Consider the following 57,671-nt stretch of genomic DNA (forward strand, 5'->3'; position numbering starts at 1 on the left):
ACAGCAAGATTGAACCCAAATAAGCCCTTATTCTGATTGTTCTTTGAAAGTGAAGCACCTGCAATTATCTTGTTGTTTAGTTCAGTTCGACTAAAATCTCCAATTTTTGGGCTTGATAATATTTTGTAATTCGGTTGGCTTTGTTCCTTTTTAGATTGTAATACCAACCTATTTAAATATCCACCTTTTATGTTATCCAATATTTTTTTGTCTAAAATCTCACTAATCTGCTGGTTACTTCCGAAAATCCAAATGTAATAAGGTCTTTTACCTTTAAAAGGAATGGACTTATTTGTCTTGTCATAATATGTTCCCTCAAAATTTGATTCTAGTTGAATGATTACCGCTGATAAATCAAATGATTTGATTTTTTCAGCAAAGTCAATTTTGATTCCAACGCCCTGATTGTTCAAATAATCTTGAGCATTTACACTTTTGCCTGGACTAAAAACGAAATCAGAAATGAGTACAGCTGCATTTTGGTCATTCACTGTTTTAAGTACAGTATTTATGATGTTTTTAAGATCGGAAACACTTCTGTCTCCACCTTTTTGTCGAAAAGTTGATGGTTCTAACTTTTCAATAAAATCTTGAATATCTGCTGGGAGTGCATTTTTCTTAGAGAAAGGGATGCTGTTATTGATATAGTTTAAGTTCAAACTGTCGCAGACTTTGCTTATCTTAAAATCACCTAAGAGATTGTAAATAGCAGTTTCAAACTCTGTAACTCCCGTAACATATCCGTCCATACTTGCCGAATTTTCTAGATAGACGTTGATGTTAAATTCTTTTAGCGGTTCATTTGATTCGGGTTGCCAAATATCACTTTCAGTTAGCTTTAAATTTTTTGCTGAATAATATTTGAGTAGGTATGAAAGAACCTTTGCATTTTCAATAGTCCCGTTTTCATTTTTGAACTGAGCAAAGCCTCGTTCGTCTGATGCGGAAATATCTTCTAATAAGCTCTCAAATTCTTTTTGGTCAATACGTTTGTCATTATTAGCGAATTCGAGAGCGGTGTCGTTGAATGATTGAAATTCAGATGTGCAACTGGTCAGGAGCATTAAGCAGGAAAAGACAATTATAATCGTCTTTCTTTGGTTATTTATTTGTCCTGCCATTGTTAAAAGTGTCAGTTGGCATAACAATTCTTTAATTGTGGCTGTATTTGTTAGCTCCATATTTCTTTCCGCTTGTTTAAGTTCCTAAAAATACTATTCATTCTATTTCTTTTTTTTACGGTTTCCCGTATTCTGTTCAATTTTCGGTCGAGCGTTGGCAAAAAAACAGCTCTTTTGGTTTTTTCAGCGTTGGCTCTGCGTGTCGGCAAAAACCAAATGTGCTGTTTGTGCGGTTGGCTTTTCTTGTATGCCGCACAACTATTGTATAAACGCAACTTATTGCGTTTATTTTCCTTATATATTAATAATTAAAAACGTAATCGTTTTTTGTTAAGTATTATGAAAACAACTGCTTTCATTACCTTTTCCAAACATATTAAGCGTTTTTAATTATTTACAAACGACTAATGTCGCTTCTTCTTTATGTTATAAAACAAACCTAAATAACATTTGTTTTAGTTTTCTACGGGAATCCGTAAATGCAACAAATTAATTACCATTTTAGTCTTTGCGTAGGGAGGTGAAAACCTAATAGGTAATTGTAGTCTTTTACTATTGCGTAAGTTGCAAATTTTTTAAGAGAATTCCTATACGTATATCTACGTATATTTTTTAGGCTAAAGCAAAGAAGGAGAAAGTTAGCAAGACTATTATTTACGGTAAGCTTTCTAATGTTATTTAATACGTAGTTTTATTTTCTTCATCAGATTTATACTCAACCCGATAGCGCGGATTTGTAAAGATAAAGAAACCGATGATGCATTAAAAATGCTGTCATCGGTTTTTAAAGTTCTGATTGTTTTAAGCTCGACTACTGCTTTACTAACACCATTTCTAATGGCATTTTGTAGACATTTACTTGTTCGCCTGATACGATATTGGTTACTTTTCTAACGGCGTTTTTCCAATCTAACGTCTCTTCCCCAGATGTATTGGTATATTCTATTGTTAAATCTGAAGACCCAATATATTTTGATAAACCAGGCTCTACAATAGATAAATGGTAACGGCTGACAGAAGGTGGGTTTTCGATAACGTTACCATCTGCTAAATAAGTATGCGTAACATAAAATCCACTCGCCATAATCATTTTACCATAGTCATTTGTATAGGTGTTGTATTGTTCTATGCCATCTATAATTAATTTAAACTGTGCCGTTAATTTATCCGTCATACAATTCCTTAATACAGAAACATCTTCAACTTTAGAAAAGGTTATTTCAAAATGGGTATTGGTTGCTGTATCCTCATAAATCCACGTGCCTATAAATTTATTAAATACGCCATTTACGTCTTTAAAATTTACGTTACTCTCTAAAAAATTTGTACTAAATTTTGTTTCTACAGGTGCGACTAAATTTTGCGCCCAACTACTTATAGCCATTAAAAGCATAAGTGTATGTATATATATGTTTTTCATTGTTGCGTGTTTTAAAGTTTAATCCAATTAATAATTTCTCCTTCGTTATTGTAAACTGCGACATATAAAGATAAAGAAACCGATGATGCATTAAAAATGCTGTCATCGGTTTTTAAATTTCTGATTGTTTTAAGCCCAACTACTGCTTTACCAACACCATTTCTAATGGCATTTTGTAGACATTATACTTGTTCGCCTGTAGCTATTAAGTACGATTTATCGACGACATTTTTCCATTGTAAGGTTTCTGTACCAGACGTATTATCATATTCTATTGTTAAATCAGACCCCCCAATATCATCAAGAAAATCTGGCTCTACAATGGCTAAGTGATAGCGGTTAACTGAAGGTGGATTTTTAACCACACTACCATCTGCTAAATAGGTGAAAGTTGAAGCAAAACCATCTACCATAATCATTTTGCCGTAATCGGTGGTGTAGGTGTTATACTGTTCTACACCGTCTATGGTTAATTTGAACTGTGCAGTTAATCTATCTTCCGTACAATTTCTTAAGTAGATTACAAAATCTTCAATTTTAGAAAAGGTTATTTCAAAATGGGTATTGGTTGCTGTATCTTCATAAGTCCATGTGCCTATAAATTTATTGAGTTCACCATTTACGTCTTTAAAACTAATATCGCTCGCTAAGAAGTTCGTTGTATATTGAGTTTCTATAGGCGCCACTAAATTTTGCGCCCAAATACTTATAGCCATTAAAAGCATAAGTGTATGTATATATATGTTTTTCATTATTGCGTGTTTTAAAGTTTAATCCAATTAATAATCTCTCCTTCACTATTGTAAACTGCGACATATAAAGATAAAGAAACCGACGATGCATTAAAAATGCTGTCATCGGTTTTTAAATTTCTGATTGTTTTAAGCTCGACTACTGCTTTACTAACACCATTTCTAATGGCATTTTGTAGACATTTACTTGTTCGCCTGATGCGATATTGGTTACTTTTCTAACGGCGTTTTTCCAATCTAACGTCTCTTCCCCAGATGTATTGGTATATTCTATTGTTAAATCTGAAGACCCAATATATTTTGATAAACCTGGCTCTACAATAGATAAATGGTAACGGTTGACAGAAGGTGGGTTTTCGATAACGTTACCATCTGCTAAATAAGTATGCGTAACATAAAATCCACTTGCCATAATCATTTTACCATAGTCGTTTGTATAGGTGTTGTATTGTTCTACGCCATCTATAATTAATTTAAACTGTGCTGTTAATTCATCCACAGTACAATTACTTAGCACAGGAACATCTTCAACTTTAGAGAAGGTAATTTCAAAATGGGTATTGGTTGCTGTATCTTCATAAACCCACGTGCCTATAAATTTATTGAGTTCACCATTTACGTCTTTAAAATTTACGTTACTCTCTAAAAAATTGGTTGTAAATTTTGTTTCTACAGGTGCAACTAAATTTTGCGCCCAACTACTTATAGCCATTAAAAGCATAAGTGCATGTATATATATGTTTTTCATTTTTTTATCGATTTTTAAAGTTTAATCCAATTAATAATCTCTCCTTCACTATTGTAAACTGCGACATATAAAGATAAGCCTGGTAATTTAATTGCTATAAAATTAGCAATGGCTTGTTCTTGTGCGGCAGTATCATTTGGGTTAATTTTTATAATAATTTTTGCTAATTCTTTGGCAAGTTCTTTTCTTTTTTTACCATCAACAGCATAATCACCTTCAAGGTTAACAATACTCTCTTCATTATTTGTTCTAATAGCATAGGTTTTACCCGAGTTCCCCTTAGACACAACAAAGTTAGTTACTTGGTTGATATTAGGTGAACTTGTTGGATTTTGTGCCGCTATCGCTTTTACCATGACTATATGTTCTGCAAGGTCTGTGCCACTTGGTACTTTGCGTATTGGTTGTGGTGGAATACTACTATCTAAATCAGGATGAAAATGTGCACCTATGAGGGTATTATCTTCTAAAGGCGGAAAAAATAATGCATCAGATTCACTGCCTGTTGGCTCTTGTGATGTAAACGTAGCATCACTATATGTATCAGGATTATTTATAGCATCCCCTGTATAGATAAAACGTTTTCCATCTTCTTGAGTAGAAAAACCCATACTGGTTTTTAAACGGTGTAATTCTGTCTTTATTTTAGGGATGGCGACTATTTTATTTAAACTTTCTATATGGGGATCTTGGTCATCTTCACCAATAGGAGGGCAAGTAGGGCATAATGCAGGCGTTGTCTTTGGGGGAACATAATTTGTGCCATTGTCATAACCACCACTTTGGCTTCCGCTTGGGTTACTGTTTGGATTTCCAGATGTATTAGTGCTACCGCCACCATCACCACAACTTTCCTGATTGGCCGTTAACACCCAGCCTCCACTAGTAGCCATTAAATCAGGATTTCCCCATCCTTTACATGCTGCTCCTTCTTGATACGTATGGTTTCCTCCTGCATTACAAGTATTTCCTGTATACCAATCATAAGAATACACCGTACAGGTTTCGGCATCAGAGTTTACTTTACTAAAAATAGTATCAGAAATATCATCTAATGGCGTGAATGTAATTTTATCATCTAGATTAACAATCTCTCGATTGATTAAGCTGTTTTTTTCTGTTTCAGTAATAGTGTATTGTACTAAAAAGACTTTAAAAGTATGATCTGCTTGTTCTTCTAAAAGCACATTTTCTAATAAACCATTATCCTCTGCTCTGTAAACGCCAAAGGTGTAATTTCTTAACCCATTACTATGTGTTATTACTTTTGCGTAATGCGTATTAATCGTAAAGTCGTAAATCTCATTATAGACTGTTTTACCCGCTTTATTATCACTCACTTTCTTTTCTGCTTTATTAATAATACGCATTAAGTTGGTGTTCGTCTCAATTTCTTTTGTTTTAAGTGTCGTAAAATTAAGGTTTGATTGAGGGGTAGCAGAGTCCACCTCAAACGTTTCATCATCTTTTTGGCAATGCAGACAGGTGAGCATAATCCCAAAAAGTATCGCACCGAGTTTGATATAGTTTTTGAGTTTGTTTTTTCTCATAATAGTGAATTAAGGGGTTAATAAAAATACGAAATCATAAAGTATTTTACAGGTGTAATTTAAAGTTTTATTTGCAAGATTCAAATACGTAGAACTACGTATTTTCTTATCATAACGGTTTTTGGTTTAGTATTGGTACAGGGTTGGTTAAATTAACCACAACATAATATACATAAGTAACTTACTGCGTTTATTTTTCTTATATATTAATGATTAGAAACGTAATCATTTTTTTATTAAATATTATGAAAACAATTGCTCTTATTGCTTTTATCTATAAATATTAAGCGTTTTTAATTATTTACAAACGACTAATGTAGCTTCTTCTTTATGTTATAAAACAAACCTAAATAACATTTGTTTTAGTTTTCTACGGAAATCCGTAAACGTATCAAATTAATTATTATCCTTTAGGTCTTTAGTTTAGGGAAGTAAAAACCAACAGGTAATTGTAGTAACTTTCTTACGGTATAAGTTGCAACTTTTTTAAGAGAATTCCTATACGTATATCTACGTATATTTTTTAAAATTTAATAGGTGCTAATAGTCAATCTCACCCAATTCTATCTCTCCAACTTTAAAACCTAGTTTTTCGGCTGCTATTCGTTTTATATTTAATTTCCATGTTTCCCATTCTTCATCTTGCATTAATGCTGTAAATTGTAATCCTCCAGGTTCTACAGAAGCAGTAATGTGTTTTTCTGTTTCATTAAAACTAAACCAAAAGGGGAGTCCTTTTGTTGTAAGTGTTTTATTAGTTTCAAAATCTAACCAACCCTCTAAAGCTTTATAAATTTCTGGTATAATGGTTTGCCAGATTTCTTCAGGTAAATCATATCGAATATTCAGATTCATTATTTGTGTTTTCATAACTAGGTTCTAAGCTCTAGGTGCAAACGATAATTTATTTTTTTATATAAAAATAAATAGTAGTTATCATTCCATTTTTTAGCGTTACTTCTTTTATTAAATCTGCTTCCCAAGCAGGAATATCAAAATCATGAGTAACGATTCGAGCCCCTTTTTTTAGCTCGTTTTCAAGTTTTAGAGAGATTTGACCTAAAACATTTCGTGATAGGTATAAAATTAGTGCGTCAGCAGAAGAAATATCTGCATCATAAAAATCTTCATTTTTAATACGAATTTGTTTGGTTAGCTGTTTTGCTTCTATGTTTTGTTTGGCATCATTTAATGCTTCAGGTAGCATTTCGTAACCTACAGCTTTTATATTTGCAACTGTACATGCTAAAATTAGTGCTTGTGCGTCTCCACAACCTAAATCGTATACTAAATCGCCATCTTTTAAGTGTAATAGCTTTAATTTTTCAAGAATTAACTCTTCAGCAGTTTTAGCATATGGGTCATTAGTTTTTATAGGCTTAAAATTCATAGTTTGGGATTAATTTATAAAATGCTATTGAAAATACATTTGGCATAAAGGTTATTTCGCTATTTTTTTTAATCGGTTTTGTCTGTAAACTTCTACTTTGTCACTTACAAAATGTTTTAATACTAACGATAGTATAACCGATAGTATAATAACGGTAATTCCTTTATTAATAATAATATAATTGAACTTGCTAACTATGCTAAGAACAAACATGTGCGTTATGTAAAGCGGATAGCTTAATTCGCCAATGTAACGGTCAATTTTCGATGCCTTGGTTAATTGAAATATAAAAGGTATTGCTATGAAGAATAGGGTAAAGAACATTTCGTGCTTTAAACGAAAAGAAAACTTATCGAAAAGTATAATAAAGAGTGTTATAACTATTAATGCATAGATATTATATTTTGGTTTAAATAATGTTTTAAACTTAGATCTATATAATTTATAAGAGAATACACCTAATAAGAATAACGGAAGTTCACTTGGGAAAAACCTGAAACTCCATGGTGTATAATTTAATCCTAATTGATATTTTAAAACGTAGTTAATTGCTATAAGGATAGAGAAAATAATGATTAAAACTGATGTTTTTCGTCTCACTATAAAAGGTGCAATGGTATAAAACAAGATCTCTAAAGCAACTGTCCAAGCCTGTGGAATTAAAGCAAAATCGAAACCATTTAAATGGTCTTTATTAAATTGATGTTGAAAGAAGAATAAACCAGACTCTAAGTTGACTTCAAAAAACAATAGTACATCTTGAAAAATGATAAAAATATTGGAAAACACTAAAATAAATATACTTAACGGATTAAGTATATGGTAATTATCTATAAAACTATTTAAGTAGCCATAGTTATTGCCTCCTGAAGTGAAATAAAGGACTAAAGAGCTAATGATAATTAATAAAAGGGTTGCCCAGTATACAGGGTAAAGTCTTATTAGTCTGTTTGTTATAAATAGTTTGTAAGAGTTATTTTGAAGAATGTATTTTTCGTTTAAAATTAGAGACATATAAAACCCAGAAATAATATAAAAAGCCTGAACAGCTATTTTACCTCCTAAAAAATTAAAGCCAAAAAACGCTTCTGTGTGAGATATAATAACAATTATTGCTAAAAAGGTTCTAATATGTCCCACTATCTACAGTATTTAGTTGTTTTGGTTTAATTAAAGCAGCTCTAAGTATTTTATGTTAATTTTTACGCTTCACTTATTTTACAGGCTCTCTTTTTCTATACTATTAAAAACGCATCGTGGTTCTAACATTAAATACACGAGGTGTTAAAAAGTTAGGAATAGCATATTGGCGTTTGCTATATACATCTCTTACCCAAGTATTGGTTATAGAGTTTTGATTGTCGAAAATATTAAAGATTTCGAAGCCAAACGAAAGGTTTTTAAATGGTTTTTTCCATCCACTATCAAATTGTTTGTTTTCGTCTACTAATACAAATTGGAATCCAATATCTGCACGACGGTAATCTGGTAATCTACTTTGAAAAACGTATGGGTCTGCAAAACTAGGGGAGCCTCCTGGTAAGCCTGTATTGTATACTAGGTTTAAATACATTTTCATGTTAGGAATATTTGGCACATAGTCTTGAAATAAAGCTGCAAATTTTAAGCGTTGATCTGTTGGTCGAGGAATGTAGCCACGATTATTAATGTTTTCTTCTGTTTTTAAATAGCCAAAACTAAACCAACTTTCTGTTCCTGGCACAAATTCACCATTTAACCTTAGGTCTAAACCATAAGCATAGGCTTCTGCTGTATTATTTGCTCTGTATCGTATACGCACATTTTCTACTGTATATGGGTTAACGTCTGTTAGGCTTTTGTAGTAAGCTTCTGTTGTTAGTTTAAAAGGTCTGTCCCAAATTTTAAAGCTATAATCGTTTCCTAATACTAAATGAAATGACTTTTGTGCTTTTACATTTGGTTGTACAACACCATTTGCAGCTCTTAATTCTCTATAAAATGGAGGTTGGTAATATAAACCACCACTTACTCTAAATAACATATCTTTTTCCCAATCTGGCTTTATAGCAAATTGAGCTCTTGGACTAAACACGGTTTGCCAATCGCTATCTATATTAGAACCTTCATCGTTTACATTCCAACTATGGGCTCTAACACCTGCATTATACCAAACATCGCTATTGCCTAATTTAGAGCGTTTACTCCATTGTAAGTATGCTTGTAAACGATTTATTTGTGTGTTATTTCTTGCTTGTACATTTTGGAAAGCTACTAGGGGTGTAGTGTCTGGCGTGTAAGGTTGATCGTTAAAGCCACCAACATCTGGAGGGTTAATGGAAAAACCCGCAGAATCTATAACTTCCCATTCTATTAAACGGTCTCTAATGTCTTCGTTTGTATATTTTAAAGACCATTTAAATTCATGTTCGTCTTTGTTGTAGGTTCCTTTATGTTCAATAGTTGTTATTAGGGCGTCTAAATCATTTCTACCATGATTTAATTGTCCTCCAATACCTTCGCTAAATTCTACTTCTCCTAAATCTTCATCTCCAATATTACTGTTTACTTCTCCTAAACGGTACTCGGCCAAAATATCGAAGTATTCTTCTTCTGTAGTATGATAGGTAGAGGTTACTATACTTAAATTTAAATTATCGTTTACTTCGTATGTTCCTTGTAATGCTCCAAATAGTGTTTGGTATGAATCCCGTTCTTGCCCTTCGTAGAAGACTAATAATGCTAGAGGATTATCTAATGTACCAAAATTGGTTTGGCGTGTTTGTGGTTCGTAATTGTATTTATTAATGGAGGCATTACCTAAAAAGCTTAACTCAAATTTATCTGTAAACTGGTAGGTTAAATAACTTTGTAAGTCTGCAAATTTAGGGTCGTAGTTTGTTTCTGTTTCTTTTGCATTTACTAATAAACTATTATCTCTATAACGTAAGCCAACAATACCAGTAAATTTAGAGTCCTTACTTCTAGTTTCTACTGCAACGCTACCACCAAGTAGGCTTAAATCTGCTGAGACCCCAAATTCTATAGGTTTTTTATAAGTAATATCTAAAACCGAAGATAATTTGTCTCCGTATTTTGCTTGAAAACCACCCGCAGAGAAGTCTACATTAGAGACTAAATCGCTATTTACAAAACTTAATCCTTCTTGTTGGCCAGAACGTATTAAAAAAGGTCTATAGACTTCAATGCCATTAACGTAAACTAAGTTTTCGTCAAAATTTCCTCCTCGAACTGAGTATTGTGTGCTTAATTCATTATTGCCACTAACTCCAGGTAATGTTTTTAATAAGTTTTCTACACCTGCATTTGCTCCTGGTATTTTTCTAATAACTGCTGGTTTTATTGTAACAACGCCTTCTACATCTTTTCGTTTTCTACCACTTAATATAACTTCTTCAAACTGCTCTATGGTGGCACTCATAACAGGATTAAACTCAAAAGATTCTCCATTTTTTAGGTTAACCGTTATTGTTACATTTTTATGCGATATGTGTGAGAAAATAATTTTTACGTCTGTATTAGCTGGTACTTTAAGCTCGTAAAAACCATTTTCGTTAGTTTGTGTGCCGTCGCTACCTGCTTTTATATTTACGCCTTCAATTGGCAAATTGTCCTCTGTTAAAATAATTCCATTAAGCGTTCCTGTTTGCGCAAGACTTAAAAAAGGTAATAGAAAAATAATAGCTTTTAATAAGTTTAATTTAGTTGTCAAGGTGGTATGGTTTATGTCATTTAGTATAGTCTGCAATTAAACGTTTTAAACGATTTATTAGTATAAAATGCAGACAGTATTAATTATTTTCTGTAAAATATAGCTTCAAAAGTAGCACTATTTCCAACATTATCGGTAACAATTACTTTTAAATTATTTTTAGTATCTGTAATTATACCGTCATTAAAATCATAGGTTAATATTTTCTTTTTATAATCGTATTCCATTAAAATCCATTTTCCATTAACCGTGGCTCTGTAATTAGATATACCTGTTGTTTTATCATTTATTTTAAGTTTTAAAAATCGGTACTTACTTAGCCAAGATCCATTTTTAAAATTTAAAGGTTTAATAGTTGGTTTATCGGTGTCTCTTGCTAGAGTATAGGTTCCTAAATCTTTAGTTCTGGTACTTAAAGTGTTTCCTTTTCTTTTTGTTGGGGAGTAACTTGGAAAATTGTTCCAGCCAATAAGCTCTGCTATATATAATTGATTACGGTCTTCTTTATTATATTGTGTTATATCGTATGTTATGGTGAAGTATTTTTTTACAGGAATTGTAGGTTTATGTAAAGTTAGCGTATCGTTTTTTACATTAAAATCTATAAAAAAATCATCGTAAAAAGTATGTTCTGGAATGCTAACAGAAACATTATCTTTAGATAAATTGGTTGCTTCGCTAGAAAGCACATAGTCCTGTGTAGTCACAGGGTTTTCTGTATCGTTAGGAAGCTTGTTTTCGCCTTTTATGGTTATGTTTAAAATAGAGGTGTTAGCTTTAAAATCGCTAACCTTTACTTTATATACAGTAGCTGTACTGTCGCTAATATTAATATAACCATTGTCTATGGTATTATCATAGAGACTTAATGGATTGTTCTTTTCTATAAATAGTTTTTGAAGCTTTTGTTTTTTTGTTTTATAATGTTCGTAGTCTATTAAACGGTTTAAATGTTTTGTTTCAGAAAACGAAAAACGTCTAAAGTCGATTTCAAAATTTTCGATACCGTTATAAAACGTTTTTATATTATATACTCCATTTTTATTACCAGCGAGATCTTGCCTGTCTATTGTTTCTATACTAAAGCCTATTGTTCCATAAGCTTTTATAGGTTCTACTTTATAATTTCCATCTTTTAGAGGAATTAAACGTAGTTTTTGTTTTTTGCTAGAGCCATTAATATGTGCATTTTTACTAATAGGGTAGGCGTATATGTTAGAAATAACAGGCTTCCTAGTGTCTTTTACATCTATTCCAAATAACATAGGGTTAATTGGACGTTCTTGATTGTCTCTAATTTCAAAATGTAAATGTGGTCCGCCAGAACTACCAGTATTACCTGTAAAGGCTATAATATCATTTTTACGTATTATTAATTCATCCTCGTTTGGAAATAATTCTATCTCAAAGGATTCTTTTTCGTATTGCCTTTTCTTTATGTAGGCTTCTATTTCTGGAGAAAACTTTTGTAAATGGGCATAAACACTTGTATAACCGTTTGGGTGTGTAACGTATAAAGCTTTGCCATATCCGTAATGCGCAATTTTTATTCTACTTACATATCCATCTGCTATACCATAGACTTTTAATCCTTCTACTTGTTTTGTTTTAATGTCTAAACCAGAATGAAAATGATTAGAACGCAATTCTGCAAAAGTGCCAGCTAAAACAACCGTAATGTCTAATGGTGATCTAAAATAATCTTGAGGGTATTGACTTTGTCCGTAAAGAGACGTACTTAAAAGTAAAAGCAAAAGGAGTTTTTTCATAAAAAATCTTGTTAATGCTAATGTATAAATTAGATTGCAATTACCAAAGATAAATCAAATACTAAGCCATAGTATTGATTATGAGGAGTAAGATTAAAAAAATAAATTTTATATAAAAACTATTGTAAAATAGGGGTAATTCTGTTAACTTTGTAAGATAAGTATTGATATTTGTAAATGAGTAATATTGAAGACATTGTTAATGCTCTTGAGATAAAAATAAGTAAAGTTTTAAATTCATTAGACGATTTAAAGCAAACTAATTTAAAATTAACTCAAGAATTAGAGCAAAGTCAAAATATAATTCAAAGCCAAAAAGCGGAATTATCCAATTGGAAGGAAAAATATGAAACGCTAAAAATGGCAAACACAATACTAGGCAGTGATAATGATAAAAGAGAAACTAAACTCAAAATAAACGCATTAATTAGAGATATAGATCATTGTATTGGTCAATTATCAGAATAATGCAAACATAGTGTTACTTATGGCAGAAAAGCTTAAAATAAAGCTTTCTATAGCTAATAGAGTTTATCCTTTAACGATACAACCGAGTCAAGAAGAAGGATTAAGAATAGCAGCTAAGAAAATAGATACCATGATTGCACAATTTGAGCAAAGTTATTCCGTTAGAGATAAACAAGATGTTTTAGCCATGTGTGCTTTACAATTTGCATCTCAAGTAGAACAGAAGGCTTTGGATAAAGAACATGTAGATGAACATATCGAAGAAAAGTTAAATGCTTTAAACACGGTATTAGATTCTTATTTAGGTTCTTAAAACGTTCTTATAAATAAAATAAAGGTTACTGCCTACATTAATTATTTTTTTGATAAACTCAACGTTAATTCTTTAAAAAGGGTGAGTTTAAGTTGTAAAAGCGGGCTGTCTTAGAACAGATACTTGATCAGCTTGTTAGCCCTAAACTTGTTTTTAAGGAGTTTATACAAAACTAAAATTAGTGTAGGCTTTTTTTATATATTAAACTAACTAAAAAATGAATGAAATAATTCTATCAATTGTAGGAGGTATCGCAATAGGGGCTATAATTGGGTTTATTGTAGCTAAAGTACTAGAGCGAAACAATGCTTCCAAACTTATAAAGAGCGCTAAAAAATCGGCTTCAGCGATTTTAAGAGAAGCTAAAAATGAAGGAGAAACTATTAAAAAGGATAAAATACTTCAAGCAAAAGAAAAATTTATTGAACTAAAAGCAGAACATGAAAAGGTCATTTTATCTAGAGATAAGAAAATAGCCGAGGCAGAAAAACGTACTAGAGATAAAGAATCTCAAATATCTAACGAACTCTCTAAGTCTAAAAAAGCGACAGCAGCTGTAGAGGCTAAATTAAATGATTACAATCATAGAGTAGATGTTTTAGAAAAAAAACAAAACGAATTAGATAGATTACATAAAAGTCAAGTAGAGCAATTAGAAGTTATTTCTAGTTTATCTGCAGAAGAAGCAAAAGCACAATTAGTTGAATCTTTAAGAGGAGAAGCTAAAAGTGATGCCATGGCTTATATTCAAGATAAAATTGAAGAAGCTAAATTAACGGCTCAGCAGGAAGCTAAGAAAATTATAATTAATACTATACAACGTATTGGTACAGAAGAAGCTGTAGACAATTGTGTGTCTGTATTTAATATAGAATCAGACGATGTTAAAGGTAGAATTATTGGTCGAGAAGGACGTAATATTCGTGCTATAGAAGCCGCTACAGGAGTAGAAATTATTGTAGACGACACTCCTGAAGCTATTATTTTATCGTGTTTTGATTCTGTAAGACGTGAGATTGCAAGATTATCGCTTCATAAATTAGTTACAGATGGTAGAATACACCCTGCAAGAATTGAAGAAATAGTTAAAAAGACTCAAAAACAAATAGAGCAAGAAATAATAGAGGTTGGTAAACGTACAGTTATAGATTTAGGAATTCATGGATTACATCCAGAATTAATAAAAATGGTTGGACGTATGAAGTATCGTTCTTCTTATGGACAAAACTTATTACAACACTCTAGAGAAGTTGCTAAACTTTGTGGTGTAATGGCTGCAGAATTAGGCTTAAATTCTAAATTAGCTAAACGTGCTGGATTATTACACGATATTGGTAAAGTGCCAGACGCCGAAACAGACATGGAAACTCCTCACGCAATTTTAGGAATGCAATGGGCAGAAAAGTATGGTGAAAAACCAGAAGTATGTAATGCTATTGGGGCACACCATGATGAAATAGAAATGAAGTCGTTATTATCACCAATTATTCAGGTTTGTGATGCAATATCTGGTGCAAGACCAGGTGCAAGACGTCAAGTTTTAGATTCTTACATACAACGATTAAAGGATTTAGAAGAAGTAGCCTTTGGGTTTAATGGAGTAAAGAAAGCATATGCAATACAAGCTGGTAGAGAGCTTAGAGTTATTGTTGAGAGTGAAAAAGTAAATGATGAAAAAGCAGCAGATTTATCATTTAATATTTCTCAAAAAATACAAACAGATATGACATACCCTGGCCAAGTAAAAGTTACAGTAATAAGAGAGACAAGAGCCGTTAATATAGCGAAATAAAGTTTTAAAAATTACTAGTAAAACAAAAAAGCAATCTTTAATTAAAGATTGCTTTTTTGTTTAGTCTATAGCTTTGTTTGGTATATTTATAATAAATTCTGTACCTTCTCCTACTTTACTTTTTACATTAATTTGTCCTCCAAAAGCCTCAATTTGACTTTTTATAAGATATAAACCAATGCCTTCAGCATTTTCATTTAAATGGAACGTTTTATAAAGTCCAAAAATATCGTTACCATATTTGTTTAAATCTATCCCCAAACCATTATCTGAGACTTTAATGATTATATGGTCTGAATCATCAATAAAAGCTTTTAAAGTTATTATTGGGTCTCTTTTAGGGTGTTTATATTTTATAGCATTAGATAAAAGGTTTTGAATAATGCTTTCCATGTATGCTGGACTAAAATGAATAAATAAGCGTTCGTCTATTTCATTATTTATACATACTCTGTTTTCTTTTATTATTATATCTAATAAGTGAATAACTCGCTTAATATATTTAGATATATATATCTTTTCGATCTCTAATTCTTTTTTAGTACCAACAGAGACAATTTGTTTTAAATCATTAATAGTTTTACTTAGAGAAGAAGATACTATTTTTAAATAAGCTATAGTTTCTTCTTTTTCGCTTTCATCTTTTGCCTCATCATAAAACTGAAGTAAACTATTAAAGTTACCAGAGTGTTCTTTTAGGTTATGGGTAACTATATGTGCAAAGTTTTGTAGTTTCTTATTTTGCTCGGTAACTAAATCAAGAGACTTTTTTATTTTTTTCTCATTTTCAACACGATCGGTAATATCTATGTGTGTACCAATAACTCTAACAGCTTTACCAGCTTCATCTTTTTCTATAACTTTACCTTTGTCTAAAATCCATTTATAACTCCCGTCATTTGCTAAAACACGATGCTCATTACAGTAAATAGGGTGTAGGCCGTTTAGATGATCTTGGAAATCTTGAAAATATTTTTGTTTGTCGTCTGGGTGAACTCTATCATTCCAGTTTTGAGAATTAGATCCAAAATTGTTATACTCTCCATCGTTATAACCTAGTATGCGTTTAGATTCTTTAGAGTAAAAAACAGCATCTTGATTGCTTGTATTGTTCCAATCCCATACACCTATATTTGAGTTCTCTAAGGCAAATTGCCATTTTAATTTTTGAAGCTCATCATCCTCATATAGTTTATCTCTTTCAATCATTTAATTTTGTTTTGGTAAATAGCACATTTACAACATAAAGCAAAATTATTTTTTAAACATTATATCATGTTTTTTTTAGATTATTTATAATGTTCAATCGATAATAGTCAAAAAAAACAGATGAAATACAGTTTAATCGATCTCTTTATGTTGGATTCTTTTTATTAGGAATGGTAATTATAAAACTAGTGCCTACATCAACAACACTTGCTAAATCTATAGTACCGCCAAGAGATTCTAATTGGCTTTTTATAAGGTATAAACCAACGCCTTCTGAGTTTTGATTTGTATGAAAAGTTTTATATAAACCAAAAATGTCTTTTCCAAATTTATTAAGGTTAACTCCTAAACCATTATCTGTTATTTTTATAACAATATTTTCGTTGTAAGTTGTAGATTTAATTTCTATTATTGGGTCTCTTTCTGGATGTTTGTATTTTATAGCATTAGTCATTAAATTTTGAATAATACTTTCCATATAAGCAGGACTAAAAAAGACTTCTAAATCATTATCAATGTTATTTATTATAGAGGTATTACTCTCTTTAATAACAACTTCTAATAAGTTTATAGCGCGCTTTACGTACCTATTAATATTTATTTTTTCTATATTAATTTCTTTTTTAGCCTCAACAGATACAACTTGACTTAAGTTAGAAATTGTGGTGCCTAAAGATTTGGATAGCGTTTTTAAATAGCTTATTAATTCTTCTTTATCGTCATCATTTTGGGCTTCATCATAAAAAGTTAAAAGGCTTTCAAAGTTTCCAGCGTGTTCTTTAAGGTTGTGGGTTACTATATGCGCAAAATTTTGTAGCTTTTTATTTTGCTTAGTAACTGTATCTATTGTTTTATTTATTTTTTCCTCATTAAGCACACGGGTAGTAATGTCTGTATGTGTACCTATAATACGCATAGCTTTACCATCTTTATCTTTTTCTATTATCCTTCCCTTATCAAAAATCCATTTATAACTCCCATCGTTGCATAAAACACGGTGTTGATTTTCGTATATAGGATGAATACCATTTAAATGATTTTGAAAATCTTGAAAATACTTTTGTCTATCGTCTGGATGAACTCTATTATTCCAATCTTGAGAATTGGAACCAAAAGTGTTACCATCATTGTCTGTGTAACCTAGAATTGCTTTTGATTCTTTTGAAAAAAAAACACGGTCTTGATTATCTGTATTGTCCCAACTCCAAATACCTATATTGGAATTTTCTAAAGCAAATTTCCATTTTAGTTTTTCAAATTGTTCTATACTATAATTCGTTTCAGAACTATTAATATTGTATTCATTTTCTTTTAGTCGTTCCATTATAATTTTGCACATTTACGGGAAACTAACACTCTATTAATCTAATATAAAAAGATTATAAGCAGGGCTAAATTTAGTAAAAATAGATTAAATGCACTAAAAAACAGATTAAATACTATTTTCGAGGATGGTAATTATGCATTACATCTTTTAAGTGACTTTTATCTAAGTGCATATAAATTTCTGTCGTTGTTATGCTTTCATGGCCTAACATTAGCTGTATAGCTCTTAAATCTGCACCATTTTCTAGTAAGTGAGTTGCAAAAGAATGTCTAAATGTATGTGGAGAAATGACTTTTTCTAAATTTATTTTAACAGCTAATTGTTTAATTATAGTAAAAATCATAGCTCTGGTTAGCTGTTTTCCGCGTCTATTTAAAAATAAAGTATCTTTAAATTCTTCAGGAACATCCATATGTGTTCTAATTTCCTTCCTATATATAATAATATATTTTTGTGTGGCTTCTACTATAGGAACAAAACGTTGTTTATCTCCTTTTCCTGTTACTTTAATAAAGCCTTCATCAAAATATAAATCTGATATTTTTAAATTAGTTAATTCACTAACTCTTAGTCCGCAACTGTAAAGTAACTCTAATATGGCACGATTGCGTTCTCCTTGAGGTTTGCTTAAATCTATTGCATTAATAAGAGCGTTTATTTCTTTTACAGAAAGTGTATCGGGTAGTTTTCTCCCTATTTTAGGAGAGTCTATAGTATCTAAAGGGTTAGAATCTCTATAATCCTCGAACACCAAATAGTTAAAGAAACCTTTTAAACCAGATATTATTCTAGATTGAGTTCTTGCATTAACTGTATTTGCTATATTATAAATAAAATGTTGTATTGTGCCTTTAGAAATAGTAATTGGGGTTTCTTTTATTTCGTTTTCTTTTAAATAGGATATTAGCTTCTTTATATCGAAACTATAATTATCTATTGAATTTTGAGATAAACCTCTTTCTATTTTTAGATAGAACTTATAATCTTTAAGTGCATTGTCCCATTTCATGAAACAAATATATTGTTTAAGAATACTCCTTCAAAATTTTGTTATACAAGTTATTTATGTAATAACTTAAATGAATTGTATAATACAATATGAATATAAAGAAGGTGTTTTTATGCTAAAATACTTTTCCAAGCTAATACCTAAATAGGTGTGGTTTTTGTGAAAAACATAACTTTAACATTTCTTTATGTACTGTTAATCAGTTAGTTATTGTTTTAGGGTTGTTTTTTTACGTTTTTTCTTGTAGAAATAGAAAAGAGAACGTAATTTTGCGCCCTCAAAAGAACTAAAAACTTTGATCAATTATGAAAAAATTATTATTATTAGCTGCAGTAGCAGTATTTGGATTAACTAGTGTTAATGCTCAAGAGGAAACAAAAACTGGTGGATTTGCAAAAGGTGATCTTTACGCAAGTGGTACTGTTGGTTACAATAGCTTTTCTCAAGGAGATGTAGATAGCAACGAGCTTACTTTCGCTCCTTCTGTTGGTTACTTTGTAAGTGACAATATCGCTGTTGAATTAGGAGTTACTGTTGGATCTGGTGAAGATACAGCTAAAACAAAAACTAACACTTTTGGTGGTAGCTTAGGAGCTACTTACTTCTTTACTCCAGCAGACCAATTTTCTTTCACTTTAGGTGCAGGTGTTGCTTACAACTCTACTAAAGTTGAATTAGATGGTGCTACAAACGATACAAAAGTTAACGCTTTTGCAGTAGCAGTTGCTCCAGGAGTAAACTATTTTGTATCTAACTGTTTCGCTTTAAGAGCATCTATTGGTGCATTATCTTACACAAGCGCTAAAGCAGATGTTGATGGTGCAGAAGCAGCAAACAACTTTGGTTTAAACTTAGATTTATCTGATATTAACTTTGGAATTACTTACAAGTTCTAATTTTAATAAATAGTAACATAAAAAAAGCCGAAGTATTATATACTTCGGCTTTTTTGTGTTCTATATTTTTTAATTAATTAATCTTCTTGTGCTTCTTGCTCATTTTCAAGATCGAAAAAGCTAAACATATTACCACCATAGCCTTTTGAATGACTGTAATTTGGTAAATGTGACAAATCGGTATGTTTAGAATGCTCAATTATTAGCCAGCCATTATCTTCTAATAAGTTATTCTCAAAAATTAAAGCTGGAATTTTAGAAAACTCTTCGACAGAAAAATCATAAGGAGGGTCTGCAAAAATAATAGTAGATTTTAAACTGGTTTTTTCTAAAAAATTGTAAACATTACTTTTAATGGTATGTATAGGCATGTCAAAACTACTAGCCGTTTCGTTTATAAACTTTATGCAACCATAATCTTGGTCTACACAAGTAATTTGTTCTGTTCCTCTAGAGGCAAACTCGTAACTTATATTACCTGTTCCTGCAAATAAATCTAAAACAGAAATCTCATCAAAGTAATAATTATTATTTAAAATATTAAATAAAGATTCCTTAGCCATATCTGTGGTTGGGCGAACGGGTAATTTTTTTGGAGCAGAAATTTTTCTACCCTTATATTTTCCTGAAATTATGCGCATTATAAGCTTTTTATAAGTGTAAAATCTGAATAACTAGTACTAGGTAACTCGGTATAGTTATAAGTGTCGTAACGGTTTCCAAAACTAACATTTCTAATGTATTTATATACTACATCATAGAGTTTATGTTCTTTAGTAATGTCACCAATAAAGATTAAGTCTATTAATTCTGGATTATAATTAAGCTGTTCTATAGTAAACAGAATATAGTAAATAAAATCATCCTCAGTATTATAATTAAAAGTATTATAAAGTATTAGGTCGCCAGAATCTATTGCAATAATTTCAAAATGTGTTTTTGCTACATTAACATATAGTTTCGATGTTTTACTATGTTTTTCTATACTGAGTATATGTTCTATTAATACACTGGAGAAGTGTTTGTATTCAAAACTACCAAAAGTATCATATATATAATTATTTATGTTTATGTATGGTATATAAACATTAACACTATCATTAATGAGTAACTCATCAAAAGTTATAAAATCTGTTTTTAAAATTTTAGTATTTAACTTTAAGTAGTCTGCAATTGCGTTTTCGTTAAATAAAGCTTTTGGTACAAGAGTAGATAATTCATTAACATGTATAACTGTAACTTTACTAAATTTTTCGTGTAAAGTTTGCTCTGTATTAAAGAGGTGTTTTAACGTGTCTAAAAGCTCAAAAGGGGTTTGTTTTTTTACTACAGCTATGTGTTTTAGAGTAGTAATGGTATTGGTTTCTGTATTTAGAATACAAAAAGAAAGTCCATTCAAACTAATTTGAATGGACAGTTCTTTATTAAGTATATCTTGTATAGAATTATTGCTTTTTAGTGTCATAAAGTTTTGGCCAGTTTCCATTGGTTTTAACTTCTTCCATAGAACCAATTCTAATCGCATCACCATTAATTTCATCTACTGAAAATGCTTTGTTTTCTTCAGCAACGTAATCTTCATTTTGGTCATGTAATATATCCTTTTTAAGAACGAAAGCTTCAAAAACAGGGATTTTATCATCATCATCTTCTCCAAATTCACCTGCATTCATAGTAAATTCAAAATTTTCCTTTGCAAAAGGTACATATCTCATTTTTTTATAACGATCAGATGTTTTAAATAATGAATCTTTTACAGGAACAAAACCTAATGTATCTATAATTGTAATCTCATCAGTATATTCAATTCCTCCGTATAATTTTGTTTTTTCTTCATCTATAATAGTGGAGTCTCTTCTTTCAATTAATGTGAATTTTCCATTTTCTATAAAATGAACTAAACTATCATGATTGTTAGTGTATTTACCATTAACTTCTCTATAAGCTAATTGAGCGTCTCTAATATCTACTAGTTTTTTTATTACTTCAGCATAACGCTTTTCTTTTACTTGATTAAATAATATAGGGTTGTATACAGACATAAATGTTTGGTATCCTAGAAAAATGATTAAGCCCCATAATACTATGTTTATAACAGGTTTTAATTTTGTAGGTATAAATTTGTCAATAACCCAAACTATCCCAATAGTAAGTAATATTACAAGAACTGCAATAAGAATAAATTTTATCATATTATTTATTAAATTAAATTAATGGTCCTTCGCAAATCTACAATTTTTTTTTAATCGCTAAAACCTATAAGAGTAAAAATCATTTATATCTTTGAATAAAAGTTTAAAAATTAATTCCATTAATGACCAAATCTGAATTTTATTCCATTATAAAACAGTCTTTTCCGTTTAAACCTACAGCAAAACAAGATATTTTATTATTACAACTTTCTGAATTTATTTTTGATAAAAATAAAAACGGGCTCTATTTATTAAAAGGATATGCAGGAACTGGTAAAACCACTATTATCAGTGCTTTTGTTAATAATTTATGGAAAGCAAAAAAAAGTGCAGTTTTAATGGCTCCAACAGGAAGAGCTGCAAAAGTTATTGCTAATTATTCTAAAAAAGAAGCCTTTACAATACATAGAAAAATATACTTTCCTAAAAAGGATAGAGGAGGAGGTGTAAAATTTGTATTACAACCCAATAAACATAAAAACACCATTTTTATAGTAGATGAAGCCTCAATGATTCCTGATACCCCAGGAGACTCTAAATTATTTGAAAACGGCTCTTTGTTAGATGATTTAATACAATATGTTTACGCTGGTCATAATTGTAAACTATTATTAATAGGAGATACCGCCCAATTACCTCCAGTAAAATTAGAATTAAGTCCTGCACTAGACGAAAATAACCTTAGTCTTAATTATGATAAGCTAGTTACTAAAATAGAACTAGACGAAGTTATGAGGCAAAACCACGATTCGGGTATTCTAGAAAATGCTACAGAACTAAGGGAAACATTATCTAGTGGTTTTTTTGATAGTTTTAAGTTTAATTTATTAGGCTTTAAAGATATTATAAGACTCATAGACGGGCATGACATTATTGATGCAATTAACGATGCATATAGCACGCTTGGTAATGAGGAAATGGCTCTAATTGTTAGAAGTAATAAAAGAGCGAATCTATATAATCAACAAATTAGAAGCCGTATTCTTTTTAATGAAAATGAATTATCTGCTGGAGACTATTTAATGGTCGTTAAAAACAATTACTATTGGGTTAAACCCACAACAGAAGCAGGGTTTATAGCCAATGGAGATATTATAGAAGTTTTAGAGATTTTTAGCATTAAAGAATTGTACGACTTTAGATTTGCAGAAGTTAAGGTAAGAATGGTAGATTATCCTAAAATGCGTCCCTTTGAAACTGTATTGCTATTAGATACCATTTCTGCGGAAACGCCATCGTTGCCATACGAGGAGTCTAATAGACTGTATCAAGAAATACAAAAGGATTACGAAGATGAAACAAGCAACTATAAAAAGTTTCTTAAAATTAAAGGAAACAAATACTTTAATGCTTTACAAGTAAAATTTTCTTATGCTATAACCTGTCATAAATCGCAAGGAGGGCAGTGGAACACTGTTTTTGTAGAACAGCCATATTTGTCCAATGGTATAGATAAAGATTATTTAAGATGGTTATATACAGCGGTTACACGTGCCACAGAAAAACTATATCTAATAGGCTTTAAAAATGATTTTTTTACAGAAGAATAACTAAATAAAAAATACAGAGTTATAGAGATAGTATAATTAGCTTCAAATTTTATTAACTTTGAAGTAAACAGATAACACTTTTAAATTTTGGGAGCAGAGACAATAATAAGTATATGTTTAGGAATAGGATTATCTGCATCAGTTGGCTTTAGGGTTTTTGTGCCTTTGTTTGTTCTTAGTCTAGTAGCATATACAGGAGTGTGGGAGTTAAATGACTCTTGGGAATGGATAGGAAGTCTATCGGCATTAATAGTTTTAGGAGTAGCAACATTAGTAGAAATATCTGCATATTATATTCCATATGTAGATAATGCTTTAGATACCATAGCCATACCATTAGCTGCAATAGCAGGTACCGCAGTAATGGTGTCTACAGTCGCAGATTTAAGCCCCGTAGTAACATGGGCGCTGGCCATTATAGCGGGTGGTGGGACTGCAGCTGCAGTAGCAGGGTCTTCTGGAGCAACACGATTAGTCTCTACAGCTACAACTGGCGGTGTAGGAAACCCTGTAGTATCTACTGTAGAAACTACTACATCTGTATTCATGTCTGTAGTTTCAGTATTTTTACCATACGTAGCACTTGTTCTGGTACTAATACTATTATATATTATTTTTAGGGTTTATAAAAAGTTTAAACTAAGGAAAACTTAAAAATAGGTTTAAAAACCATATTTTTGAAAAATAAATGTTTCAATAATAAATGAAAATAATTGCAATGATTCCGGCACGATATAGTGCCTCTCGTTTTCCAGGTAAATTAATGCAAGATTTAGGGGGGAAACCAGTTATAACAAGAACTTACGAAGCAACAGTTGCCACGCAATTATTTGATGATGTCGTTGTAGTAACAGACAGCGATATTATTTACAATGAAATATCTAGTATTGGAGGCCATATTGTAATGAGTAAAAAAGAACATGAATGTGGTAGCGATCGTATAGCTGAAGCTGTTGAGTTTATGGATGTAGATATTGTTGTAAATGTACAAGGCGATGAACCATTTACAGAAGTCGATTCTCTAAAAAAATTAATTAACGTATTTAAAAACGATAAAGAAAACACAGTAGATTTAGCCTCTTTAATGGTAAATATTACAGACTGGGATGAAATAGAAAACCCAAATACAGTAAAGGTTATTGTAGATAAAGAAGCTTTTGCATTGTATTTTTCAAGAAGCCCAATACCATTTCCAAGAGACAAAACTGTAGCAGCAAAATATTATAAACACAAAGGGGTCTATGCCTTTAGAAAAGACGCTTTAATGGATTTTTACCGTTTACCTATGTTAACACTGGAAGCTTCAGAAAAAATAGAATGTATTCGTTATTTAGAGTATGGTAAACGTATTAAAATGGTAGAAACAAATGTACAAGGAGTAGAGATAGATACACCTGAAGATTTAGAACGTGCTAAAAAACTATGGAAGTAAATTGAACACAACTTACTCACATATAAAAGTAATAGGCTTTGATGCAGACGATACGCTTTGGGTAAACGAAACGTATTTTCGCGATGCCGAACATGAGTTTGCAAAACTATTGCAACACTATGAAACACCTAATAGAATAGAGCAAGAGTTGTTTAAGATGGAAATAAAAAACCTACCTACCTATGGATATGGCGTTAAAGGTTTTGTTCTATCTATGGTAGAAATGGCTTTAGAACTATCTAATAATAATGTTTCTAACACGACCATAAATAAGATTCTTGAATTAGGTAAAGAAATGCTTAACAAACCCGTAGAGTTATTAGATGGTGTTGAAGAAGTGTTGCAAAAACTATCAAAAAAATACAAATTAATAGTTGCAACAAAAGGAGATTTGTTAGATCAAGAACGTAAATTAGAAAAATCGGGGTTACTAGATTATTTTCATCACATAGAAGTGCTGAGCGATAAAAAAGAAGCAAATTATTCTAAATTATTAAATCATTTAGACATTAAGCCCTCAGAGTTTTTAATGATAGGTAATTCATTAAAATCAGATATTTTACCTTTAATAAATATTAAAGCAAATGCTGTGCATGTTCCTTTTCATACCACTTGGGCTCATGAAGAGATTGAAGTAAATGAAACGATAAATAAGGATTATAAAACAATTGGTAATTTATTAGAGTTATTACCACTTTTAGATTAAAAAAAACTATATTTTTACATTATAAATAGTTAGATGAGTTATAAAAATTTTCCAATGGTGTCCAGAGTAGTCTTTGGACGAGGTAGTTTTAATCAATTAGGAGAAATATTAGCCCCTAAACGATTAAATACCAAAGCCCCATTTATATTTTTTGTTGATGATGTATTTAAAGGAAACGCCTGGTTAACCTCAAGAATCCCTTTGTCTTACGATGATAAATTATACTATGTATCTGCTAAGGAAGAGCCAAAAACATCACAAATAGATGATTTAGTTGAAGATATTATTTTAAATTATAAAGAACGCCCTTCTGGAATTATAGGTATAGGTGGAGGAAGCGTTTTAGATATTGCAAAAGCAGTATCTATTATGCTAACTAATAAAGGGCAATCTAAAGACTATCAAGGTTGGGATTTAGTTAAAAACCCAGCAATTTATCATGTTGGAATACCAACCATATCTGGTACAGGTGCAGAAGTCTCTAGAACGACTATACTTACAGGACCAGACAGGAAACTAGGCATTAATAGCGATTATACACCTTTCGATCAAGTTGTACTAGATCCTGAGTTAACTAAAGATGTACCCAAAGAACAATGGTTTTATACAGGTATGGATTGTTATGTACACTGTATAGAATCCTTAAACGGAACCTATTTAAATGCATTTAGTAAATCGTATGGAGAAAAAGCATACTCGTTATGTAAAGAAGTTTTTGTTGATGGCAATTTAACAGAAGAAGAATCTCAAGATAAATTAATGATGGCAAGTTGGCATGGAGGTATGAGTATAGCTTACTCTCAAGTAGGTGTAGCACATGCTATGAGTTATGGTTTATCTTATTTATTAGGAACCAAGCACGGTATTGGTAACTGTATCGTTTTCGATCATTTAGAAGACTATTACCCAGAAGGAGTTGCCTTGTTTAAAGAAATGAAAACAAAGCATAATATAAACTTACCGCAAGGAATCTGTGCAGAATTATCAGACAAGGAGTTTGATATTATGATAGATGTAGCTTTAAGTTTAGAGCCGTTATGGGAAAATGCTATAGGTAAACAATGGAAAAAATCCATTACTCGAGAGACTTTAAGAGCGCTCTACGAAAAAATGTAATATGCGTTGGCTAATTAAACTTATATATTTAAAGATTTTAGGCTGGAAAGTTGTAGGTAATACAACAATGTCTAAAGATACCATTAAAAAAGCTGTTATAATTGCAGCACCACATACTAGCTGGCATGATTTTTACATAGGTATATTTCTTAGAAAAGTAGTAGGCGTTAAAGCTAATTTTGTTGGTAAAAAAGAACTCTTTACTTTTCCTTTTGGTTATTTTTTTAGAGCAATGGGAGGTGCCGCATTAGATAGAACTTCTGGGCAAAATAAAGTACAGGCAATAGCTAAATTATTTAATGGGAGAGAAGAGTTTAGGTTAGCTTTAGCACCAGAAGGTACAAGAAAAAAAGTGAAAGAATGGAAAACAGGATTCTATTACATAGCTAAAGAAGCCAATGTCCCTATTATAATGTTTACTTTGGATTTTGCTAAAAAACAAAATAAAGTTTCAGAACCATTTTACCCTACGGACAACATAGAGGAGGACTTTAAATTCATGAAAAATTTCTATAAAGACGTTGTGGGAAAAATACCGCATTATTCCTAAATATTTAATTTTCAGCGAGTTTTGTCTTTCGTAAATAGTGTATTCTTTGTAAAAGAACTTAATTATTGAGAATACTTTATTTTTTTATCAAAAAGTAGTTTGGTATTATTAAAAATAATATTATTTTGGCACAAATATTGAAAGATATATTGGTGTAGTGCTATAAAGAATGAAACATAAAGTAAACTTACAAAGTCCCTAAAAAGAAACATTCCCTACTACAAACACAAAAGCTACTTCAGTTTATATTGAAGTAGCTTTTTTTATATAGGCTATCTATACTAATAAGATAGGAATTGTTATATTTTTTGTCTTATAAAACCCTCCTCTTTTTGTTGTTCAACAGGAGCCTCTTCTTGCTTACCAGGAAAAACTAAAGACGTACTTGAATAAGTTGAGCCAAAAGTTACATTGGCAAAATACACTTGTTCTATAGCATTTGCAACTTGCTCTTTTGTTAACTCTTTTAATGGGTGAATAAAAACGGACCAAAGCACATCGTCTGAAATAGCATATTTAGCATCTAATACAGTGTGAAAATTAGCAAGAAGAGCATTGTTTTTTAAGTCTTCAGTTAATTTAGAAGCTTCTACTATTGGCGAAATAATACGCATCCTATTATGGTTAGTATCAGTTAAGCAAATAAAAGACACATGTTCTATATTAAATTGCCATCTCCCTTTAGAGCCATGTACTGTATCGCTTACTTTATTAAAAAGTTCTTCTAATATATCATTATTCATATTTTGTGAAAATGCTACACTAGAAAATAAAAATAAGAGTAAAACTGAAATTTTTTTCAAAATGAAAGTATTTAAGGTTTACCTATCTGTCGCAATAGTTTATAAAACATAACAATAATAAGCATTATGCTTTATGCTTTGTGTTTTATACTCTAGCTAGTCGCATTTGTCGTTTAACTATAATAAAAGCTAAAACAGATAATAACCCAAAAAATGAAAAACCAATAAACAGAGGTAATACAGAAGTTTCTACAAAACTTCCAATATAATTTGCTATAGGCACAGCCATTACTGTAGAGATAAAGCCATTAATTGCAGAGCCAATACCAGCTATATGGCCTAAAGGCTCCATAGCCAAAGCCCTTAAATTCCCAAAAAGTAATCCTACAGCAAAAAACTGACATAAAAAGAACCCCAATAAAATAGCTATATGCGGGTTGTTTCCTTGAAAGAAAATAAGAATATATAATAATGAAATAGAAGTATAAGCTATAGCAGCTAGCTTAGCTATTTTAAAAGAACCAAACCTAACAACTAGTCTACTATTCATAAAAGTAGAAGACCCTACGGCTAGAGCAGTACTAGCAAACAAATAAGGAAACCATTCACCAAGATTATACTGTTTTTCAAAAATTTGTTGAGAAGTGCTTAGGTACACCATAAAAGACCCTGTTATAAAGCCAGACATTAAAGTAAATGCTACAGCCTCCTTTTGTTTAAAAAAAGCTCTGGTACCATTAATAAACAACTCCAGAGAAAACGGAGTACGCTTACTTTTAACCAATGTTTCTGGTTGACGTTTCCAAAACCAGACAATAATTATAATTCCTATTATTAAGTTAACATTAAAAATAGCTCTCCAATCGGCAATATTTAAAAAGAACTGTCCAAAAGCAGGAGCAATAGTAGGAACCAAAATAAAAAAAGCAACAATTATAGACAGAACTTTCGCCATATAATCACCACTGTAAGAATCTCTAACCATAGCAATAGCAATAGTTCTGGGAGAAGACAAACCAATACCTTGAAGAATTCTACCAAAAATCATAAGCTCAAAACTTTTAGTAGTCACACAAATAATACTAGCAATAATAAAAACAATAAAACCAATATAAACAATGCTTTTTCTACCAAAACTATCAGATAATGGCCCAAAAATTAGTTGTCCAACACCTAAGCCCAAAAAAATCATAGTAATTAATAATTGATTATCAGCAGGGTTTGTTACACCTAAAGACTGCCCTACATCTGGTAAGGCTGGCAATAAAGCATCTATAGATAGAGCAACAAGAGACATTAATGCTGCCATTAAAGCAACAAATTCAAACTTAAAAGTAGGCTGGTTTTGCATGGTTCAAAATTACATTAAATAAATTCTAATTTTACTCTTATCAAGTATTATCTTAGACATAAAAAACAAAATTTATAATCATGTTAACAGACAGTTTAATCAAACTATTCACTCGCGATTTAAACGCGCTAAAACAAGAGCTTAATTTATATACAAAAGAAGAAAATTTATGGATTTTAGATAAAGCAGTAACTAACACAGCAGGTAATTTATGTTTGCATCTGGTAGGTAACCTAAAAACATTTATTGGCGCATCGTTAGGTAATACAGGTTATATAAGGCAACGTGATTTAGAATTTTCGCAAAAAAATATACCAAGAGCAGTTTTATTACAACAAGTAGACGAAACAATAGACATTGTTAGCAATACATTAAAAACATTAACTACTGCCGATTTACAAAAAGAATATGTACGTCGTGTTTTTGAAGATAAAATGACTACTGAGTATTTTTTAATTCATTTAACCATGCATTTATCTTACCATTTAGGGCAAATAAATTATCACAGACGTTTGTTAGATAATTAGTACTATTCATAAAGAACTCAATAATAACTTCAGTATTTTTGTGCAATAAATACAGCTAAATGCAACATTATAAAGAATCCACTTCAACTAAACATAAAAAGAAACGAAACGTTACTCTAGCTTCAGCTTTTAAAACCATTATTTGGCCACGACGTAATTACGTTTTTATAGGTTTAATTTTAATAGTTATTAAAAGTTTAGCAGGTTTTGTTGTACCCATACAAAGCAAAGTTTTCATTGATGATGTGTTACCAAATAAAGATTTCGATAAATTATATTCACTTATCATTATTGTTATTTCAGCGATATTAGTACAAGCTATAACTTCTTTTTTATTAACCCGAATTTTAAGCGTACAAGCACAGTATTTAATTAGCGAATTACGAGCACAAGTGCAAAAAAAAGTATTAGCCTTACCTATTAGTTTTTTCGACAACACTAAATCTGGAGCCTTGGTGTCTCGTATTATGAGCGATGTGGAAGGCGTGAGAAACCTTATAGGAACAGGATTAGTACAATTAGTCGGTGGGACGATTACTGCTGTCATTTCTCTTGTGTTATTAATAGATATTAATCCATGGATGACACTTTTTGTGTTACTGCCATTATCTGTTTTTGCCTTAATAGCTTTAAAAGCTTTTAAATTTATAAGACCAATTTTTAGGAATAGGGGTAAAATAAATGCAGAAGTAAAAGGACGTTTAACCGAAACATTGGCTGGTGTTCGTGTTATAAAAGCCTTTAATTCTGAAGAACAAGAAAATAAAATATTTGAAAAAGGAGTTGATAAGCTTTTTCAAAATGTAAAAAAGAGTTTAACCGCAACTGCGTTAATGACAAGTTCTTCTACCTTACTAGTTGGTATAGCCACTACTGGAATAATGGGGTTTAGTGGTTATTATATTATTGAAGGTACAATGACTATTGGTGAGTTTTTTAAGTTCTCATTGATTTTAGGGTTTATGATAGCACCAATAGTACAAATGAGTAATATTGGAACACAATTAACCGAAGCTTTAGCAGGTTTAGACCGTACCGAAGAGTTAATGAACGAAGCCACAGAAGACGATAACCCAAATAGAACCATAGCATTACAAAACATTAAAGGCGATATTCAATTTAAAGATGTTAATTTTTCTTATGAAGAAGGAAAACAAGTATTACATAATATTAACTTTAATGCGCCATCGGGTTCTGTAATTGCTTTAGTAGGAAGCTCAGGTTCAGGAAAATCTACTATAGCTGGGTTAGCAGCTACATTTTTAAATGCACAATCTGGGAAAGTTACTATAGATGGGCATGATATTTCTAAAGTAAAACTAAGTAGTTTTAGAAAACATTTGGGCGTAGTGTTGCAAGACGAATTTTTATTTGAAGGTACTATTAGGGAAAACATTATGTTTCCTAGACCAAATGCAACAGAGGCACAATTGCAAAACGCAGTAAAAGCAGCCTATGTAAATGAGTTTACCGATAGGTTCGAGGAAGGCTTAGAAACCTTAATAGGGGAGCGTGGGGTAAAATTATCTGGAGGACAGCGCCAACGTATAGCAATAGCAAGAGCGATTTTAGCAGACCCTAAAATTATTATTCTAGATGAAGCCACTTCTAATTTAGATACAGAAAGTGAAGCCCTAATACAAAAGAGCCTTTCTGAATTAACTAAAAATAGAACCACAATAGTTATTGCGCACCGTTTAAGCACGATTAGAAAAGCCGACCAAATTCTAGTTATAGAAGCTGGTAAAATAGTAGAACGCGGAAATCATGACGAGTTAATAACTTCAGAAGGACGTTATTACGATTTGTATACATTTCAAGCTAAAATATAATTGTGTCACTTATTTTAAGTGAATAAGGAATTCAGTAAGGTGTTATTGTTGTAACCGAATATCTTTATCGTATAAAATTATATAATATGATAACAATAGAAGCAATTAAACCTGGCCCTAAGCCCAAAAAAGATGATGGCTCTCTAGATAGGAGAAGACGCGTTACACCCGATAAGAAGAAGGACTATCCACCTTTAAAAAAACACGACCATAAAAAAGGAGATTGATTACACTTTACTAGAGTAACTTTTACTAATGGCTGTCTGAAAAGTAAAATTTTAGTTAAACCTAACTTGATTCGGTTTCTCATAACAATTTAAAATTAGTTTAATGAGATTCTGAAAAGACTTTAGAAGGACGCTTTTAATACTTTTCAGACAGCTTCATTTTTTATACTAAATAAAAACTAACTCACCGCAGCCTTATAAACTTCCAAACACCGTTCTCTAGCAGCTTTATGGTCTACCATAGGTTTTGGGTAAGTTAATTCTTGAAACTCTGGAACCCATTGTTTTATATATTCTAAATCTTTGTCAAACTTTTTAATTTGCGTGGTTGGGTTAAAGATTCTAAAATACGGTGAAGCATCCACACCAGAACCAGCTACCCATTGCCAATTGCCAATATTACTCGCCATGTCGTAATCATGGAGTTTTTTGGCAAAATAAGCTTCACCCCAACGCCAATCAATCAATAAGTGTTTACAAAGAAAACTACCAACAAGCATTCTAATACGGTTATGCATAAAGCCTGTTTTATTTAATTGTCGCATACCAGCATCCACTAAAGGATATCCAGTTTTGCCCTCGCACCATTGCTTAAATTCTGCTTCGTTATTACGCCATACTATACGGTCGTACTTTGGTTTAAAGCTACTAGTAGACGAATGTGGAAAATGCCATAGAATTTGCATAAAAAACTCACGCCAAATCAACTCTTTTAAAAAGGTTTTATTGTTCTGTTTATTGGCTTTATCTACCATGCGTCTTATACTTACTGTACCAAAACGCAAGTGCGGTCCAAGTCTAGAAGTTGCATCTTGTGCAGGGAAATTTCGCGTAGCTTCATAGGTTTTTATTAAGTCTTCATTTACAGTGTATTCAGGCACTTTATTTAAAGGGTTTGTAAAACCAATATCGTTTAAACTAACATTAGGGTAAGTACTCTGTTTTAAAGTGTTATCTAGCTCTTTTTCAGAAGAAGAAAATGTAATACCTTGCGTTTCAAAAACACTTAGCCATTTTCTAGAATATGGGGTGTAAACTTTATATGGATTGCCGTCATCTTTTACAATATCTTGCTTTTCAAAAATAACTTGATCTTTAAACGTTTTAAAAGAAATATTATTAGAGTTTAAAAGTGTTGCTATCTTTTGGTCTCTAGAAATAGCATACGGTTCGTAATCATGATTTGTAAAAACTGTATCTATAGTAAAATTAGAAAGCAGTTGCTTGTAAACAGCTTCAGGTTGACCATAATAAAGTGCTATACCAGAATTGTAATTAGCTTTAAGTGTAGTGTTTAGCTTTTGTAAAGTATCGTGTATAAAGGAGACGCGAGCATCGTTTTCAGGCAATTCTTCTAAAATACTTTTATCGAATATAAAAATAGGTAGTACTGGGTGTTCGCCTTGTAATGCATGGTATAACCCTACGTTGTCATCCAATCGTAAATCACGACGAAACCAAAAGATATTAATAACTTGTTTCACTTTAAAATTAATGTTTTGCGTTAATATTTTCCAAAAAGAGCTTCTAACTTCGTGGTTCTATAATTAAATATTTCCTCTAGTTTTGGTTTAACTATAATGGGGTGTATAAGTTGCCCTAAAATACCCATAGGTACTTTATAATCAATAATATCTTCCATTTCTACACCTCCATCAATTTCTTTTATAAAATGTTTATGATGCCACAAAGCGTAAGGCCCAAAACGTTGTTCGTCTACAAAATACTCATTATCTACAACATGTGTAATCTCTGTAACCCATTTGGTTTTTATGCCCAAAACGGGTGTAACAATATACTGTATAATTTGCCCAGCAAACATAGGTCTATCTGCACCAGATAGTATGTTAAACCCCATGTAATCTGGTGTAATAGTCTTTAAATTTTTAGGGTCGGACAGAAATTTCCAAGCTTGTTCTTTAGTAATTGGTAAATTCTGTTTTTTATGTAATCGATATATTTTCATAAAAAAACTAGTTTATCGTTCTCATCCTTCGTTATAGCCTTATTTGACTAAAGCCTTGAGACTCAAGGTAAGCTCTGGTGAGAATTTTATTCTTTTTTAATCTCATTTAATGAATACAAAATATATTCTATACTATTAATTATTTATTAATATGTAAGTGTTTAATGATGTTGCTATTAACAGCCAAACCATATATGGTAATAGTAAATAACTTTTGTTTTTTAATAGATTTCTATAATTAAAGAAATAGTAAAATATAACTATAGTTAGTAGTGTAATAACAATTAACCCTAGAGTTATTAAGTGTTGATTAAAGAATACGTAATTCCAAATTACATTTAAAAACACTTGCACTGCAAACAATAGTTTAGATTTTGTAGTGTTTAAAATACTAAATAAATAGCCTAAATAAACTGAAAAACAAATCATTATTATTGTCCATGCTGCTCCAAACACCCATCCTGGTGGCGTCCATGGTGCTTTATCTAAGTTTATGTACCACTCAGTTGTGGGACCACTATCCATAAGCCAACTTCCTAGGGCTAAACCTCCAAAGTTGATAACTAAAAAGAATATAACGTATTTAATTTTTAACATCGGTTATTGGTTATAAGTGCTTTATTATTTTTTTACTTGTTGGCTTAGTAATGGAAAAGTAATAATCTACAAGCTTTCCTTCTGGATCAACTAAGTATTTTTGAAAATTCCATTTTACATTAGAGTTAGATACACCGTTTTGTTCTTTTTTAGTTAACCATTGATAGAGTGGGTGTTGCCCGCTTCCTTTTACTTCAATTTTCTCGGTAATAGGAAAGGTTACTCCGTAGTTTACTTCGCAAAAATGTTCTATTTCTGAAGCATTTCCGGGTTCTTGTTTTCCAAACTGGTTACAGGGTACGCCAATAACTGTTAACTTATCTTTATAGGTGTCACTTAATTCTTGTAAGTCTTTGTATTGCGGCGTAAATCCGCATTTAGAGGCTACATTTACAAATAAAATGTGTTGTCCTTTGTATGCAGATAGGTCTAAAGGTTGGCCTGTTAAGCTGTTAATTTTTATATCGTATACCGTTTGCATGGTGTTTTATTTTATTAATTGATGCTTTTGTTATTAAGGTTTAAAAGAAAGTTTTAATGATTTTACAGCTTTATATTTTAAAACTTACAATACCACAATCCATTTCAAAAATTTGTCCTGAAACTGAACTAGCTTTATCCGAGGTTAAAAAGGTGGCCATGTTTGCTACTTCTTCTGGACTAAGGAATTTTTTAAGGGGATGACGTTCTGTGATATTTTCTATCATTTTTTCGTTACGTAATAGCTTAGATGCTAATTCTGTATCGGTTACGGTAGGAGCAATAGCATTAACGCGTATGGTTGGTGCTAATTCTGCACCTAGAGATTTTACTAAGCCTTCTACACCAGATTTTGCTGCTGCAACGCTAGCGTGATATGGCATACCTAGTTTAGAGGCTACTGTACTAAATAGTAGGATGGAAGGGGCGTTTCCCTTTTTTAGAGGTTTTAAATACGTTTGTATGCTTTTTACTGCGCCTACTACATTTATTTCAAAATCGTTTCTAAAGTCTTCTAAACTTAAACGTGAAATTGGTTTTAAATTAATGCTGCCAGGGCAATAAATAATGGTGTCTAAGGTCTCTATTTTAGGGAGTTCATCAGTTAATATATCACAAGTATAGTGTGTTAAGTTCTGATGTGTAATTGCGGGATTGGTTCTACTAATGTTAATAATGTTATTATCATTAACCAAGGCGTTAACAATAGCATTACCAATGCCTTTGCTTCCACCTACGACAAGTATATTCTTCATGTGTTTTAATATGTTAGAATAGGTAGAAGCTCAGCTAAAATAGCGTTATTCTACTATGATGTTGGGCGACCTTTTAGTCTTTTTTCTATTTTTTGTTTAATTACAGTAAGGCGTTTCATTACTTCCATAAGTTCTGGATCCTTACTTTCTTTATATATTTCATTCAAGCCTAGAATAAGTTCTTTTGCTTCTCTTGATGCTACAATTCGTTCGTTTGTACTTTTAAATGAGGTGCTTTTTTGCTCAAACTCTAGTGCTCTTTTTAATATGTTCATTGTCAGTTTTTTAAATAATTCTGTAATTCAGTTATTTTAGCTTGCGTTTTAAACAGGCCTCCATAATAAGAAGTTACAGTTGCAGAAGTGTCGTCTTTTACTCCACGCGACGATACACATAGATGTTTTGCATCTATAATTACAGCTACGTTTTCTGTATTAAGAATTGCTTTTAATTCGTTAGCTATTTGAGTTGTTAAACGTTCTTGTACTTGAGGCCTTCTTGCAAAATATTGTACAATACGGTTTAACTTTGATAGACCAATAACCTTGCCTGAAGAAATGTATGCCACGTGAGCTTTACCGATAATAGGAACAAAGTGATGTTCGCAGTTAGAATAAAAGGTGATATTTTTTTCTACAAGCATCTGATTATATTGATACTTATTGTCAAATAAAGCAATTTTTGGCATATTATTGGGGTTTAATCCAGAAAAAATTTCATCAACATACATTTTTGCGACTCGTTTTGGCGTTCCTTTTAACGAATCGTCTGTTAAATCTAACCCCAAAACATCCATTATTTGCCCAAATAACTCCGCAATTTTTTCTTTTTTCTGTTCATCGTCAAGCTTAAAAGCATCTGCTCTCATTGGGGTATCTATGCCTGTGTACAGGTGATCGTCTCCAATATCTTCATGAGAAAATCCATTAAGGGTAATACCGTTAGTTTTAGTAAGTATTTCTAAATCAGTCTTTTTCATAGCAATATTTATCTTTTACTCATTTTGTTGTGGGTTATTTGTTTTTGTCTTGTGCATTTAAAACGACCAGCGTTTTCAAAATTACGTTTACTTTGGTGTTTTGTTTTTCTACCTTGTACTCTTGCGCGCCATAATTTAAAACTACTTTGTTTTAATTCGCGACGCATAATGTCTATAACTTCTTGTTCTTTAATATTAAACTGAAAAGTAATTGCATCAAAAGGCGTACGGTCTTCCCAAGCCATTTCTATAATACGATCGATATCTTCTGTTGAAAATGTTTTGTCGTCTTTAGCTCTGGAAATTATATTGTGCATCAAATTTTACTTTTTCTTCTAATAGTTTATTAAAGAACACTTTGTTCTCTTTAAAGGTTTTATTATTTCTAAAATGAATAAATTTCCCCTGTGCATGTATACTAGAACCATTAACTTTATAAATTACTAATTGGTAGTAGGGAATTGCCCAAGTATAGTTTTGTAAGCCTTTATTAATATGTATTAAAATGCCTTTTGGACGCAATTCTATGTTGGCATAATTAATATCTGCTATTTTATTAAGGTAATGGTCTAAGTTTGGGCTTACTTCGTCTATAATCATCCGCTTAGACCCAATACCTCTACGTTTTATACTTTCTATAAAACTAAAGGTTTTGCCAACTAAATCGTTTATTAGTTCTTTATTTTCTTTACTTGTATGTGTTGTGTTTAATATCAAGTTAAAATATGATTAGCATCATTATTGTTAATCAAATTTACAAAATGTTTAATTATTTGAACATAAAGTTAAACAAAAATTAACATATTATTATTTTATGTGTCTATAAGTATTGCTTATTCTGTTCGTAACATACGATTTCTATTACTAAGTGTGTGACGTTTAAGTATGCGGTAAGCCTCTTTTTTTACTAAAGCATCGTCTTTTAAATTCCAAAGGATATCGCTTGCTTTTTTACGAGATTGTTTTTCGTTAACTATAGGAGAGGGGTAATCTACGCCTAATTGGAAACCTGTTAATTGTTGATCGAAGTACGACATGGTTTGCGGTTCGTGTATAAATGGAGGTGCTAAATTTTTTAATTCTGGAACCCATTTTTTTATAAATGTACCATTAGCATCATGTTCTATACTATTTTTTATGGGATTATAAATACGAAGCATATTAATACCTGTTTCTCCTGCTTGCATTTGTATTTGAGGATAGTGTATGCCAGGCTCAAAATCTAGAAATAAAGAGGCTAAGTGCTCGCTCATATCTTGCCAGGGTTGCCATAAGTTATGTGTAAATATAGAAACAACCATAGCTCTCATTCTAAAATTAATATATCCTGTCTCTTTTAAGCATCGCATACAAGCATCTACTAAAGGGAATCCTGTTTGTCCGTTTTTCCAAGCATCTTGATGAGTTTTATTTACAGGTTTATTAAGGTTATGGTATCCTTTATTTACACTATTAAATTCCATTTGGTGTTCCATTTCAAATTTCTGAATAAAATGTGCTTGCCACCTTAAACGCGAGATAAATGCATTTAAATGGCGTTTATGCTTGCTGTATTTTTTTAATTCTATTGCTTTATGAATAACTTGCCTTACCGATAAATTTCCCCAAGCAATGTATGGCGATAAACGACTGCATCCTGTTCGTGCTTCTATGGGTTTAGAAATATGAAACATATAGTTTACATAGCGTTCTTTAAAAAACGACTGCATATATTTTAAACCTGTGGTTGTGCCACCTTTTTGAAGTTGTTTTGAGTTTGGTGCCTGTAAAGTCACTGTTTTAAATTCGCGCTCTAAACGTTCTATAGTTGCTATATTTAGTAATTGGTGTTGTTTTGGAGCAAAGGTGTGTGTGTCTTGCATCATAAATTGTTCCCAATCCTCAAACCAAGTCTTTCTATTACGTAACCCTCTTACTACACCATTGTTTACAGTTTCTATCCATGTTATATCTTGTGTTTTACAAAACTCACCAAATGCAATATCTCTTTTATATGTTTTATAGATTCCTGTTTCTTGATGCGAATGTACTGTTGTAAGGTTGTAGTATTTACTAATGCTTGTAACAAGATTGTCTATGGTACTATTAACGACTAGTATTTTAGAATTGTAGGGTTTTAGTTGTGTATTTATATCGGCTAAGGATTGCTTTACAAAATTCCAATGGCGTTCGCTGTAATGCTTGTCTTGCAACAAAAAATCTTCAAATAGATAACAGAATAGCACACGTTTACCAGACTTTAAAGCATTTTCTATAGCTTCATTGTCTTGCAAACGCAGGTCGCGTTTGTACCATACGAGGTGTAGTTCTTCTTTTTCGGACATTTAGTAATGGTCAGGATTTTCAATAATATCTTGTGCTCGTTTTTTTATATTATGTACGTCTTCAGCATCCATTTTATTTAATAAACTATACATCATTTTCATTCTAAAGTTTCCACTTAAATGCTCTCGTTTATCGTCTAGAAAATTCCAATATAGACTATTAAACGGACAGGCTTTATCTTCAATTTTGTCCTTTTTGTTATAATAGCAATTATCGCAATAGTTACTCATTTTACTAATATAACTTCCGCTAGATATATATGGTTTTGTTGCTATTTTACCACCGTCTGCAAACTGACTCATTCCTCTGGTATTTGGTAGTTGCACCCATTCTATAGCGTCTACATAAATACCTAAATACCAGTCGTCTATTGCATCGGGGTGTATTTGGGTTAGTAAAGCATAATTACCCGTTATCATAAGGCGTTGTATGTGGTGTGTGTAGCCGTTATCTAAAGAGTTAGTGATGGCTTGTTTTAAGCAATTCATTTTGGTTTGTCCTGTCCAGTAAAAATCGGGTAGGGCATTGGTGTTATCTAAATGGTTTAGCGTTTTGTATTCTGGCATTGTTGCCCAATACATACCACGCATATATTCTCGCCATCCTATTATTTGTCTTATAAAACCTTCTACCTGCGAAATATCGATGTCTTTGCCATATTTACGCCAATAGTTTAAAACGCTAGTCACAATATCTTTAGGAGAAATAAGTTTACAGTTCATAGCAAACGATATACGTGAATGAAATAAATACGTTTCGTCTGTATGCATAGCATCTTGATAATCGCCAAAATGAACTAGTAAGTGCTCGCAGAAATACTTTAATTGTTTTAATGCTTGTGCTCTTGTTATGGGGTATTCAAAATATTTAGATTTAAATGTGCCTATGGTTTTTATTTTCTCGGATTTTAATAATGCTACAATATCCGATACATCGTTTTTAAATGATAAGTAATCTGGAATTTCATGTTTACCCTTCCATTTATTCCTGTTGCTTTTATCGTAGTTCCATTTACCACCTTCTGGCTGATTGTTTACCATTAAAATGTTATGATTTTTACGCATATCTCGATAAAAATTTTCCATTAGCCATTGCTTTTTGCCTTTAAAAAAAGTAGCTAAATCGTTTCTTTGGGTGTAAAAATGTTCTGCAGATACGGTATTCGTTTTTATATCTAATGTATTGCAAAAGTCTTTTAGTTGTTGGTCTAAACGGTATTCGTCTGGATTTATATATTCAAAACACTTTATATTGTGCTTTTTAATGAGTTGCTGAATGTTTTGCGTTAAATCTTGAGTGTTCTCTTTAGCGTCAAGTGTGTAATATTCTACTGTACAACCATTAGATTTTAGGGTTTCTGAAAAGGCACGCATGGCCGCAAAAAAAACAATTACTTTTTGAATATGGTGTTTTACGTAGTCCGTTTCCTGTCGCATTTCGAATAAACAGTAGATGTACTCGTCTTGATTACTTTTATACCAAGAGTGTTTACTATTTAATTGGTCGCCTAATATTAATCGTAATGTTTTCAATAGTTATTATTTTAAAAGAGTGTGTTTTGTAACCATAATTGTTGGTATTTTCCTTTAGAATCGTAGCGTTCTGCCTGTAATTTTAGATTAAATATGCGGTCTCTGGAGTCGTTGCCAACTCCCGAAACGTACATCCAATTACCGTAGTTACTGTGTACATCGTAATCAATTAGTTGAGACTCGAAATAGGCCGCACCTATACGCCAATCTAATTTTAGGTTTTTAGCAAAATAACTGGCTACGTTTTGTCGACCACGATTACTCATCCAGCCTGTTTTTTTTAATTCTATCATATTTGCATTAACAAAGGGTTCTTGTGTTGCTCCATTAATCCATTGTTGTAGAGCTTTTGTATTAGTATTCCAGTGGTATTCTTTATCTAGTATTCCGCCAATTTTAAAGAGTTTATTGCCGTGTTTTATAGATACGTATTTAAAGTAGTCTCTCCATATTAACTCGAATATTAGCCAGTAAGTTGAGTCGTTTTTAAAATATTCAGCCTCGAAGGTTTTTACTTTCCAATATATTGTTTTTACACTAATGCTTCCATTGGCTAACCAAGGCGAGAACTTAGAGCTAAAATTAACGCCAATTAAACCATTACGGGTCTTTTTGTAAACACCTAGTTTTTTAGTTTCAAAAAAATAATCGTTTAATCGGTTTATTGCTTCGGTTTCACCACCTCGTAATGGAAAAGCACTGTTTGGGTGCGCTGTAAACGCTTCTAAGCCTAACGTTTCTAGTGTAGGTATTGTAGTCGTGTTTTTTATTGTGTTTGGTTCTTGGGGTACTGGCACTTCTATTTCTTGAGAAATACTGCTGTAGCGTTCTACTTTTTTCCTGAAGGCTGTAAAGACCTTGGGTAACTGTGATATTTGAAAATTTAAAGTTTCTGGATGATACAAGAATTGATTGTAAGTTTCATGTACTGCTATGGCTTTAGGTAGTTTACTTAAAACGCTATTTTGTATAATAACTTCTTCTTGCGTCCATTCTTTTTGAAGATAAATGGCATCAAATTGAAATGTATTATTAAGTTTTGAAATTACTTGTGCTGTAGCGCCGTGATAGACAAATAACGGAATGTTTAAGAGTGCAAGTTTGTGTTTTAAGTCGGTTATGGTTTCTATTAGAAATTGAGCTCTGTATTTTTCAGTTTTAATAAATCCGAATTTGTCTTTTTTAAAATAATGAGTATCGAAACAATATATAGCGATTACTGTTTCGCTTTCTTTTAATGCATTTGTTAATGAAGCATTATCTTGTGTTCTTAAATCGTTTCTAAACCAAACTAGGCTATTTTTGTTTTGTTTCTTCTGCATTTTTCACTGCAATATTTTACGTTTTCCCAATTTTTCTCCCACTTTTTACGCCACGTATATGGTAAACCACAGGTGTTACATATTTTGGTAGGGAGGTGTTGTTTTTTCATTATTATTGTTGTTGTGTGTCGTAATTTTCTGGAAATGAGCTTCGCTATTTCCTGTCAAACCATCCGATTTTTTTATTTAAAAATCACCTTCTTTTTGCTAAAAAGAGCAGTTTCTATTTTATATTTAAGTAAGCGACTGCCAACTGTTTACTGTTAACTGTATTACTAATTCTCTACGCTTTGGCAAGCTTATTAATCATACCGTTAAATATAAAGCCATGAAATGGTAATACGCTGTACCAATATAATCGCCCTGCAAGTCCACGAGGTCTAAACACAGCGCGTTGGTATACTTTACCTTTAGCTACTCTAAATTCTAACCAAGCTTCTCCGGGTAATTTCATTTCGGCGAATAGTAATAAGCGTTTGTTTTCTTCATCTGCCAGAAGTACACGCCAAAAATCTAATGCGTCTCCTGTTTTAATGGTGTTTTTATTGGTTCTTCCGCGTCGTAAGCCAATACCGCCTACCATTTTATCTAGATAGCCACGTATTTTCCATAATGTGGTGCCGTAATACCAACCATTTTCTCCTCCAATGGCACATATTTTATCGAATGTACGTTGCTCGTTTAATACCTTTCGGTCTTTAACATCTTTAAAACAACCGTATTTTGGTACGTTAATGTATTTGCTTGAGGCTCTTTTTTTTAGTCTACTACTTGCAAAAGAGTCTTTCCAGCTAGAAACTATACTGTTTTGTTTTATTTTAATATTTCTGGACCAAAAATATCATACGATGTATTGTAGACTTTTTCGTTTCCTAGGGCTTTGGTTAAAAAGCTTAAAACATCTCTAATGGCTATAGGTTGTGTTTTTGTTTTTAACCATTTAGGCGCTATCATTATTGGTAATTTTTCTACTAGGTCTCTTATAATTTCAAAAGAAGAGCTTCCAGAGCCTACTATAATACCTGCTTTAAATACTGTTAAGTTATAGCGTTTGGATGCTAGTACGTTTTCAACATTTTTGCGTGAGAGTAGATGACTGGAGAGTTTAGTATCATTAGTTATACCACTTAAATAAATAACTTGTTTAGTGTTTGTTTGTTCTATATAGTTTTTAAAATTTACAGCGCAGTCATTTTCCATTTGCTGAAATTTACTAATGGAATTAGACATAGAATGTATTAAGTAATAAGCAGTATCTATATTTTTGGGGATATTGTTTAAGGTTTCTGGCGCTAAAAAATCTGCTTCAACAACTGTAATATTATCTTCTGTTTTGTAACGCTGCTCTGTTCGTAGTTTACCACGCACTGCACAAACGACTTCATGACCTTGCTCTAAAAGTAACGGAATAATACGTTTGCCTATGTAACCTGTTGCTCCTGTTACTAATACTTTCATTTTTAAATAATTTCTTTTGGTCGTTGGTAGGCTAATCTTGTTTTTAAAGTAGGTATTGTATAGCCATCTAATCCGTTAATTGCTGCTACATTAGCTTTAGATAGGTTAATAAAACCGTCTTTTTCTAATAAGCCTTCATTTAAGTATAAATTCTGTATTTCTCCAATTATTAAAATGGTATCATTAGCTGAAATATGATATTCTTCTACAAATTTCATCTCTAATTGTACGGGCGCATCTTTTACATAAGGTGCAAAACAATCATTTTTATATTCTGAAACTAAGCTAGTGATTTCGAATTCTGATATGTTTCTATTGTATTTAGCAGAGGTATGGTGTGCTTCTTCTATATTATTTTCGTGTATGTGATTAATTGTATATACTCCTGTTTCTTTTATATTCTCGTAGGTGTTACGTATTACTGTTGTTGGCCTACAAAAAAAGCCTAGAAGGGGAGGGCTTGACCCTATGTGCGTTACAGAACTAAATACAGCAACGTTTTCTACTTCGTCTTTAGATTTTGTACCTATTAGGTTGGCAGACTTAAACCCAGAACAACTATTTATTAGGTTTATGCGGTATAAGTGATGTAATTCTTCTATGGTATTTTTACTAAAATGCTTCATAAGTTGAATTACGCTTGGTGCTGTTTTAACGTGTTGAAATTATTTATTTTGATGTTTTTTGACTTTAAATCGAACATTAAATTATATAAGCCAAAAAATGTTCTATTGATGTATATAAAATGTTTAGAGCCTCTGTTTCCGTTCATTTTTCGTAATTCGGTATTTTTACTGTAACGTTCTCCTAATTCTGCAACTGCATTAAAAAAGGTTTCGTCTGAAAAGTCGAAGGTTTCATTATGAAATGGCTTGGTAAACAAGCTTAACATCTCGAAAAACATGTTTGAAAAGAATTCTATTTCTGCCTTTGTATCATCTTTTCTAAGAATTTCTAAAGCATACATTTTTTCTTCAAATTGTTTTGTATCGTTAATGACTTCGGGTTTAGCTAACTCAAAGTAAGGTGTGTAGAAATGTTCTGGTACTGCTTTCATACAACCAAAATCTAAGGCTATTAGTTTTTCATCTTTGGCTATTAAGAAATTTCCAGGATGAGGATCTGCGTGTACTTTTCTAAGTACGTGTATTTGGTACATGTAAAAGTCCCAAAGGGCTTGCCCAAGCTTATTTGCTAATGCTTCGTCTGTGTTGTGTGCTGTAAATTCGCTAAGGTGTTCACCTTCCATCCAGTCCATAGTAATAATTCTTTCAGAAGACAATGCTTCATAATACTCCGGAAACTTTAGGTTAGGTATGTGTTTACAAGCTTCTACTATGGCTTTACTTTGTTTTATTTCTAGTAAATAATTTGTTTCTTCTCTTAATTTGTCTTCAACTTCTTTAAAATATTTATCGGAGTCTTTTCCTCTTATGTTAAACATTTTAATAGCTATTGGCTTTACTAAAGCTAAATCACTCGCAATACTGTCTGCGACTCCTGGGTATTGAATTTTTACAGCTAACTTCTTTCCATATTTTTCAGCCAAATGTACTTGTCCTATGCTTGCTGCATTTACTGAGGTTGCCTTAAACTTATCGTATATTTCTGTTGGTAACTTACCAAAGTATTTTTTAAATGTTTTTGTTACTAGTGGTGGTGATAAAGGCGGTACAGAAAATTGTGCTAAAGAAAACTTCTCTACATAAGCTTGTGGCAAAATGCTTTTCTCCATACTAAGCATTTGTGCTACTTTTAATGCGCTTCCTTTTAAAGTTTTTAAGCCATTGTAAATATCTTCAGCATTGTTTTCGTTTAGGCGTTCTTTAGATTCGTCTTCTGTTTTTGTTAATCTGTCTCCGTAATATTTAAGGTAGTTAACTCCAACTTTTGCGCCTGTTTGTACTAATTTTGTTGCACGCTGAATTTTTGATGTGGGTATTTTATCTATTGTTTTCAAAGGCTTCTGTTTTAGTGTGTTTGTAGTTTCTCTTTATAGATAAATTTACCTAGGTCGATGATGCTTTTTATTGGTGCTACATCTATAACATCGAAACTAGTATTGATGGATTTTTCTATAAAAATGTCAGTTTTTTCAAAGTTAGGAGACGTATCATCTAACCAGAACTTTATGGTAAGTAGCAATTGAAACCAAGCGGATTCTTTCAAGCCTTTATTCTGTAATTTTTCAATATTTGCTTGCTTTACATCTATTAACTCAATGCCTAAGTCTTCTATATACTTACCAAAGGCTGTTTTCAATTCTTGTAAGGTGAGTAATGATTTCATTTTGTTTTTATGCTTATTTAAAGCATAAATAACATAACTTCTATTAGCAGTTAGGTTTTCGAAACAGGTGTAATAATAGCTTAACAGTTTATTTCTAGGTTCGAAATTGGCGTAGTCTTCGCTGTTATTAAGTGCTTTGATAGTGTTTTCATGAAAAGCTTTAAATATAGCTTTTTCTAATGCTTCAAATGAAGCAAAGTGTTCATAAAACTTACTCTCTTCGAAGTTATTGTGTTTTGCAAATGCATAAACAGTGTTTGGTTGTTTATCATGCTCCAAAACATAATCCATGTATAATGAAATGATGTTATTGCTTGTTATGTTCTTCTTTTTAGCCATTATGTATTACTATTTAATAGCATAAAGATACAAAATGTTTAACTGTTCTATTTAATAATTAAACAAAATTAACAAACCTTTCACTTTAAGGTTTTAGGCTTCTTGTTTTGTTAGTAGGTTTACTTATTTAACAATCTGCATCGCAACACTTATCATCCTTTACTAATTTGCATGACACTACGGCTGTTAATGCACCTAGTATTGGTGCTGTAATGTATAACCATAAGTATTGAAAATTACCTGTAAATAGGGCAGGAGCAATAGAGCGAACAGGATTCATAGAGGCTTTTGTTATTGGGCCAGCAAACATGGCTTCTAGTAAAATAACTGCACCAACAGCAATGGCTGCCATGGTACCTATTTCTTTACTTCCTGTAGATACATTTATGATAACAACCATAAGGAAAAAGGTTAATAAAAACTCTATTATTGCCGCTTTGTAGGGCGGAAAGCCTTCCATTGGTGTTGTTTCTCCTAAAAATTGACTTTCGGGAAATAAGAACCATAATAAGGCACTAGCACAAATTGCGCCTATTAATTGTGCTATTATATATTTTGGGACATTTTTCCAGTTGAACTTTTTTGCAAAAGCAAAGCTTATAGTTACCGCAGGATTGAAGTGAGCTCCAGAGATGTCCCCAAACGCGTAAATCATGGCCATTACAATTAGCCCCCAAGTTATAGCAACACCAACGTGAGAGATACTACCATTAGTAACCTCGTTAATAGTCATAGCACCTGTTCCACAAAATATCATTGCAAATGTTCCTAAGGTTTCTGCTATAAGTTTTTTCATTTTTATATCTTTTTTGCAAATATACGCCACCTTATTTTAAGGTTTTGTTAACAATTAAGGTTTTACTAATACGTAAATTTACATTCATTATTAAAACAAACACTAATTATCTGAAATTATGAAAAAATTACTATTGATGGCTTTAGTTTTTACTGCGTCTTTCACAGTAAATGCTCAAGTAGAAACACCACAACCTAGTCCATTTTCTAAAGTGGAACAAAAAGTTGGATTAACTGATGTTACTCTAGAATATTCACGTCCAGGAATGAAGGGACGTACTATTTTTGGAGATTTAGTGCCTTATGGCAGATTATGGAGAACTGGAGCAAACGCTAATACAAAGATTTCTTTTAGTAGTGATGTTACTGTTGGAGGTAAAACTTTAAAAGCTGGTGATTATGCTATTTATGTTACACCTAAAGAAAAATCATGGGAAGTTGTTTTTTATTCTGATGCAACAAACTGGGGACTTCCACAAAAGTGGGATGAGAGTAAAGTAGCTGCAAAAGTAACTGCTGAAGTTTACCCAATGCCTGTAACTATAGAAACATTTACTATAACGTTTGACGATTTAACAAATAGTTCTGCGGTTATAGGAATGCTTTGGGAAAAGGCTTATGTAGGTGTTAAATTTGAAGTACCAACAGATGCTACTGTTAGTGCTTCTATAGAAAAAACAATGGCTGGCCCTGGTGCTGGAGATTATTTTTCTGCTGCTAGATATTACTTAACTGAAGGAAAAGATATTAATAAAGCTGTTATGTGGATAGACAAAGCGGTAGAGTTAACAAAAGATAACCCACGTTTTTGGTATTTACGCCAACAGTCTTTAATTCATGCAAAAGCAGGAAAAAAGAAATCGGCAATTGCTGCTGCAAAAGCGTCTTTAGAGGGTGCTGAAAAAGCGGGTAATGCAGATTACGTAAAAATGAATAAAGCGTCTTTAAAGGAGTGGGGCGCTATGTAATTTAGATTACATTTTTTAGCTACTAAAAAAAGCTATCTAAAAAGAATAGAAACGTTATTTTTTTGAATTATGTTTAAAATTCAAAAAAACTCATTTTAATTGTTATGAGAAACCGAATCAAGTTCGGTTTAACGAGAATCTAACTTTTTAGATAGCTTTTTGTATTGTTATAATTGCTATAGTGTTTTTAAACATGCTGATCTATTAAAATAGCATTTCCATCTGGGTCTAATACTACAAAGCTTGCTGGACCTGATGTATTTTTATCTGCTTCAGTTTCTAGTGTTATATTATTGTCTTTTAAGTGTTGTTGTATTGTTCTTATATCATCAAACTGTTCTAAGTTTTTTGCATTGGCATCCCAACCAGGGTTAAAGGTTAATATATTATTTTCGAACATGCCTTGAAATAATCCTATTAATGACGATTCGTTTTTCATTATTAAATAGTTTTTTTCAATATCTCCTGCAAATACAGTAAACCCAAGAGTTTCATAAAATGTTTTAGAGGCATGAATGTCTTTTACGCTTAAACTAACAGAAAAGGCTCCTAATTTCATTATCAATAAATTTAAAATTCTTTTAAAAATACAATTTTGAATAGATAAATACTTATTTAGTGTTTTAAAAATCGGGTAGTTTTTCCTATTATTTCCGCCTAAAAATTAAAATACGTTAATTAGCGGTTAAACAGGAGATTGTATAAAGAGTGAAAAAATATAAAAGGTTGTTTAAAAAGTAATGTAAACGACATTTTTATTTTTTAATCTCATTACATTAATTTTTTAATGCTTTTGAGAAACCGAGTCGAGTTCGGTTTGACGTTTTTTTACTTTTTAAACAACCTCTTATTGTTAATCTCTTTTATTTCAAGGCTTTTACTCTGCCATAGTGTGGTAGACGTTTTGCACGTCGTCGTCCTCTTCAATTTTTTCTAGTAATTTTTCAACATCGGCAACTTGCTCTTCTGTTAAGGTTTTAGTTACTTGTGGAATACGCTCAAAACCAGAGGATAATATTTCTATCTCTCGTTTTTCTAATTCTGCTTGTATGGTTCCAAAGTTTTCAAAAGGGGCATATATTAAAATACCATCATCGTCTGCAAAGACTTCTTCTGCACCAAAGTCTATAAACTCTAATTCTAATTCTTCAGGGTCTAAGCCTTCAGAAGGTATTCTAAAATTACAAGTATGGTCGAACATAAAAACCACAGATCCTGATGTTCCTAAGCTTCCGTCGCATTTATTAAAATAACTACGTATGTTGGCTACGGTTCTGGTATTATTATCTGTAGCAGTTTCTACTAATACGGCTATACCATGTGGTGCATAGCCTTCAAAAATAACTTCTTTATAATCACCTTGTCCTTTTTCGCTTGCTTTTTTAATGGCGCGTAGTACATTATCCTTAGGCATGTTTACTGCTTTGGCATTTTGAATTACTGCTCGTAAACGCGAATTACTTGCGGGATCTGGACCTCCATCTTTTACTGCCATTACAATGTCCTTACCAATGCGTGTAAAGGCCTTACTCATTGCAGACCAACGTTTCATTTTACGTGCTTTACGAAATTCAAAAGCTCTTCCCATTTAATATGTATTTTTATTGTCCTACAGCGTAGGAGGTTTATTAATTATGTACTATTTCACAAATTTAAAAAAAACTCTTAAATCTGCTTAATCCTTTGGTATATGTCTTGCTAAAAAATTTGTTTTTGTGTTCTCTAGCTTATCTATTACACTTTTTCTTTTGTTATTTAGGCTAGTATTTAACTTATTGTAGTTATTTACCGCTTTATTTAATGCTTTTACTTTATTGTTATATGCATCTATTTGTGCTTTAGTTCTTTTTTTCTCTGGTGTTTTCTCTAATGTTGTTTTTATGTTTTCGAAATCTTCATTTAATATTAAAAAATCTGCTATCTGCGGTATTTTATTTTCGGCTTCGTCTATAAAGAACTCAAATGCTGCTTTGTTTGCTAAAATAACGCTTTTATCTGTTTTGTAGACTTCATGTGTTTTTAAGATTTCTAAACCTTCTTTGGCTGTTTCGCTTAATGCATTTGCGTTTTGCTGTATACCATTAACGTCTTTTTTACTAACGGCATTCCATAAATAGATTTCGTTAATGTACACTTTAAAGAAGACAAGGTGTAAGGCGTTAGTATGCCTAAACACTTTGTTTGATATCGTCATTTTTTTTCCTAAGTCGTTATCGCTTTCTATAATGTTAATGTTATGGTCTGCTGCAAAGGCGTAAAAGTTTTTTTCGTACTCTGCTTGCGATTCGGCCATTTTTTTATCGGCAAGTTCTTGTGCTAATATATAGGCTTCCATTAAATCGTAGGATTGTTCTGCAACGGTTTTCATATCTACAATTTTAGCATAATCGTGCTTTAATAGGCTTTCGTTTAAACGCATGTGTTTTAATACTTTGCTTTTATAATCGTCTCCTTTAAAGCCTTGTGCTTTTTCAATTTTAGCTATAGCTCGTGCTACTGTTTTTAGTAAGCTTTTTCTTTTGTTGTTAATATTTCTATCGCTTTTACTATGAGCTACAGCTTTGGTATAACGCCAAGTACTTTTTGTTACTATTTCTTGTTCTTTTCCTAAGAATTCTAAATACTCTAATGCGGTATCGAATTTTTGCGCGTAGCTGTTAAAGGATAGTGCTAATAAGAATGTTAGGATTAGTTTGCTTATGGTTTTCATTAAAATTTATTGATTTGAGTTTATATAGTCCATTAGTATGTATTGTGCTTCTTTTATATAGGCATCGTTAGCAATGGCTTCTATGTTTTTGTCATTTTGGTTTTTGTCTTCTGCATTGTATGCTAACAACTCTTGTGTAGATTTTGTATTGTTAATACTTAACCCATTTGTTTTAGTTTTTTTTGGTATTCCAAAGATACTATCTAAGGTTTGGTTACGCTCCTTTCTTTTTTTTGCTATAGTTTTTAATGCTAAAGGGTAGGGGTTACCTTCTTTAAACAATAATTTATACAATTTTTTATTTGCTGTTTTTATGTTTATAAATTCTTGTGTGCTATCTACTCGTATTTTACTTTGCTGTACTAGGGTTTCTAGTTTTAATTTAGGTAAAGCCTTATGTTTAAAAGTAATTGTGGTAGCATCGTTTTTTAGGGCGAAAGGTTTATCTTTTTCTGAGCTTTTAAAACTGTCGTAAAGAGAGGGTAATTGTATATCTGGTATCACCCCAATAGATTGATGACTTTTTCCTGTTACACGATAAAAGGCTTCTATAGTAAGTTTGCTATAGCCAAGGTCTTTTGTTTCGCTTAAGGGCAGAATGCGTTGTACACTAGATTTACCAAAGGTTTTAGAACCTACTATTATTGCTCTATTATAGTCTTGCATTGCTGCAGAAAACAGCTCGGAAGCTGAGGCGCTATAATCATTGACGAGAATAAGTAATGGTTTTTTGTAGAAACTTCCCCGTTTTGGGTCTCTTAGTGTAAAGTTTTCTGCCGATTTAGATTTTATAATAGAGATAGGCCCACGGTCTATAAACATTCCTGATAAATCTATAGCTTCGCCTAATGAGCCACCACCGTTAAAGCGAAGGTCTAAAATGAGGCCTTGTATGCTTTCTTTTTGTAATTTATAGAGTTCTTTAGCAATATCAGCAGTTAATCCGCGTCCGTTTAGCGATTCTTGATTAGTATAAAAACTAGGGATTTTAATGTAGCCATAAGGTAAGTCGGCATTTATTATATAGCCTCTTACTGCATTATCATCTACTTGAATTTTACTTTTTGTTAAAGTAATATCTTGTATGGAACCGTTTTTTTTCTGCACAGAAAAGGTAACTACTTTGTGGTCTTCTTTATTTAAAAAGGACTGAATGACTTGCTGAGAAATACAAGCTATTTCTAGACGAGATTGAGGTGTCGCTAGGGCTTTTAATATATCGCCTTTTTCTATAGCTCCGTTTTTAAAAGCAGCACTTCCAGGAATTACGTATTGTATAACGACTTCTCCGTTGTTATTTTTTTCGGTTAACAGACCAAATGATAGTTGGTTTTTGGATAATAGGTTGGTATATTCTATTTTTTCGGTATTGTTAAAAAAGGTGGAATTAGGATCGTTAATTTTTACTAATGCGTTTAAAAAACTTTCTTCTACAAAACGTTTTAATCCTCCTTTTTTATTTAGTGTTTCTTCTAGTAAGCAGAGTTCTTTGTCTATAATATTTAGTTTTACTTTAGGCTCTAGTGTCGTAAACTGCTTAGTAATGGTTTCTATATCTTTTTCGTCTTCAAGGAGTTTAATAATTACTTTATAAGCAATCTTTTTTCTGAGTCTTTTATTTAGTTCTGTTTCGTCTTTATAAAAGGTATGATCTGCTTTAGGAACGTATTGTAATGTTAGTTTGCCTGAATAGTCTAGTTCTTGTGTTTTTAGGGTTTCTAACTGTGTTTTAATGCTTGTAATTCTATTATTTAAAATGGTATGGTATTTAGTTATAAAATTACAGTTTACATCTGCTATGTAATTGTCGTATTGATAATGGTCTGTTTTTAGGGTTTCAATATCTTGTTGCGTAAAGATGTTTTTATCTTCATCTAATTGCTTTATAAACAGATTAAAAATAGCTTTAGATGTGCTGTCGTTTAACGTTTTAGGTGCGTAATGTTTTGTTTTTACAAGTGTTTGTACGGCTTGTATTTGTGCGCAAAAATTAACATTGTCTTGCGAAAAGGTAAATAGCGTAAAAAAACTGAGGGTTAAGATTAAAAATTTATTGATCATTTAATAAATTGAAGCATGAAATGAGAGATTACAAAAAAGGCCTGTTTTTAAGGTAGAAAACACTTATTCTTCCTCTTCAACAATGCTTTCGATGGCTTGTGCTAATTTAAAATCTAAATCGGTTACGCCTCCTTTATCATGTGTAGATAGGGTTATATTTAATATATTGTAGGTATTAGACCAGTCTGGGTGGTGGTTTAAGGCTTCGCACTCGAATGCAATACGACTCATGGCACTAAAACAGTCTTTAAAGTTTTCAAACTCGTATTCTGTATGTATAGCATTATCGTAATAGTCCCATTCTTGTAATGTTTTTAATCGTTTTTCTATTTCTTGTTCTGTAAGTTTTGACATTTGTTGTATGTTTAAATTCAATTTAAAAGTTAAGCATTTTTAACCGATTACTAAACATCTAGAAACTTTAAAATCTCTTGACTGTTTAATTGTAGGTGTTTGGGGAGTTTGTTGTACTTGGGTAAAACGGCTAAATAACGGTCATCATTAGTTGTAAATACTTGCTTAAATAACGGTTTTGCAATGTTTAATGTTTCGCTAATTTCTTTTATAAAATCATCATGGTGTACTAAATCGTTACTTCCTAAGTGAAATATACCATGTTTTTGTTGATTTATTATGTAGTGTATTTGCTGTGTTACTTTAGAGTCTGTTGTAACATTCATTATTAAATTAGGAAAAATTTCTATTGGGAGTTTTTCTTTTAAAAACGCTTTTATTTCTTTTATTCTTGGCGATTGATTACCAAATACCATTGGTAAACGTAATATAGCTATTTGCTTTTTTGGTAACCGTAAGAGCATATTTTCTATTTTTATTTTAAAATGGCCGTACATGCTATGACTTAGGGTTTTGTCTAACTCATAACTTGGGTATTTACTATAGCCATCAAATACATTGGCAGACGATAAAAATAATAACCTTGCTTTTGTTGTTAATATATAATCGGTAATATGATTATGTGCTATTACTTGTGCTGAAAAATTACCACGCAATGCAGATATAATTACTGTTGGTTTAACGGTTTCTAATATTTCGTAAATATCATCTTCTTCTACATCGTATTGGAAGTAATGCTTATTTTTATCGTAGGCGTAATTATCTGTACGGTAGGTTCCAAAGGTTCTAAAATAGGGGCAGAGTTCTTTATAAATGGCTTCGCCTATAAATCCGCTTGCACCAATAATAAGTATTGTGTTTTTTGTGTCTTTGGTGTGTTTCATTAAATTATTAGGGGAGTAATATAATGTTTAAAAGATAGAACGATTTGTGCTTGTAGTAAATTGTTCTAAGGCTTGCATTCCTAACAGTGAGTTCCCTTTTTTATTTAATCCAGGCGCCCATGTTGAAATAATATAATTATTTGGTAATAATGCAACGATGCCGCCACCAACACCGCTTTTTCCGGGTAAACCAACTTCGAAAGCAAATTCTCCTGCTTCATCGTAAAATCCGCAGGTAAGCATAATTGCGTTTATTCTTTTGGCTTGTTGTAATGTAATGTGTTGTTTATTATTAATGCATTTACCTTTATTGGCAAAGATATAAAATGCTTTGGAGAGCTGCGCACAAGTCATCTCTATGGCACATTGATGGAAATAGAAATCTAAAACGATTTCTACATCATTATTAAGGTTATTAAAGGATTTTAAGAGGTTTGCTGCTGCATAATTTCTAAATCCTGTTTTTTGCTCAGAAATGGCAACTTCTTTATTGTAGTTAATTGTTGGATCGTCTGCAATAACTCTTATATAATTTAAAAAGTCTTCTTTTGGATTTTTAAAGTGTGAGACTAATATATCTGCAACTACAATTGCTCCCGCATTTATTAAAGGGTTTCTTGGAATACCGTTTTCTAACTCTAATAAAGATAAGTGATTAAAAGGGTTTCCTGAGGGTTCAACATCCATGCGCTTCCAGATGTTGTTGTTTTCAAAATTTATGGCTTTAGATAGGGCCAAAACTTTAGATATACTTTGTATAGAAAAGGGCACATTCCAATCTCCTGTTTGAAATGTGCTCCCATTTATATGTTGTAAATGAATGCCAAAGCTTTCATTACTTTGCTTGGATAATTCTGGAATATATGTTGCAACACTACCTTTTTCTGGAGATTGTTTTAAGTTGTTGTGTATTGCTTCAATTATATTTTGAAAATCCATAGTACATTATCCTTTGTAAAACGGTAATTTTACTACAGTTGCTGGTACTGCGTTTTTACGTATTTGTATATTTATTTTACTATCTACAGTAGAAAATACTTTTGGTACATACCCTAAACCAATACCTTTCCCCAATGAAGGAGACATTGTACCAGAGGTTACTTCTCCTATTTTTTTACCTTGTCCATCTACAATATCGTAACCTTGTCTTGGAATTCCTCTTTCGTCTAATTCAAAAGCAACAAGTTTTCGTTCTACACCTCGCTTTTTTTGTGCTTCTAATGCTTCAGAATTTGTAAATTCTTTAGTGAATTTTGTAATCCACCCTAAACCAGCTTCTAGAGGCGAGGTTGTATCATCTATATCATTACCGTATAGGCAATATCCCATTTCTAATCGTAAGGTATCTCTTGCTGCTAAGCCAATTGGTTTTGCTCCAGCTTCTACAACTTTATCCCAAATTTGTTTTACTTCGTTGTTTTTACAATAAATTTCGAATCCACCACTTCCTGTATATCCTGTTGCTGATATAATGACATGTTCGATGCCTGCAAAATCACCTACTACAAAATTATAAAACTTAATGTCTGCAAGGTCATGACTAGATAAACTTTGCATAGCTTCTACTGCTTTTGGGCCTTGTATTGCTAGTAAAGAATAATCTTCAGATAGATCCTTCATTTCTGCTCCTACATCGTTTTTAGAACTAATCCAGTTCCAATCTTTTTCAATGTTACTTGCATTAACAACTAATAAGTAAGTTTCCTCTTTTACTTTATATATAATTAAATCGTCTACAATACCACCATCATCATTTGGTAAGCATGAATATTGTGCTTTACCTATAGTTAACTTACTGGCATCGTTACTAGATACTTTCTGTATTAAATTTAATGCATTTGGGCCTTCTATTAAAAATTCTCCCATATGCGATACATCAAAAACACCAACACCTGTTCTTACGGCTTCGTGTTCTATGTTTACGCCATCGTATTGTACTGGCATATTGTAGCCTGCAAATGGTACCATTTTAGCACCTAATGCTTCATGAGTTTCGGTTAACGCTGTATTTTTCATTTTTTAGTTATGTTATTTTTTTTGAATGGTAAATGTATCAAAATATTCATTCATTTTATAACAAAAAAAGAATATAAATACCTTAGTTTTAAAACTTGAAATCAGATAGTTTTAAAAAATAGAAAATGCTTAAAAAGAGGAACCTTATTGTTTTTGATATTGATGATACGTTAACCAAAAGTGAGTTTCAGCATCAATCTGCTTATGTTAACACAATGAAATATTTTGGTATTACTAATATAAATACAGATTGGAAAACTTATAAACACCATACAGATAGTTATATTTTAAGTAAAAACTATGAAGCTAATTTAAAAAAGCCTTTTGAGTTTTCTTTTATTCCAGATTTTGAAGTTAAAATGACTGAAGAGTTATTAAAACTTAAACCCACTGAAGAAATAGTTGGAGCAAGAGCCATTGTAGATTTCTTTATAAACGATAGTGATTATGCTATAACTTTCGCTACAGGCTCTTTACTACAACCTGCTTTAATAAAACTTAATCAGGCTGGAATACCGCACCAAAAAGATTTAGTAATAAGCTCAAATGCTATTTTTAAACGTGAAGGTATTGTTAAAGCGGCCATAGAAAAGGCTAAAACGGTATATAATGTAGAAGCTTTTGATACTATTATTTCTATTGGAGATGGTTTATGGGATTTAACAACGGCTCGCAATTTAGATATTCTTTTTATTGGTATTGGTACTAAAAACCTTGAGGACTTTAAGAGCAACAATTGTAAAGTAACTATAACCGATTGGAGTGATTTTGATTTAAAATCTGTGGAGCTGAAGTTGGGAATAGTTAATTAAACAGATGCGTCTAAGATGTATAATATATTATCATTTCCATAAAAGACTATAATTTTCCCATTTGGTTGAATAAAAACATGGTTTATTTTAAAATCGGAATTGAAAAAAAACACGTCTCTTATTTTGTTTGTTGTATCAATGTATAATTGTCGTTGTTTATTCTTTTTAATTCCTACTGTTTTAGATGCAATAAAGAAGGCTTGAAATCTATTAGAGTTTCTTTTAATCCAGCTCCAATATTTTTCATTTTTCATTCCTTTTTTTAAAGCTTTACTTTCTTCATCAAAAAAATGAATCATTGTATATTTATTCTCATCAAAAGAATTTCCAATAGTGCTTTTTAAAAGCTGATTTACCCGTTTTTGTTGAGTAGGGTTTAATTCGCCATAGTTTTTGCGATAAATATACTTATGTGTAATTAAAGTATCAGTTTTATTTTTCCTCAGATACACTTTCTTTTTATCTATAGAATCGAACTGTGATTTAGTTACTTCTTCATTATTCTGATTTAAATAAACTGTTTTTCTTTGATTTTGAGAAAACCCATTTTGAAATAAAAGAACAAAGTTAAAGATTATAAAAATGTTACGCATAGAAGAGTGTAAGTGTTATTACAATTAAAAATAATCTTTTATCACTGCACCAACACTAATTTCTGACCAATTTTTAGGGTACTACTTTTTTTAATTGCATTAGTTTTACATAAAGAGGTTATAGAAACTTGATACTTATTAGAAATTTTTGATAAAGTATCGCCCCGCTTAACAACGTAGATTTGTTCTTGTTTTTTTTCGCTTTCTATTGCTTCGTCAAAAGTATTACACACTTTAATTTTGCTTTGTCTTTTTGAGTTATGAATATAAGGTGTTACCCATTTTTTTGTAACCCATACGTTTTGAGAGCGTATGGTATTACCTTCATTAAAATCAAATAAATATTCTGGGTGTATATAGATACCTTTAAAACTCACTTCTAAGTGTAAATGACTTCCTCTCGCATTTCCTGTAGTACCACCTTTGCCGACAACTTGTCCTTTTTTAACACTATCGTTTACTTTTACTAATTGTTTAGATAAATGTGTGTAGGCTGTTTCCAGTCCGTTATAATGCCTAACAATTACTGTTTTGCCATGTCCGGAATGGTAGTTTACGTAGCGTACTTTACCATCAAACATAGCACGAACACTATCGCCAGTTACTAAATCGATATCTATGCCTTTATGTGCTCTTCTGTTTCTCCAGCCATAACGAGAGGTTATTACTTTTTTACGATCTATTGGGGATGCGTATGTACTATCGTTAAAGATTATATTAAGCGGATAGATTTT

Annotated in this window: 60 protein-coding genes, 1 other RNA gene and 1 pseudogene (2 of these 62 cut by a window edge); 16 read left to right on the top strand and 46 right to left on the bottom strand. The window is 31.6% G+C overall.

Going from position 1 to position 57,671, the window contains the following annotated elements; all coding sequences use genetic code 11:
• The 10 genes from ACVC08_RS15035 to ACVC08_RS15080 all read right to left on the bottom strand — a co-directional run.
• Window positions 1-1,181, bottom strand: partial view of a hypothetical protein gene (locus tag ACVC08_RS15035; RefSeq protein WP_452602641.1) — the 5' portion only. 376 nt of this gene lie to the left of the window's left edge; the window shows 1,181 of its 1,557 coding nt (coding positions 1-1,181); the start codon lies at window positions 1,179-1,181; the stop codon falls past the left edge of the window.
• A gap of 751 nt (window positions 1,182-1,932) precedes the next feature.
• Complete coding sequence (locus ACVC08_RS15040) at window positions 1,933-2,541, bottom strand: DUF6705 family protein (RefSeq protein ID WP_452602642.1); 609 nt, start codon at window positions 2,539-2,541, stop codon at window positions 1,933-1,935.
• Window positions 2,542-2,723: 182 nt separating this feature from the next.
• Window positions 2,724-3,293 (bottom strand): DUF6705 family protein, encoded by a 570-nt coding sequence (locus ACVC08_RS15045; protein WP_452602643.1) that lies wholly within the window; start codon window positions 3,291-3,293, stop codon window positions 2,724-2,726.
• A 139-nt stretch (window positions 3,294-3,432) separates the two neighbouring features.
• Window positions 3,433-4,041: a DUF6705 family protein gene (locus ACVC08_RS15050; RefSeq protein ID WP_452602644.1), complete on the bottom strand. Its 609-nt coding sequence runs from the start codon at window positions 4,039-4,041 to the stop codon at window positions 3,433-3,435.
• Between the two features lie 14 nt (window positions 4,042-4,055).
• Window positions 4,056-5,534: a hypothetical protein gene (locus ACVC08_RS15055; protein ID WP_452602645.1), complete on the bottom strand. Its 1,479-nt coding sequence runs from the start codon at window positions 5,532-5,534 to the stop codon at window positions 4,056-4,058.
• 597 nt (window positions 5,535-6,131) lie between these two features.
• On the bottom strand, window positions 6,132-6,461 hold the full coding sequence (locus ACVC08_RS15060) for a hypothetical protein (protein WP_452602646.1): 330 nt from the start codon (window positions 6,459-6,461) through the stop codon (window positions 6,132-6,134).
• Window positions 6,462-6,495: 34 nt separating this feature from the next.
• Complete coding sequence (locus tag ACVC08_RS15065) at window positions 6,496-6,981, bottom strand: methyltransferase domain-containing protein (protein ID WP_452602647.1); 486 nt, start codon at window positions 6,979-6,981, stop codon at window positions 6,496-6,498.
• Window positions 6,982-7,032: 51 nt separating this feature from the next.
• Window positions 7,033-8,121 (bottom strand): acyltransferase family protein, encoded by a 1,089-nt coding sequence (locus ACVC08_RS15070; RefSeq protein WP_452602648.1) that lies wholly within the window; start codon window positions 8,119-8,121, stop codon window positions 7,033-7,035.
• Window positions 8,122-8,224: 103 nt separating this feature from the next.
• Window positions 8,225-10,693, bottom strand: a complete 2,469-nt coding sequence (locus ACVC08_RS15075; protein WP_452602649.1) for a TonB-dependent receptor — start codon at window positions 10,691-10,693, stop codon at window positions 8,225-8,227.
• An 83-nt stretch (window positions 10,694-10,776) separates the two neighbouring features.
• Window positions 10,777-12,462, bottom strand: a complete 1,686-nt coding sequence (locus ACVC08_RS15080; protein ID WP_452602650.1) for a M23 family metallopeptidase — start codon at window positions 12,460-12,462, stop codon at window positions 10,777-10,779.
• 177 nt (window positions 12,463-12,639) lie between these two features.
• Here ACVC08_RS15080 and ACVC08_RS15085 point away from each other — a divergent pair, with 177 nt between their 5' ends.
• The 4 genes from ACVC08_RS15085 to rny all read left to right on the top strand — a co-directional run bounded on the left by ACVC08_RS15085 (window position 12,640) and on the right by rny (window position 15,035).
• Window positions 12,640-12,930 (top strand): hypothetical protein, encoded by a 291-nt coding sequence (locus tag ACVC08_RS15085; RefSeq protein ID WP_452602651.1) that lies wholly within the window; start codon window positions 12,640-12,642, stop codon window positions 12,928-12,930.
• Between the two features lie 19 nt (window positions 12,931-12,949).
• Window positions 12,950-13,243: a cell division protein ZapA gene (locus tag ACVC08_RS15090; RefSeq protein WP_452599977.1), complete on the top strand. Its 294-nt coding sequence runs from the start codon at window positions 12,950-12,952 to the stop codon at window positions 13,241-13,243.
• Between the two features lie 56 nt (window positions 13,244-13,299).
• Window positions 13,300-13,407: non-coding RNA, 6S RNA (gene ssrS / locus ACVC08_RS15095), on the top strand.
• A 53-nt stretch (window positions 13,408-13,460) separates the two neighbouring features.
• The gene (gene rny / locus ACVC08_RS15100) at window positions 13,461-15,035 is read left to right on the top strand and encodes a ribonuclease Y (RefSeq protein ID WP_452599978.1); all 1,575 of its coding nucleotides are present in this window, start codon (window positions 13,461-13,463) and stop codon (window positions 15,033-15,035) included.
• Window positions 15,036-15,095: 60 nt separating this feature from the next.
• On the opposite strand, the gene ACVC08_RS15105 is transcribed toward rny, so the two are convergent.
• From ACVC08_RS15105 to xerD, 3 genes are all read right to left on the bottom strand, one after another.
• On the bottom strand, window positions 15,096-16,244 hold the full coding sequence (locus tag ACVC08_RS15105) for a sensor histidine kinase (protein WP_452602652.1): 1,149 nt from the start codon (window positions 16,242-16,244) through the stop codon (window positions 15,096-15,098).
• Window positions 16,245-16,389: 145 nt separating this feature from the next.
• Complete coding sequence (locus ACVC08_RS15110; RefSeq protein ID WP_452602653.1) at window positions 16,390-17,568, bottom strand: sensor histidine kinase; 1,179 nt, start codon at window positions 17,566-17,568, stop codon at window positions 16,390-16,392.
• A 115-nt stretch (window positions 17,569-17,683) separates the two neighbouring features.
• Window positions 17,684-18,580 (bottom strand): site-specific tyrosine recombinase XerD, encoded by an 897-nt coding sequence (gene xerD / locus ACVC08_RS15115; RefSeq protein ID WP_452602654.1) that lies wholly within the window; start codon window positions 18,578-18,580, stop codon window positions 17,684-17,686.
• 305 nt (window positions 18,581-18,885) lie between these two features.
• On the opposite strand from xerD, the gene ACVC08_RS15120 reads away from it, so the two are divergent.
• Entirely contained in the window at window positions 18,886-19,476 is a 591-nt protein-coding gene (locus ACVC08_RS15120) for an outer membrane beta-barrel protein (protein ID WP_452596471.1), read from the top strand.
• 77 nt (window positions 19,477-19,553) lie between these two features.
• On the opposite strand, the gene ACVC08_RS15125 is transcribed toward ACVC08_RS15120, so the two are convergent.
• The 3 genes from ACVC08_RS15125 to ACVC08_RS15135 are packed head-to-tail and all read right to left on the bottom strand — an operon-like array spanning window position 19,554 to window position 21,668.
• Complete coding sequence (locus ACVC08_RS15125) at window positions 19,554-20,117, bottom strand: RsmD family RNA methyltransferase (RefSeq protein ID WP_452602655.1); 564 nt, start codon at window positions 20,115-20,117, stop codon at window positions 19,554-19,556.
• Entirely contained in the window at window positions 20,117-20,962 is an 846-nt protein-coding gene (locus tag ACVC08_RS15130) for a DUF3822 family protein (protein ID WP_452602656.1), read from the bottom strand. The genes ACVC08_RS15125 and ACVC08_RS15130 overlap by 1 nt, the downstream gene beginning before the upstream one ends.
• Window positions 20,922-21,668: a hypothetical protein gene (locus ACVC08_RS15135; RefSeq protein ID WP_452602657.1), complete on the bottom strand. Its 747-nt coding sequence runs from the start codon at window positions 21,666-21,668 to the stop codon at window positions 20,922-20,924. Before ACVC08_RS15135 ends, ACVC08_RS15130 begins: the two co-directional genes overlap by 41 nt.
• Window positions 21,669-21,790: 122 nt before the next feature.
• Here ACVC08_RS15135 and ACVC08_RS15140 point away from each other — a divergent pair, with 122 nt between their 5' ends.
• From ACVC08_RS15140 to ACVC08_RS15165, 6 genes are all read left to right on the top strand, one after another.
• Window positions 21,791-23,218, top strand: coding sequence for an ATP-dependent DNA helicase (locus ACVC08_RS15140; protein WP_452602658.1), 1,428 nt, complete (start codon window positions 21,791-21,793; stop codon window positions 23,216-23,218).
• Between the two features lie 87 nt (window positions 23,219-23,305).
• Window positions 23,306-23,872, top strand: coding sequence for a DUF4126 domain-containing protein (locus ACVC08_RS15145; protein WP_452602659.1), 567 nt, complete (start codon window positions 23,306-23,308; stop codon window positions 23,870-23,872).
• Window positions 23,873-23,921: 49 nt separating this feature from the next.
• A complete protein-coding gene (gene kdsB, locus ACVC08_RS15150; RefSeq protein ID WP_452599541.1) occupies window positions 23,922-24,650 on the top strand; it encodes a 3-deoxy-manno-octulosonate cytidylyltransferase in 729 nt (242 codons plus the stop codon).
• A 1-nt stretch (window position 24,651) separates the two neighbouring features.
• Complete coding sequence (locus tag ACVC08_RS15155) at window positions 24,652-25,356, top strand: HAD family hydrolase (RefSeq protein ID WP_452599542.1); 705 nt, start codon at window positions 24,652-24,654, stop codon at window positions 25,354-25,356.
• Window positions 25,357-25,389: 33 nt separating this feature from the next.
• Window positions 25,390-26,472 (top strand): iron-containing alcohol dehydrogenase family protein, encoded by a 1,083-nt coding sequence (locus tag ACVC08_RS15160; RefSeq protein WP_452602660.1) that lies wholly within the window; start codon window positions 25,390-25,392, stop codon window positions 26,470-26,472.
• A gap of 1 nt (window position 26,473) precedes the next feature.
• Window positions 26,474-27,022 carry a 1-acyl-sn-glycerol-3-phosphate acyltransferase gene (locus ACVC08_RS15165; protein ID WP_452602661.1) on the top strand — a complete coding sequence of 183 codons (549 nt, stop codon included), beginning with the start codon at window positions 26,474-26,476 and terminating at the stop codon, window positions 27,020-27,022.
• Between the two features lie 299 nt (window positions 27,023-27,321).
• Here the strand turns inward: ACVC08_RS15165 and ACVC08_RS15170 are convergent, their stop codons facing one another.
• Both ACVC08_RS15170 and ACVC08_RS15175 read right to left on the bottom strand, forming a co-directional pair.
• The gene (locus ACVC08_RS15170) at window positions 27,322-27,825 is read right to left on the bottom strand and encodes a hypothetical protein (RefSeq protein ID WP_452602662.1); all 504 of its coding nucleotides are present in this window, start codon (window positions 27,823-27,825) and stop codon (window positions 27,322-27,324) included.
• An 85-nt stretch (window positions 27,826-27,910) separates the two neighbouring features.
• Window positions 27,911-29,116 (bottom strand): multidrug effflux MFS transporter, encoded by a 1,206-nt coding sequence (locus tag ACVC08_RS15175; protein ID WP_452602663.1) that lies wholly within the window; start codon window positions 29,114-29,116, stop codon window positions 27,911-27,913.
• 80 nt (window positions 29,117-29,196) lie between these two features.
• On the opposite strand from ACVC08_RS15175, the gene ACVC08_RS15180 reads away from it, so the two are divergent.
• From ACVC08_RS15180 to ACVC08_RS15190, 3 genes are all read left to right on the top strand, one after another.
• Window positions 29,197-29,643, top strand: coding sequence for a DUF1572 family protein (locus ACVC08_RS15180; protein ID WP_452602664.1), 447 nt, complete (start codon window positions 29,197-29,199; stop codon window positions 29,641-29,643).
• 59 nt (window positions 29,644-29,702) lie between these two features.
• A complete protein-coding gene (locus ACVC08_RS15185; protein WP_452602665.1) occupies window positions 29,703-31,475 on the top strand; it encodes an ABC transporter ATP-binding protein in 1,773 nt (590 codons plus the stop codon).
• Window positions 31,476-31,561: 86 nt separating this feature from the next.
• Window positions 31,562-31,702 carry a hypothetical protein gene (locus ACVC08_RS15190; RefSeq protein ID WP_452600127.1) on the top strand — a complete coding sequence of 47 codons (141 nt, stop codon included), beginning with the start codon at window positions 31,562-31,564 and terminating at the stop codon, window positions 31,700-31,702.
• A 179-nt stretch (window positions 31,703-31,881) separates the two neighbouring features.
• On the opposite strand, the gene ACVC08_RS15195 is transcribed toward ACVC08_RS15190, so the two are convergent.
• The 18 genes and pseudogenes from ACVC08_RS15195 to ACVC08_RS15280 all read right to left on the bottom strand — a co-directional run bounded on the left by ACVC08_RS15195 (window position 31,882) and on the right by ACVC08_RS15280 (window position 46,540).
• Window positions 31,882-33,186, bottom strand: coding sequence for a cryptochrome/photolyase family protein (locus ACVC08_RS15195; RefSeq protein ID WP_452602666.1), 1,305 nt, complete (start codon window positions 33,184-33,186; stop codon window positions 31,882-31,884).
• A 20-nt stretch (window positions 33,187-33,206) separates the two neighbouring features.
• Window positions 33,207-33,668, bottom strand: a complete 462-nt coding sequence (locus tag ACVC08_RS15200; RefSeq protein WP_452599170.1) for an SRPBCC family protein — start codon at window positions 33,666-33,668, stop codon at window positions 33,207-33,209.
• Window positions 33,669-33,803: 135 nt separating this feature from the next.
• Window positions 33,804-34,265 carry a TspO/MBR family protein gene (locus tag ACVC08_RS15205; RefSeq protein WP_452602667.1) on the bottom strand — a complete coding sequence of 154 codons (462 nt, stop codon included), beginning with the start codon at window positions 34,263-34,265 and terminating at the stop codon, window positions 33,804-33,806.
• A gap of 10 nt (window positions 34,266-34,275) precedes the next feature.
• Window positions 34,276-34,746, bottom strand: a complete 471-nt coding sequence (locus ACVC08_RS15210) for a glutathione peroxidase (RefSeq protein WP_452602668.1) — start codon at window positions 34,744-34,746, stop codon at window positions 34,276-34,278.
• Window positions 34,747-34,816: 70 nt separating this feature from the next.
• Window positions 34,817-35,500 (bottom strand): SDR family NAD(P)-dependent oxidoreductase, encoded by a 684-nt coding sequence (locus tag ACVC08_RS15215; RefSeq protein ID WP_452602669.1) that lies wholly within the window; start codon window positions 35,498-35,500, stop codon window positions 34,817-34,819.
• Between the two features lie 53 nt (window positions 35,501-35,553).
• Complete coding sequence (locus ACVC08_RS15220; RefSeq protein WP_452599032.1) at window positions 35,554-35,775, bottom strand: hypothetical protein; 222 nt, start codon at window positions 35,773-35,775, stop codon at window positions 35,554-35,556.
• Between the two features lie 2 nt (window positions 35,776-35,777).
• Window positions 35,778-36,479: a GTP cyclohydrolase I FolE gene (gene folE, locus ACVC08_RS15225; protein WP_452602670.1), complete on the bottom strand. Its 702-nt coding sequence runs from the start codon at window positions 36,477-36,479 to the stop codon at window positions 35,778-35,780.
• Window positions 36,480-36,487: 8 nt separating this feature from the next.
• On the bottom strand, window positions 36,488-36,796 hold the full coding sequence (locus ACVC08_RS15230) for a TIGR03643 family protein (RefSeq protein ID WP_452602671.1): 309 nt from the start codon (window positions 36,794-36,796) through the stop codon (window positions 36,488-36,490).
• On the bottom strand, window positions 36,771-37,196 hold the full coding sequence (locus tag ACVC08_RS15235) for a hypothetical protein (RefSeq protein WP_452602672.1): 426 nt from the start codon (window positions 37,194-37,196) through the stop codon (window positions 36,771-36,773). Before ACVC08_RS15235 ends, ACVC08_RS15230 begins: the two co-directional genes overlap by 26 nt.
• Before the next feature lie 116 nt (window positions 37,197-37,312).
• Window positions 37,313-38,803 (bottom strand): FAD-binding domain-containing protein, encoded by a 1,491-nt coding sequence (locus ACVC08_RS15240; protein ID WP_452602673.1) that lies wholly within the window; start codon window positions 38,801-38,803, stop codon window positions 37,313-37,315.
• Window positions 38,804-40,336, bottom strand: coding sequence for a cryptochrome/photolyase family protein (locus ACVC08_RS15245; protein WP_452602674.1), 1,533 nt, complete (start codon window positions 40,334-40,336; stop codon window positions 38,804-38,806).
• Window positions 40,337-40,347: 11 nt separating this feature from the next.
• The gene (locus ACVC08_RS15250) at window positions 40,348-41,658 is read right to left on the bottom strand and encodes a DASH family cryptochrome (RefSeq protein WP_452602675.1); all 1,311 of its coding nucleotides are present in this window, start codon (window positions 41,656-41,658) and stop codon (window positions 40,348-40,350) included.
• Complete coding sequence (locus tag ACVC08_RS15255; RefSeq protein WP_452599966.1) at window positions 41,628-41,768, bottom strand: DUF2256 domain-containing protein; 141 nt, start codon at window positions 41,766-41,768, stop codon at window positions 41,628-41,630. The genes ACVC08_RS15250 and ACVC08_RS15255 overlap by 31 nt, the downstream gene beginning before the upstream one ends.
• Before the next feature lie 173 nt (window positions 41,769-41,941).
• Window positions 41,942-43,116, bottom strand: a pseudogene (locus ACVC08_RS15260) (SDR family oxidoreductase).
• A gap of 2 nt (window positions 43,117-43,118) precedes the next feature.
• The gene (locus tag ACVC08_RS15265) at window positions 43,119-43,742 is read right to left on the bottom strand and encodes a flavin reductase family protein (RefSeq protein WP_452602676.1); all 624 of its coding nucleotides are present in this window, start codon (window positions 43,740-43,742) and stop codon (window positions 43,119-43,121) included.
• 8 nt (window positions 43,743-43,750) lie between these two features.
• A complete protein-coding gene (locus tag ACVC08_RS15270; protein WP_452602677.1) occupies window positions 43,751-45,076 on the bottom strand; it encodes an ABC1 kinase family protein in 1,326 nt (441 codons plus the stop codon).
• Window positions 45,077-45,087: 11 nt separating this feature from the next.
• Window positions 45,088-45,744 carry a TetR family transcriptional regulator C-terminal domain-containing protein gene (locus ACVC08_RS15275; protein WP_452602678.1) on the bottom strand — a complete coding sequence of 219 codons (657 nt, stop codon included), beginning with the start codon at window positions 45,742-45,744 and terminating at the stop codon, window positions 45,088-45,090.
• A gap of 127 nt (window positions 45,745-45,871) precedes the next feature.
• Complete coding sequence (locus ACVC08_RS15280) at window positions 45,872-46,540, bottom strand: MIP/aquaporin family protein (protein WP_452602679.1); 669 nt, start codon at window positions 46,538-46,540, stop codon at window positions 45,872-45,874.
• A gap of 118 nt (window positions 46,541-46,658) precedes the next feature.
• Between ACVC08_RS15280 and ACVC08_RS15285 the strand changes: the two genes are divergently transcribed.
• Window positions 46,659-47,507: a DUF2911 domain-containing protein gene (locus ACVC08_RS15285; RefSeq protein ID WP_452602680.1), complete on the top strand. Its 849-nt coding sequence runs from the start codon at window positions 46,659-46,661 to the stop codon at window positions 47,505-47,507.
• Between the two features lie 187 nt (window positions 47,508-47,694).
• Here the strand turns inward: ACVC08_RS15285 and ACVC08_RS15290 are convergent, their stop codons facing one another.
• From ACVC08_RS15290 to gcvT, 8 genes are all read right to left on the bottom strand, one after another.
• Window positions 47,695-48,066, bottom strand: a complete 372-nt coding sequence (locus ACVC08_RS15290; RefSeq protein ID WP_452599060.1) for a VOC family protein — start codon at window positions 48,064-48,066, stop codon at window positions 47,695-47,697.
• Between the two features lie 318 nt (window positions 48,067-48,384).
• Entirely contained in the window at window positions 48,385-49,095 is a 711-nt protein-coding gene (locus ACVC08_RS15295) for a YebC/PmpR family DNA-binding transcriptional regulator (RefSeq protein WP_452599059.1), read from the bottom strand.
• Window positions 49,096-49,182: 87 nt separating this feature from the next.
• Window positions 49,183-50,217, bottom strand: coding sequence for a hypothetical protein (locus ACVC08_RS15300; protein ID WP_452602681.1), 1,035 nt, complete (start codon window positions 50,215-50,217; stop codon window positions 49,183-49,185).
• A gap of 6 nt (window positions 50,218-50,223) precedes the next feature.
• Window positions 50,224-52,278 carry a carboxy terminal-processing peptidase gene (locus tag ACVC08_RS15305; protein WP_452602682.1) on the bottom strand — a complete coding sequence of 685 codons (2,055 nt, stop codon included), beginning with the start codon at window positions 52,276-52,278 and terminating at the stop codon, window positions 50,224-50,226.
• 63 nt (window positions 52,279-52,341) lie between these two features.
• On the bottom strand, window positions 52,342-52,632 hold the full coding sequence (locus ACVC08_RS15310) for a 4a-hydroxytetrahydrobiopterin dehydratase (RefSeq protein WP_452597951.1): 291 nt from the start codon (window positions 52,630-52,632) through the stop codon (window positions 52,342-52,344).
• A gap of 50 nt (window positions 52,633-52,682) precedes the next feature.
• A complete protein-coding gene (locus ACVC08_RS15315) occupies window positions 52,683-53,516 on the bottom strand; it encodes a sugar nucleotide-binding protein (RefSeq protein ID WP_452597950.1) in 834 nt (277 codons plus the stop codon).
• A gap of 27 nt (window positions 53,517-53,543) precedes the next feature.
• A complete protein-coding gene (locus ACVC08_RS15320; RefSeq protein WP_452602683.1) occupies window positions 53,544-54,455 on the bottom strand; it encodes a glutaminase in 912 nt (303 codons plus the stop codon).
• A gap of 6 nt (window positions 54,456-54,461) precedes the next feature.
• Window positions 54,462-55,532, bottom strand: coding sequence for a glycine cleavage system aminomethyltransferase GcvT (gene gcvT, locus ACVC08_RS15325; protein ID WP_452602684.1), 1,071 nt, complete (start codon window positions 55,530-55,532; stop codon window positions 54,462-54,464).
• A gap of 125 nt (window positions 55,533-55,657) precedes the next feature.
• Here gcvT and ACVC08_RS15330 point away from each other — a divergent pair, with 125 nt between their 5' ends.
• Window positions 55,658-56,344, top strand: a complete 687-nt coding sequence (locus ACVC08_RS15330; protein WP_452602685.1) for an HAD family hydrolase — start codon at window positions 55,658-55,660, stop codon at window positions 56,342-56,344.
• On the opposite strand, the gene ACVC08_RS15335 is transcribed toward ACVC08_RS15330, so the two are convergent.
• Complete coding sequence (locus tag ACVC08_RS15335) at window positions 56,341-56,937, bottom strand: hypothetical protein (RefSeq protein WP_452602686.1); 597 nt, start codon at window positions 56,935-56,937, stop codon at window positions 56,341-56,343. The two genes, ACVC08_RS15330 and ACVC08_RS15335, sit on opposite strands and share 4 nt — an antisense overlap.
• A gap of 41 nt (window positions 56,938-56,978) precedes the next feature.
• Window positions 56,979-57,671, bottom strand: partial view of a peptidoglycan DD-metalloendopeptidase family protein gene (locus ACVC08_RS15340; RefSeq protein ID WP_452602687.1) — the 3' portion only. The gene runs 216 nt beyond the window's last position; only the last 693 of its 909 coding nucleotides appear in the window; its start codon lies off the right edge, out of view — the gene reads right to left on this strand; it ends in the stop codon at window positions 56,979-56,981.

This window comes from Pontimicrobium sp. MEBiC06410 (assembly GCF_053601615.1).

Excerpts from the sequence above, each read along its gene's own strand:
- ACVC08_RS15040 (WP_452602642.1), bottom strand. The coding sequence starts at position 2,541 with ATGAAAAACATATATATACATACACTTATGCTTTTAATGGCTATAAGT.
- ACVC08_RS15045 (WP_452602643.1), bottom strand. The coding sequence starts at position 3,293 with ATGAAAAACATATATATACATACACTTATGCTTTTAATGGCTATAAGT.
- ACVC08_RS15050 (WP_452602644.1), bottom strand. The coding sequence starts at position 4,041 with ATGAAAAACATATATATACATGCACTTATGCTTTTAATGGCTATAAGT.
- ACVC08_RS15055 (WP_452602645.1), bottom strand. The coding sequence starts at position 5,534 with ATGCTCACCTGTCTGCATTGCCAAAAAGATGATGAAACGTTTGAGGTG.
- ACVC08_RS15060 (WP_452602646.1), bottom strand. The coding sequence starts at position 6,461 with ATGAAAACACAAATAATGAATCTGAATATTCGATATGATTTACCTGAA.
- ACVC08_RS15065 (WP_452602647.1), bottom strand. The coding sequence starts at position 6,981 with ATGAATTTTAAGCCTATAAAAACTAATGACCCATATGCTAAAACTGCT.
- ACVC08_RS15080 (WP_452602650.1), bottom strand. The coding sequence starts at position 12,462 with ATGAAAAAACTCCTTTTGCTTTTACTTTTAAGTACGTCTCTTTACGGA.
- ACVC08_RS15085 (WP_452602651.1), top strand. The coding sequence starts at position 12,640 with ATGAGTAATATTGAAGACATTGTTAATGCTCTTGAGATAAAAATAAGT.
- ACVC08_RS15090 (WP_452599977.1), top strand. The coding sequence starts at position 12,950 with ATGGCAGAAAAGCTTAAAATAAAGCTTTCTATAGCTAATAGAGTTTAT.
- rny (WP_452599978.1), top strand. The coding sequence starts at position 13,461 with ATGAATGAAATAATTCTATCAATTGTAGGAGGTATCGCAATAGGGGCT.
- ACVC08_RS15105 (WP_452602652.1), bottom strand. The coding sequence starts at position 16,244 with ATGATTGAAAGAGATAAACTATATGAGGATGATGAGCTTCAAAAATTA.
- ACVC08_RS15110 (WP_452602653.1), bottom strand. The coding sequence starts at position 17,568 with ATGGAACGACTAAAAGAAAATGAATACAATATTAATAGTTCTGAAACG.
- xerD (WP_452602654.1), bottom strand. The coding sequence starts at position 18,580 with ATGAAATGGGACAATGCACTTAAAGATTATAAGTTCTATCTAAAAATA.
- ACVC08_RS15120 (WP_452596471.1), top strand. The coding sequence starts at position 18,886 with ATGAAAAAATTATTATTATTAGCTGCAGTAGCAGTATTTGGATTAACT.
- ACVC08_RS15125 (WP_452602655.1), bottom strand. The coding sequence starts at position 20,117 with ATGCGCATAATTTCAGGAAAATATAAGGGTAGAAAAATTTCTGCTCCA.
- ACVC08_RS15130 (WP_452602656.1), bottom strand. The coding sequence starts at position 20,962 with ATGGAAACTGGCCAAAACTTTATGACACTAAAAAGCAATAATTCTATA.
- ACVC08_RS15135 (WP_452602657.1), bottom strand. The coding sequence starts at position 21,668 with ATGATAAAATTTATTCTTATTGCAGTTCTTGTAATATTACTTACTATT.
- ACVC08_RS15140 (WP_452602658.1), top strand. The coding sequence starts at position 21,791 with ATGACCAAATCTGAATTTTATTCCATTATAAAACAGTCTTTTCCGTTT.
- kdsB (WP_452599541.1), top strand. The coding sequence starts at position 23,922 with ATGAAAATAATTGCAATGATTCCGGCACGATATAGTGCCTCTCGTTTT.
- ACVC08_RS15160 (WP_452602660.1), top strand. The coding sequence starts at position 25,390 with ATGAGTTATAAAAATTTTCCAATGGTGTCCAGAGTAGTCTTTGGACGA.
- ACVC08_RS15165 (WP_452602661.1), top strand. The coding sequence starts at position 26,474 with ATGCGTTGGCTAATTAAACTTATATATTTAAAGATTTTAGGCTGGAAA.
- ACVC08_RS15175 (WP_452602663.1), bottom strand. The coding sequence starts at position 29,116 with ATGCAAAACCAGCCTACTTTTAAGTTTGAATTTGTTGCTTTAATGGCA.
- ACVC08_RS15180 (WP_452602664.1), top strand. The coding sequence starts at position 29,197 with ATGTTAACAGACAGTTTAATCAAACTATTCACTCGCGATTTAAACGCG.
- ACVC08_RS15185 (WP_452602665.1), top strand. The coding sequence starts at position 29,703 with ATGCAACATTATAAAGAATCCACTTCAACTAAACATAAAAAGAAACGA.
- ACVC08_RS15190 (WP_452600127.1), top strand. The coding sequence starts at position 31,562 with ATGATAACAATAGAAGCAATTAAACCTGGCCCTAAGCCCAAAAAAGAT.
- ACVC08_RS15200 (WP_452599170.1), bottom strand. The coding sequence starts at position 33,668 with ATGAAAATATATCGATTACATAAAAAACAGAATTTACCAATTACTAAA.
- ACVC08_RS15205 (WP_452602667.1), bottom strand. The coding sequence starts at position 34,265 with ATGTTAAAAATTAAATACGTTATATTCTTTTTAGTTATCAACTTTGGA.
- ACVC08_RS15210 (WP_452602668.1), bottom strand. The coding sequence starts at position 34,746 with ATGCAAACGGTATACGATATAAAAATTAACAGCTTAACAGGCCAACCT.
- ACVC08_RS15215 (WP_452602669.1), bottom strand. The coding sequence starts at position 35,500 with ATGAAGAATATACTTGTCGTAGGTGGAAGCAAAGGCATTGGTAATGCT.
- ACVC08_RS15220 (WP_452599032.1), bottom strand. The coding sequence starts at position 35,775 with ATGAACATATTAAAAAGAGCACTAGAGTTTGAGCAAAAAAGCACCTCA.
- folE (WP_452602670.1), bottom strand. The coding sequence starts at position 36,479 with ATGAAAAAGACTGATTTAGAAATACTTACTAAAACTAACGGTATTACC.
- ACVC08_RS15230 (WP_452602671.1), bottom strand. The coding sequence starts at position 36,796 with ATGCACAATATAATTTCCAGAGCTAAAGACGACAAAACATTTTCAACA.
- ACVC08_RS15240 (WP_452602673.1), bottom strand. The coding sequence starts at position 38,803 with ATGTCCGAAAAAGAAGAACTACACCTCGTATGGTACAAACGCGACCTG.
- ACVC08_RS15250 (WP_452602675.1), bottom strand. The coding sequence starts at position 41,658 with ATGCAGAAGAAACAAAACAAAAATAGCCTAGTTTGGTTTAGAAACGAT.
- ACVC08_RS15255 (WP_452599966.1), bottom strand. The coding sequence starts at position 41,768 with ATGAAAAAACAACACCTCCCTACCAAAATATGTAACACCTGTGGTTTA.
- ACVC08_RS15265 (WP_452602676.1), bottom strand. The coding sequence starts at position 43,742 with ATGAAGCATTTTAGTAAAAATACCATAGAAGAATTACATCACTTATAC.
- ACVC08_RS15275 (WP_452602678.1), bottom strand. The coding sequence starts at position 45,744 with ATGGCTAAAAAGAAGAACATAACAAGCAATAACATCATTTCATTATAC.
- ACVC08_RS15280 (WP_452602679.1), bottom strand. The coding sequence starts at position 46,540 with ATGAAAAAACTTATAGCAGAAACCTTAGGAACATTTGCAATGATATTT.
- ACVC08_RS15285 (WP_452602680.1), top strand. The coding sequence starts at position 46,659 with ATGAAAAAATTACTATTGATGGCTTTAGTTTTTACTGCGTCTTTCACA.
- ACVC08_RS15290 (WP_452599060.1), bottom strand. The coding sequence starts at position 48,066 with ATGAAATTAGGAGCCTTTTCTGTTAGTTTAAGCGTAAAAGACATTCAT.
- ACVC08_RS15295 (WP_452599059.1), bottom strand. The coding sequence starts at position 49,095 with ATGGGAAGAGCTTTTGAATTTCGTAAAGCACGTAAAATGAAACGTTGG.
- ACVC08_RS15300 (WP_452602681.1), bottom strand. The coding sequence starts at position 50,217 with ATGAAAACCATAAGCAAACTAATCCTAACATTCTTATTAGCACTATCC.
- ACVC08_RS15305 (WP_452602682.1), bottom strand. The coding sequence starts at position 52,278 with ATGATCAATAAATTTTTAATCTTAACCCTCAGTTTTTTTACGCTATTT.
- ACVC08_RS15310 (WP_452597951.1), bottom strand. The coding sequence starts at position 52,632 with ATGTCAAAACTTACAGAACAAGAAATAGAAAAACGATTAAAAACATTA.
- ACVC08_RS15315 (WP_452597950.1), bottom strand. The coding sequence starts at position 53,516 with ATGAAACACACCAAAGACACAAAAAACACAATACTTATTATTGGTGCA.
- ACVC08_RS15320 (WP_452602683.1), bottom strand. The coding sequence starts at position 54,455 with ATGGATTTTCAAAATATAATTGAAGCAATACACAACAACTTAAAACAA.
- gcvT (WP_452602684.1), bottom strand. The coding sequence starts at position 55,532 with ATGAAAAATACAGCGTTAACCGAAACTCATGAAGCATTAGGTGCTAAA.
- ACVC08_RS15330 (WP_452602685.1), top strand. The coding sequence starts at position 55,658 with ATGCTTAAAAAGAGGAACCTTATTGTTTTTGATATTGATGATACGTTA.
- ACVC08_RS15335 (WP_452602686.1), bottom strand. The coding sequence starts at position 56,937 with ATGCGTAACATTTTTATAATCTTTAACTTTGTTCTTTTATTTCAAAAT.